48 protein-coding genes, 2 tRNA genes and 1 other RNA gene (2 of these 51 only partly in view) are annotated in these 57671 nt (G+C 61.3%); 20 read left to right on the top strand and 31 right to left on the bottom strand.

Going from position 1 to position 57671, the window contains the following annotated elements; all coding sequences use genetic code 11:
- Positions 1-661: the 3' portion of an imidazolonepropionase gene (gene hutI / locus DW189_RS03175; RefSeq protein WP_117506835.1), read on the top strand. It extends 581 nt beyond the left edge of the window; only the last 661 of its 1242 coding nucleotides appear in the window; its start codon lies off the left edge, out of view; its stop codon occupies positions 659-661.
- A gap of 79 nt (positions 662-740) precedes the next feature.
- A complete protein-coding gene (locus DW189_RS03170) occupies positions 741-1781 on the top strand; it encodes a bifunctional methionine sulfoxide reductase B/A protein (RefSeq protein ID WP_197736381.1) in 1041 nt (346 codons plus the stop codon).
- 336 nt (positions 1782-2117) lie between these two features.
- Here the strand turns inward: DW189_RS03170 and DW189_RS03165 are convergent, their stop codons facing one another.
- The 3 genes from DW189_RS03165 to DW189_RS03155 form a co-directional block, all read right to left on the bottom strand.
- Complete coding sequence (locus DW189_RS03165) at positions 2118-2744, bottom strand: CatB-related O-acetyltransferase (protein ID WP_022333147.1); 627 nt, start codon at positions 2742-2744, stop codon at positions 2118-2120.
- 11 nt (positions 2745-2755) lie between these two features.
- Entirely contained in the window at positions 2756-4018 is a 1263-nt protein-coding gene (locus DW189_RS03160; RefSeq protein WP_117506833.1) for a Y-family DNA polymerase, read from the bottom strand.
- A 105-nt stretch (positions 4019-4123) separates the two neighbouring features.
- Complete coding sequence (locus DW189_RS03155; RefSeq protein ID WP_117506832.1) at positions 4124-4576, bottom strand: LexA family protein; 453 nt, start codon at positions 4574-4576, stop codon at positions 4124-4126.
- A gap of 76 nt (positions 4577-4652) precedes the next feature.
- Between DW189_RS03155 and DW189_RS03150 the strand changes: the two genes are divergently transcribed.
- Both DW189_RS03150 and DW189_RS03140 read left to right on the top strand, forming a co-directional pair.
- The gene (locus tag DW189_RS03150; RefSeq protein ID WP_117506831.1) at positions 4653-5537 is read left to right on the top strand and encodes a DMT family transporter; all 885 of its coding nucleotides are present in this window, start codon (positions 4653-4655) and stop codon (positions 5535-5537) included.
- Positions 5538-5683: 146 nt separating this feature from the next.
- Positions 5684-6619 carry a DUF1848 domain-containing protein gene (locus DW189_RS03140; RefSeq protein WP_117506829.1) on the top strand — a complete coding sequence of 312 codons (936 nt, stop codon included), beginning with the start codon at positions 5684-5686 and terminating at the stop codon, positions 6617-6619.
- Here DW189_RS03140 and DW189_RS03135 read toward each other — a convergent pair.
- The 7 genes from DW189_RS03135 to DW189_RS03105 all read right to left on the bottom strand — a co-directional run bounded on the left by DW189_RS03135 (position 6616) and on the right by DW189_RS03105 (position 10910).
- Complete coding sequence (locus DW189_RS03135) at positions 6616-6930, bottom strand: hypothetical protein (protein WP_032135648.1); 315 nt, start codon at positions 6928-6930, stop codon at positions 6616-6618. The genes DW189_RS03140 and DW189_RS03135 overlap by 4 nt on opposite strands.
- Before the next feature lie 103 nt (positions 6931-7033).
- Positions 7034-8194, bottom strand: coding sequence for a MalY/PatB family protein (locus DW189_RS03130; RefSeq protein ID WP_117506828.1), 1161 nt, complete (start codon positions 8192-8194; stop codon positions 7034-7036).
- Between the two features lie 260 nt (positions 8195-8454).
- Positions 8455-8532 (bottom strand) — tRNA-Asp (locus DW189_RS03125).
- Between the two features lie 494 nt (positions 8533-9026).
- Positions 9027-9103 (bottom strand) — tRNA-Asp (locus tag DW189_RS03120).
- A 55-nt stretch (positions 9104-9158) separates the two neighbouring features.
- Complete coding sequence (locus DW189_RS03115) at positions 9159-9695, bottom strand: RsmD family RNA methyltransferase (RefSeq protein ID WP_018696062.1); 537 nt, start codon at positions 9693-9695, stop codon at positions 9159-9161.
- A complete protein-coding gene (locus tag DW189_RS03110) occupies positions 9686-10252 on the bottom strand; it encodes a hypothetical protein (RefSeq protein WP_232045560.1) in 567 nt (188 codons plus the stop codon). Before DW189_RS03110 ends, DW189_RS03115 begins: the two co-directional genes overlap by 10 nt.
- 22 nt (positions 10253-10274) lie before the next feature.
- On the bottom strand, positions 10275-10910 hold the full coding sequence (locus tag DW189_RS03105; protein ID WP_055210209.1) for a hypothetical protein: 636 nt from the start codon (positions 10908-10910) through the stop codon (positions 10275-10277).
- A gap of 54 nt (positions 10911-10964) precedes the next feature.
- Here DW189_RS03105 and DW189_RS03100 point away from each other — a divergent pair, with 54 nt between their 5' ends.
- From DW189_RS03100 to DW189_RS03085, 4 genes are all read left to right on the top strand, one after another.
- Positions 10965-12380, top strand: coding sequence for an ATP-dependent RecD-like DNA helicase (locus DW189_RS03100; protein ID WP_117506826.1), 1416 nt, complete (start codon positions 10965-10967; stop codon positions 12378-12380).
- Positions 12373-12948, top strand: a complete 576-nt coding sequence (locus DW189_RS03095) for a uracil-DNA glycosylase family protein (protein ID WP_055201817.1) — start codon at positions 12373-12375, stop codon at positions 12946-12948. Before DW189_RS03100 ends, DW189_RS03095 begins: the two co-directional genes overlap by 8 nt.
- Positions 12949-13106: 158 nt before the next feature.
- Complete coding sequence (gene mutS, locus DW189_RS03090) at positions 13107-15737, top strand: DNA mismatch repair protein MutS (RefSeq protein ID WP_174760573.1); 2631 nt, start codon at positions 13107-13109, stop codon at positions 15735-15737.
- The gene (locus DW189_RS03085; protein WP_117506824.1) at positions 15734-16957 is read left to right on the top strand and encodes a WG repeat-containing protein; all 1224 of its coding nucleotides are present in this window, start codon (positions 15734-15736) and stop codon (positions 16955-16957) included. The genes mutS and DW189_RS03085 overlap by 4 nt, the downstream gene beginning before the upstream one ends.
- Positions 16958-17270: 313 nt before the next feature.
- On the opposite strand, the gene udk is transcribed toward DW189_RS03085, so the two are convergent.
- From udk to DW189_RS03070, 3 genes are all read right to left on the bottom strand, one after another.
- Positions 17271-17894, bottom strand: coding sequence for a uridine kinase (gene udk, locus DW189_RS03080; protein ID WP_022333162.1), 624 nt, complete (start codon positions 17892-17894; stop codon positions 17271-17273).
- A 74-nt stretch (positions 17895-17968) separates the two neighbouring features.
- Positions 17969-19927: a DNA topoisomerase (ATP-hydrolyzing) subunit B gene (gene gyrB, locus DW189_RS03075; RefSeq protein ID WP_055201822.1), complete on the bottom strand. Its 1959-nt coding sequence runs from the start codon at positions 19925-19927 to the stop codon at positions 17969-17971.
- Positions 19928-20099: 172 nt separating this feature from the next.
- Positions 20100-20837 carry a cell division ATP-binding protein FtsE gene (locus tag DW189_RS03070; RefSeq protein WP_055201824.1) on the bottom strand — a complete coding sequence of 246 codons (738 nt, stop codon included), beginning with the start codon at positions 20835-20837 and terminating at the stop codon, positions 20100-20102.
- A 250-nt stretch (positions 20838-21087) separates the two neighbouring features.
- On the opposite strand from DW189_RS03070, the gene DW189_RS03065 reads away from it, so the two are divergent.
- On the top strand, positions 21088-24273 hold the full coding sequence (locus DW189_RS03065) for an ATP-binding protein (RefSeq protein WP_117506823.1): 3186 nt from the start codon (positions 21088-21090) through the stop codon (positions 24271-24273).
- A 263-nt stretch (positions 24274-24536) separates the two neighbouring features.
- Positions 24537-24939, top strand: a transfer-messenger RNA (tmRNA) gene (gene ssrA, locus DW189_RS03060).
- A gap of 215 nt (positions 24940-25154) precedes the next feature.
- Here the strand turns inward: ssrA and DW189_RS03055 are convergent.
- Positions 25155-27074, bottom strand: a complete 1920-nt coding sequence (locus DW189_RS03055) for a PQQ-binding-like beta-propeller repeat protein (RefSeq protein WP_117506822.1) — start codon at positions 27072-27074, stop codon at positions 25155-25157.
- An 84-nt stretch (positions 27075-27158) separates the two neighbouring features.
- Between DW189_RS03055 and purT the strand changes: the two genes are divergently transcribed.
- The gene (gene purT / locus DW189_RS03050) at positions 27159-28337 is read left to right on the top strand and encodes a formate-dependent phosphoribosylglycinamide formyltransferase (protein WP_117506821.1); all 1179 of its coding nucleotides are present in this window, start codon (positions 27159-27161) and stop codon (positions 28335-28337) included.
- 14 nt (positions 28338-28351) lie between these two features.
- Positions 28352-28792, top strand: coding sequence for a peptidylprolyl isomerase (locus DW189_RS03045; protein ID WP_022333167.1), 441 nt, complete (start codon positions 28352-28354; stop codon positions 28790-28792).
- Between the two features lie 71 nt (positions 28793-28863).
- On the opposite strand, the gene DW189_RS03040 is transcribed toward DW189_RS03045, so the two are convergent.
- The 9 genes from DW189_RS03040 to DW189_RS03000 all read right to left on the bottom strand — a co-directional run bounded on the left by DW189_RS03040 (position 28864) and on the right by DW189_RS03000 (position 42989).
- On the bottom strand, positions 28864-29715 hold the full coding sequence (locus DW189_RS03040; protein ID WP_117506820.1) for a GNAT family N-acetyltransferase: 852 nt from the start codon (positions 29713-29715) through the stop codon (positions 28864-28866).
- 211 nt (positions 29716-29926) lie between these two features.
- Positions 29927-31114 carry a pyridoxal phosphate-dependent aminotransferase gene (locus DW189_RS03035; RefSeq protein WP_018696047.1) on the bottom strand — a complete coding sequence of 396 codons (1188 nt, stop codon included), beginning with the start codon at positions 31112-31114 and terminating at the stop codon, positions 29927-29929.
- Positions 31115-31298: 184 nt separating this feature from the next.
- Positions 31299-32963, bottom strand: coding sequence for a putative transporter (locus tag DW189_RS03030; protein WP_022333169.1), 1665 nt, complete (start codon positions 32961-32963; stop codon positions 31299-31301).
- A 127-nt stretch (positions 32964-33090) separates the two neighbouring features.
- Positions 33091-33789 (bottom strand): LrgB family protein, encoded by a 699-nt coding sequence (locus tag DW189_RS03025; RefSeq protein ID WP_117506819.1) that lies wholly within the window; start codon positions 33787-33789, stop codon positions 33091-33093.
- Positions 33782-34174 (bottom strand): CidA/LrgA family protein, encoded by a 393-nt coding sequence (locus tag DW189_RS03020; RefSeq protein WP_087403475.1) that lies wholly within the window; start codon positions 34172-34174, stop codon positions 33782-33784. Before DW189_RS03020 ends, DW189_RS03025 begins: the two co-directional genes overlap by 8 nt.
- A gap of 486 nt (positions 34175-34660) precedes the next feature.
- Positions 34661-37294: a ferrous iron transport protein B gene (gene feoB, locus DW189_RS03015; protein WP_117506818.1), complete on the bottom strand. Its 2634-nt coding sequence runs from the start codon at positions 37292-37294 to the stop codon at positions 34661-34663.
- An 82-nt stretch (positions 37295-37376) separates the two neighbouring features.
- Entirely contained in the window at positions 37377-38741 is a 1365-nt protein-coding gene (locus tag DW189_RS03010; protein ID WP_117506817.1) for an efflux transporter outer membrane subunit, read from the bottom strand.
- A complete protein-coding gene (locus DW189_RS03005) occupies positions 38738-41875 on the bottom strand; it encodes an efflux RND transporter permease subunit (protein ID WP_117506816.1) in 3138 nt (1045 codons plus the stop codon). Before DW189_RS03005 ends, DW189_RS03010 begins: the two co-directional genes overlap by 4 nt.
- Positions 41876-41879: 4 nt before the next feature.
- Entirely contained in the window at positions 41880-42989 is a 1110-nt protein-coding gene (locus tag DW189_RS03000) for an efflux RND transporter periplasmic adaptor subunit (protein ID WP_117506815.1), read from the bottom strand.
- Between the two features lie 174 nt (positions 42990-43163).
- On the opposite strand from DW189_RS03000, the gene DW189_RS02995 reads away from it, so the two are divergent.
- On the top strand, positions 43164-43337 hold the full coding sequence (locus DW189_RS02995; RefSeq protein ID WP_018696039.1) for a histone H1-like protein Hc1: 174 nt from the start codon (positions 43164-43166) through the stop codon (positions 43335-43337).
- Between the two features lie 108 nt (positions 43338-43445).
- Here the strand turns inward: DW189_RS02995 and DW189_RS02990 are convergent, their stop codons facing one another.
- The 5 genes from DW189_RS02990 to DW189_RS02970 form a co-directional block, all read right to left on the bottom strand.
- The gene (locus tag DW189_RS02990; protein WP_117506814.1) at positions 43446-45158 is read right to left on the bottom strand and encodes a lipid A phosphoethanolamine transferase; all 1713 of its coding nucleotides are present in this window, start codon (positions 45156-45158) and stop codon (positions 43446-43448) included.
- A gap of 12 nt (positions 45159-45170) precedes the next feature.
- Entirely contained in the window at positions 45171-46388 is a 1218-nt protein-coding gene (locus tag DW189_RS02985) for a BamA/TamA family outer membrane protein (protein WP_018696037.1), read from the bottom strand.
- Positions 46389-46392: 4 nt separating this feature from the next.
- Positions 46393-46911, bottom strand: coding sequence for a hypothetical protein (locus DW189_RS02980; protein ID WP_055201849.1), 519 nt, complete (start codon positions 46909-46911; stop codon positions 46393-46395).
- A 102-nt stretch (positions 46912-47013) separates the two neighbouring features.
- Positions 47014-47427, bottom strand: a complete 414-nt coding sequence (locus DW189_RS02975) for a DoxX family protein (protein WP_032135665.1) — start codon at positions 47425-47427, stop codon at positions 47014-47016.
- 65 nt (positions 47428-47492) lie between these two features.
- Positions 47493-47846 carry a nuclear transport factor 2 family protein gene (locus DW189_RS02970; protein WP_232045561.1) on the bottom strand — a complete coding sequence of 118 codons (354 nt, stop codon included), beginning with the start codon at positions 47844-47846 and terminating at the stop codon, positions 47493-47495.
- Between the two features lie 204 nt (positions 47847-48050).
- Between DW189_RS02970 and DW189_RS02965 the strand changes: the two genes are divergently transcribed.
- Positions 48051-48521 (top strand): low molecular weight protein-tyrosine-phosphatase, encoded by a 471-nt coding sequence (locus tag DW189_RS02965; RefSeq protein WP_055201853.1) that lies wholly within the window; start codon positions 48051-48053, stop codon positions 48519-48521.
- A gap of 128 nt (positions 48522-48649) precedes the next feature.
- Here the strand turns inward: DW189_RS02965 and DW189_RS02960 are convergent, their stop codons facing one another.
- Positions 48650-49528 (bottom strand): PorV/PorQ family protein, encoded by an 879-nt coding sequence (locus DW189_RS02960; RefSeq protein ID WP_022333184.1) that lies wholly within the window; start codon positions 49526-49528, stop codon positions 48650-48652.
- 267 nt (positions 49529-49795) lie between these two features.
- Entirely contained in the window at positions 49796-50542 is a 747-nt protein-coding gene (fabG, locus tag DW189_RS02955) for a 3-oxoacyl-[acyl-carrier-protein] reductase (RefSeq protein WP_018696030.1), read from the bottom strand.
- Positions 50543-50713: 171 nt separating this feature from the next.
- Here fabG and glyA point away from each other — a divergent pair, with 171 nt between their 5' ends.
- From glyA to DW189_RS02925, 6 genes are all read left to right on the top strand, one after another.
- Positions 50714-51994 (top strand): serine hydroxymethyltransferase, encoded by a 1281-nt coding sequence (gene glyA / locus DW189_RS02950; protein WP_117506812.1) that lies wholly within the window; start codon positions 50714-50716, stop codon positions 51992-51994.
- A 12-nt stretch (positions 51995-52006) separates the two neighbouring features.
- Complete coding sequence (locus DW189_RS02945) at positions 52007-52687, top strand: DUF2461 domain-containing protein (protein ID WP_117506811.1); 681 nt, start codon at positions 52007-52009, stop codon at positions 52685-52687.
- A gap of 196 nt (positions 52688-52883) precedes the next feature.
- Complete coding sequence (locus DW189_RS02940) at positions 52884-54776, top strand: PTS mannitol transporter subunit IICBA (RefSeq protein ID WP_117506810.1); 1893 nt, start codon at positions 52884-52886, stop codon at positions 54774-54776.
- A gap of 8 nt (positions 54777-54784) precedes the next feature.
- A complete protein-coding gene (locus DW189_RS02935; protein WP_117506809.1) occupies positions 54785-55048 on the top strand; it encodes an HPr family phosphocarrier protein in 264 nt (87 codons plus the stop codon).
- Positions 55045-56646, top strand: coding sequence for a phosphoenolpyruvate--protein phosphotransferase (gene ptsP / locus DW189_RS02930; protein ID WP_232045564.1), 1602 nt, complete (start codon positions 55045-55047; stop codon positions 56644-56646). Before DW189_RS02935 ends, ptsP begins: the two co-directional genes overlap by 4 nt.
- A gap of 35 nt (positions 56647-56681) precedes the next feature.
- A complete protein-coding gene (locus DW189_RS02925) occupies positions 56682-57530 on the top strand; it encodes an alpha/beta hydrolase (RefSeq protein WP_022333191.1) in 849 nt (282 codons plus the stop codon).
- 134 nt (positions 57531-57664) lie between these two features.
- Here DW189_RS02925 and DW189_RS02920 read toward each other — a convergent pair whose 3' ends face one another.
- On the bottom strand, positions 57665-57671 hold the final stretch of the coding sequence (locus DW189_RS02920) for a FecR family protein (RefSeq protein WP_022333192.1). The gene runs 974 nt beyond the window's last position; 7 of the gene's 981 nt are visible here — the last part of the coding sequence; its start codon lies beyond the right edge, outside the window; its stop codon occupies positions 57665-57667.

Below are 57671 nucleotides of genomic sequence, written 5' to 3'. Positions count from 1 at the left end.
GGAGTATGTCGACCTGGTCTGCAACGAAATGCTGCCTGCGGTGGCGGCCGAAGGACTGGCCGATTTCGTCGACGTGTTCTGCGACGAAGGGTTCTTCACCGTGGAGCAGACGGCACGCATCATGAAGGCCGGGCGCAAGCTGGGCATGCGCGCCAAGATCCACGCCAACGAACTCGCCGTCTCGGGCGGTGTGCAGGTGGGCGTGGAGTACGATGCCCTGTCGGTCGACCACCTCGAACGCATGGGGGCTGCCGAGATCGGAGCCCTGCACGGTACGGTGACCTCGCCGACGATGCTGCCCGGCGCGGCATTCTTCCTCGGGATGAGCTATCCGCCGGCCCGCGAAATGATAAATGCCGGGCTGGGCGTGGCGCTGGCTTCGGACTACAATCCCGGTTCGTCGCCCTCGGGCAACATGCGCATGGTCGTGTCGCTGGCATGCATCCGTATGCGGATGACCCCTGCCGAGGCCATCAATGCCGCGACGCTCAACGGGGCCTACGCCATGGGGCTTAGCCGTGACTACGGCTCCGTCACGGTCGGCAAGGTCGCCAATTTCTTCCTCACGGTGCCGATGCCTTCGGTGGCGTTCATGCCCTATGCCTATACCACGCCGCTCATCAGCCGCATATTCCTGCGCGGCGAGGAGGTCGTGGCGTAATATTTGACGGGAGAGCCGTATGAGATTGTTGGTTCTGATCATTGGCCTGGCGCTTGCCGGGGCCGTAAAAGCACAGGATATGAAGCCGTTGACACCGGAAGAAAGACGTGTGATCGTCGACAAGGGTACCGAAGCGCCTTTTTCGGGCCGTTATTACAAGCATCGCGGAGAGGGGGTTTACCGTTGCCGCCAGTGCGGTGCGCCGCTGTACCGTTCGCAGGACAAGTTCGATGCCGGGTGCGGCTGGCCGAGTTTCGACGACGAAATCCCCGGTGCCGTGAGGCGCACGACGGATGCCGACGGCCGGCGTACCGAAATCACCTGTGCCCGCTGCGGCGGACACCTGGGGCATGTCTTTACGGGCGAAGGCTTTACGCCCAAAAATACGCGCCACTGCGTCAACTCCGTCTCGCTCGTGTTCGAACCCGAAGGGGAAGCTTCCGCCGGAGCCGAAACGGCCGTAAAACCCGCGGCTTCCTCCCCGGAATCCGAAGGCCGGGCTGCCTCGCAGCCCGAAAAGCAGACGCAGCAGCCCGGAACCCAATTCGGGAGTCCCGGCGCTCAGGCGTCCGGGGCTGACTCGACGTCGGCCGCCCGGCCGGGGGACGGGATGCCGCCCGCAGGGCAGGCCGCGGAGCGTGGCGCGACGGCGATCTTTGCCGGAGGTTGTTTCTGGGGCGTGGAATATATGCTTTCGAAAGTGCCCGGAGTCCTGAAGGTCGAGTCGGGTTACATCGGCGGCACGACCGAAAATCCCACCTATGAAGAGGTATGCAGCCACCGTACGGGACATGCCGAAGCCGTACGTGTGGTATTCGATCCTGCAAAGGTGTCCTACGAGACGCTGGCACGCCTGTTCTTCGAAATCCACGACCCGACCCAGGAAAACGGGCAGGGCCCCGACCTCGGCGATCAGTACCGTTCCGAGATATTCTACACCTCGCCCGCCCAGCAGGCGACGGCTGAGAGGCTCATCGCCGAGTTGCGGCGCAAAGGCTACGACGTCGTGACGCAAGTCACCCCTGCGGGCCGTTTCTGGCCCGCCGAGGATTACCACCAGCGATACTACGAGCGCAAGGGTACGCAGCCGTACTGCCACGCCTATACCAAGCGGTTCTGAGTTTGCGCCGGGGTGCCGCCGCCGCATTGTACCCGGCATTTCATGCCCGGACATATTGTTGTGTCGTTTCCGCCTCCGTAAGGGCATTTCCGATTCCGATACGATTGTAAGACACCCCGCCTCACAGCGGGGTGTCGTGCCGTTCGGGCGTAATCCCGGCCAGGGGCGATACGGGGCCTCGGCGCCGAAGGGTTCTGAAAATCCGCTGCGACGAAACGCTCCCGGCCGAGGACAGATTGCCTTTCGGCCGTGGATTGGTTGCCTTCCGTCCGTGGACAGGCTGCCTTCCGGCTGTGGACAGGTCGCTGTGTTTTAGGCCGTTGCCGCGTGCAAAGCCTATTCTTCGGTGAGTTTCCCGATCTCGCCCTGCATGATATGGGGCAGATTTTCGCGGATTTTCCCGATGGGCCAGTCCCACCATCGCAGTTCCTGCAACCTGGCTACGGTGTCCGCGTCGAAACGCCTGCGGATCTCCCTGGCCGGCACGCCGCCGACGATGGTGTAGGGCGGGACATCCCTGGTGACGACCGCCCGCGCCGCGATCACCGCGCCGTCGCCGATCCTCACACCGGCCATGACGACCGCTTCGTACCCGATCCATACGTCGTTCCCGATTACGATGTCGCCTTTGTTGTCCCACGCCGCGGCGACATCCTTCCTGTCCAGCCCCCACTCCTCGAAAAAGAGCGGGAACGTATAGTTGGCCAGCGATCCCAGCGTGTGGTTGGCACTGTTGAACAGGAACTTGGCGCCGCACGCTATCGAACAGAACTTGCCGATCACCAGCCGGTCGCCGTTGACGGGGTAGTGGTACAGGACGTTGTTCTTTTCGAATTGCGTCGGGTCGTTCACGAAATCGTTGTAGATCGTGTAGTCCCCGACCTCGATCATCGGGTTGCCGATGACCGTGTTCAGGTAGACCGTCTGCCGGTCGTTCGTGCGGGGATAGGTCTTGCTATTCATGGTTGGTCGTTTCAGTCTGCTTTTACGGTGATGATCTGTTTCCAGTCGGTCGTATATTCCTGCGAGAGGTGCTGGCGGTTCATCTTCAGCGGAGCGAACCCCTGTGCCGCCACCACGACCCTGTTGCGGCCGTAGGTGCGGTTGGTCGCGTCCATGGCGTCCATCAGCCGGGCGTGCCTGGCACGATCCACGGGGTCGAACAGGTCGGTTTGCAGCCCCGTGCGCGACGAAATGTCCGAAAGCGTAATCCCGGCTTTCTTGTAGCCGTAGCCTTTGCGGAATATGCGTTGCAGGGCCTTTGCCGCCAGCGGCACCAGCTCCAGCGTGTCGTCGGTCGGCACCACGGGGCGCACGGTCTGGCTTTCGAAATACTGGGGCAGCTCCTCGCGGTGGCGGTTGGTGAGGATGTAGACCGTCACCTCGCCGCAGAGGCTTTGCTGGCGGCGCAGTTTCTCGGCGGCCATCGAGGCGAACGCCGCCACCGAGGTGTGTATCTCCTCGTATTGGGTCAGCTCGTGCGCGAAGCTGCGCGAGACGGTGATCTGCTGTTTGGCCGGCGGGGCGCTCTCGAAGTCGATGCACGCCTCGCCCTGAAGCTCTTTCCATGTGCGCAGCCCCGTGACCCCCATGCGGCCGCGTATCCATGCCTCGGGACGCTGCACGAAGTCCCATGCCGTACGTACGTTGGCGGCCTGCAACATGCGCCGGTGCTTGCGCCCGATGCCCCAGACATCCTCTATCGGGAATTTGCGCAGTACCTTTTCGATGTCCTGCGGACGGTACATCAGGCAGGCGCCCTGCAACTTGGGGTACTCCTTGCAGAGTTTCGACGCGATCTTGGCCAGCGTTTTGGTCGGGGCGATGCCGATGCTCACGGGAATGCCCGTATTGCGGCGTACCGTGCGGCTGATGTGCCGTCCCAACTCCTCCAGCCGTCCGGTTTCGATGCCCCGCAAGTCGAGGAACGCCTCGTCGATGGAGTATACCTCGGCGGCGGGAACCATGCGGCGGAGCGTCCAGATCACGCGCCGCGACATGTCGCCGTAGAGGTTGAAATTACTCGAAAAGACGGCGATGCCGTGCCGTTTTTCGAGGTCGCGGATCTGGAAATAGGGGTGTCCCATGCGGATGCCGAGCGCCTTGGCCTCGTTCGAGCGCGCGATCACACAGCCGTCGTTGTTCGACAGCACGACGACGGGCCGCCCCTCCAGTTCGGGGCGGAAGACCCGCTCGCACGAGGCGAAGAAATTATTGCAGTCGCAAAGTCCGTACATCGTTTTTTCGTGTTGCATGTTGTCCGTGCCCCCCCCCTCGGGCGTTGTGGTTCCCTCGCGGGGATATTGCTCGGCGTGAAGTGACTGGGCCTCCCCGCGGCCGCTTCAGACCTTTTTGATGGCGTACGTCACCACGCCCCATACCGTGAAAGCGCTCTCCTGGCCGATCTCGATCGGTTTGTAGCGCTTGTTCGCGGGCACGAGGACGATCTTGCCCTGTCCCATCCGCAGGCGTTTGAGGGTGAATTCCCCGTCGAGGAAACATACGGCGACACAGCCGTCGTAGGCCTCCAGCGACTTGTCCACGACCAGCAGGTCGCCGTCGGCGATGCCGTCGTCCTGCATGCTGTCGCCCGCGACCCGAGCGAAGAATGTCGCACCCGGATTGCGGATCAGCTCCCGATTCAGGTCGAGGGGCGGGTCGAGGTGGTCGTCGGCCGGCGAGGGAAAACCCGCCGAGACGCCGCTTGTCGCCACGGGAAGTTCCGTGTGGGTCGAGGTGTCGGGGCGGACGAGCCGGAGCCGTATTTCTTCCTGGTTGTCCATCTTGTTATCCATAGTCGCTGCAAAATTGCAAAAAATTTCGTGTAAACCGGCAATATTTCCTACATTTGCCTCCTGAAATCCCGGTTTTATGGAACGTGCCAAAGGTATTCTCTACGCGGCCCTGTCGTCGTCGACCTTCGGGCTGGCGCCGCTCTTCACACTGCTGCTGCTCGGCCTGGGCTACTCTTCGTTCGAGGTGCTGTCCTACCGTTGGGGTGTCGCGTCGGTGTTTCTCTGTGCCCTGGCGCTGCTCGCCGGGCGCAGTTTCCGCCTCTCATGGCCGGAATTGCGGACGGTATTCTTCCTGAGCCTTTTCCGCGCCGCCACGTCGCTGAGCCTGGTCATCGCCTACCAGCATATCGCCAGCGGCGTCGCGTCGACCATCCATTTCATGTATCCGCTGGCCGTCGCCCTGGCCATGATGTGCTTTTTCCGCGAGAAAGGCTCCGTATGGGTCTTTGCGGCCATCGGCATGTCCATCGTCGGCGCCGTGCTCCTTTCGCTGGGCAACGTCGATTTCACCCGGGGGAATACCACGCTGGGCATGGTCTCGGCCGCCGTTTCGGTCGTCTCTTACGGCGGTTATATCGTTGGCGTGCGCAAGAGCCGTGCCGTGGGGATCGACTCCACGGTGCTGACCTGTTACGTGATGGGGCTGGGGGCTTTGTATTTCATTGCCGGCGGCCTCGTTACGGGCGGTATCCGCATCGAGACGGACGGCACGGCGTGGCTCTGCATTCTCGGGGTGGCGCTTCCGGCCACGGCCGTGTCGAACATGACGCTGGTGCAGGCCATCAAACGCATCGGGCCGACGCTGACCTCGGTTTTCGGGGCCTTGGAACCGCTTACGGCCGTGGTCATCGGCGTCGCGGTCTTCGGCGAACCCTTTACGACGCAGGGCGCTGCGGGCATTCTGCTGATCGTCGCAGCCGTCACGATCGTCATCCTGCACAGCGGCCGCCGGAAAGCCTGACCAGGCCGCACTGCGGCGTGCTGCTGCCCGGGGAGCGCAGCTTCCGGATAAAGGCGGCGCGCATCCGGCCGCGGGGGACGGCTTCCCGGATATGGATAACGTACTCCCGGACAAAATAGAACCGACGGAAAACCCGTTTTACCGATATGATCATCAGTGCCAGCCGCCGGACGGATATTCCGGCTTTCTATGCGCCGTGGTTTTTCAACCGCCTGCAGGAGGGTTACCTCCTTGTACCCAATCCCTTCGACCCGAGGACGCTCAGCCGCATCAGCCTCGGGCGCGACGTCGTGGACTGCATCGTATTCTGGACGAAGAACCCGGCGCCGATGCTTCCGCGCCTCGGGGAGTTGTCGGGCTACAACTATTATTTCCAGTATACGCTCAATCCCTACGGTGCCGACCTGGAAAAGCACCTGCCGCCGCTCGAAAAGCGGATCGAGACCTTCAAACGCCTCTCGGATAAGGTAGGGCGCGACAGGGTGGTGTGGCGCTATGACCCGATCCTCACCAATGCGGCCTGCGACGTGGATTTCCACTGCGAGGCCTTCGCCCGGATCGCCCATGCCCTGCGGGATCATACGACGACCTGCATGCTGGGCTTCATCGACCATTACCGCCATATCCGCGGCGTCCTCGGGGCGCTCGGCATCGGGCCCTTGCAGCGGGACGAAATCCAGCGGATGGCCGTGTCGTTCCGCCGGACAGTGGCGTCGACGCCTATCGCATTGAAGACCTGCACCGCAAAGGTCGACCTTCGGCACCTGGGCATCCCGGCCGGCATGTGCATCGACCGCGGGCTGGTCGAACGCATTGCGGGCTATCCGATCGCGGCGAAGAAGGATGCGAACCAGCGCCATATCTGCAATTGCGTCGAGAGCATCGACATCGGCACCTATGAAAGCTGTCTGAACGGCTGTGTCTATTGCTATGCCATCCGGGGCAATTACGGTACGGCGGAGTATAACCGCCGCAGGCACGATCCCCGCTCGCCGCTGATGATCGGGCATCTTTGCGACGACGATGTGGTGAAAGAGCGGCCGGTAAAAAGCCTCCGCAGCACGCAGCATACGCTGTTTTAACAGGACGGCGTCTCTTCGGGGGCGTGTTTCTTCGATATTTTCCCGGATAGCTCCCGGTATGTGCAGTTCATTATTTCATAGCGTTTTACTTCATGCGTCCTGCGGTCTTCCTGCACCAGATAGGCGCGTTTTGCCCACGCCTCGATCGTGAAATCGCATGCCGGCCCTTCCAATTTCAGCACGTGCGAGTCCATCAGGTTCCAGAAAATGAAGCGCAGCTTGTTGGCATAGCTTCCGTTTGCAAACGACATTTGTGCGCCTGTTTCGTCCTTAAAATAGACGCTGTTGAAATTTTCTCTTGCCCGTCCCATAGCAGTTGTGTTTAGTCGGTGCAAAGGTCGGAAGGTGTAATGACAAGTTTTGACACCGTTGCGTATTTTTTTGAATGCACGATGCCGGAATGGAGTTCTCAAACTATCGTTTCAGCACCTTTCGCAACCTGTCGAGCCCCTCGGCCAGCAATTTCCGCGGGCAGGCGATGTTCAGGCGGATGAAATCCCGGCCGGCCTCGCCGTATATCGCCCCGGGGTTTATGCGCAGTTTCGCCTCTTCGAGCAGCTTCGTCTCCAGCTCGTCGGACGTAAGTCCCGATGCCCGGCAGCCGACCCACACCAGGTAAGTCCCCTCCAGCGGCAGCACCGGGTACTGCGGCAGGTTGCGGTCGAAATACTCCCGCAGGAAGCGGTAGTTGTCGTGCAGGTATTCGTTGAGCGCATCGAGCCATTCGGCGCCTTCGTCGTAGGCTGCGATCAGCGCTTCGATGGCGAAGGGGCCGATCTCCCCGGTTTCGTTGATCTGGAGCGAGTGCCCGATCCTTGCCCTCAGGGCCGCATCCGCCGCAAAGATGTTGGCGACCTGCAACCCCGCGAGGTTGAATGCCTTGCTCGGCGAGGTGCAGGTCACCGAACGGCGTTCGAACTCCTCGCAGAGCGAGGCGAACGGCGTATAGCGGAATCCCGGCATCACCAGCTCGCAGTGTATCTCGTCGGCTACGACCACGACGTCGTGGCGCAGGCACAGCTCCCCGATGCGGTGCAGCTCCGCGGGCGTCCAGACCCGTCCGGCAGGGTTGTGCGGGTTGCACAGCAGCATCAGCTTCACGGCCGGGTCGGCGGCTTTACGCTCCAGGTCGTCGAAGTCGATCGTGTAGGTGTTGTCGCGGTATACCAGCGGGCTTTCGGCCGCCTGGCATCCGCTGTTGTGGATCGAGGTGAAGAAATGGTTGTAGACCGGCGTCTGGATCAGGACTTTGTCGCCCGGTTGCGTCAGGGCCTTGATGACGGCCGACAGGGCGGGGATGACGCCTGTCGTATGGAGCACCCATTCCGGCCGGATCTGCCAGCCGTGGCGGCGGCGGAACCACCCCGTAATCGCGTCGTAGTAGGCTTTCGGAGCCGTCGCATACCCGAAAATGTCGTGTTGCACCCGCCGCTTCAAGGCGGCTGCGACAGCGGGTGCCGTACGGAAGTCCATGTCGGCCACCCACATGGGCAGCACCTCGGGATCGGTATCCATATCCCATTTGATCGCGTTCGTCCCGCGGCGCGGGACTATTTCATCGAAATCGTATTTCATGCGGAATTGTATTTGCTTGTTTATAAATACGTCGGAGCCTCCCCGAAAGTTTCATTCCAGGTTCCGGTTTTGCACGGCAGGCAGGCTGCCGGCTGACCCTCACGTTCCGGCAGCGTACCCTTATGCTCGCCGATGTACCCTTATCTGCTTCTCCTTTCCCCATCCGTACCGCCATGCGATGCGGGGAAACGAAAAACGAGGCAGTCGTAAACTGCCTCGTTTCCTGTTTTTTATCTCCAAAGATTTCCTCTCCGGTTTGCTGGCTGTGCGTAGGGGTCTCGAACCCCTGACCCCTTGCGTGACAGGCACGTATTCTAACCAGCTGAACTAACGCACCATTTTGGTATTGCGAGTGCAAAGATACTATATTTTCTAAAACCTGCAAATAATTCCGTGATATTTTTTTTGCCGTTTGCCTGCCGTGTCCGGCTGTGCCGCCGCCGGATGCGTGCCTCCCGGCAGGTGTGCTGTTCCCTGCCCCCTCCCGGCCTGTCCGGTGCTTCCCCGCCTCCCGCCGGGGATGTGGATGGATGCTCCGGAGCCGGCGGATGTTTTTCCTTTCCGGGGTCGCCGGGCGGATTCTCCGGAGCATCCTATTGTTTCCCTTTCCCGGAACCGTAGGGTAGGTGTCCTTGGGGACTTTCTTTCCGGCGTGAGCCCTCCCCCTTGTTCCGGCAGGCGTACCCCCTCCCTTATGCTCGTCGACATACCCTTATCTGCCTTGCCTTTCCCCGTCCGCACCGCCATGCGATGCGGGGAAACGAAAAACGAGGCAGTCGTAAACTGCCTCGTTTCCTGTTTTTTATCTCCAGAGATTTCCTCTCCGGTTTGCTGGCGGTGCGTAGGGGACTCGAACCCCTGACCCCGTGCGTGACAGGCACGTATTCTAACCAGCTGAACTAACGCACCGTTTGGTCTATTGCGAGTGCAAAGATAGTGTAATTTTTCAAAACGGCAAGCGCTTTTACGGCTTTTTGAAGAAAGAAAATTGTACGCTTCCGTAACTCCTTAATTGCCAGAACTCCTCGCAGGCCGAGAAATCCATTTTTTTCGAATGTTCGAAGATGAAAATCCCCTCCGGGCGCAGCAGGTTGCCCTCCAGCACCAGTTTCACCACCTGTTCGCTGCCCTCCAGGTCGTAGGGGGCGTCCGAAAAAATCACGTCGAACTGCTTGGTGCAGCTCTTCAGGTAGAGGAACGCATTGGCCTTCACGGGATAGAGGTTGCCGATGCCGAGCTGTGCCGCCGTCTGCCGGATAAAGTTGTAATGCACCGGGTTGATCTCCACCGATGTGACGCTCCGTGCTCCGCGCGAGGCGAACTCGTAGCTTATCGACCCCGTCCCGGCAAAGAGGTCGAGCACGTCGCACTGCTCGAAATCCACCAGGTTGCCCAGTACGTTGAACAGGTTTTCCTTGGCGAAATCGGTCGTCGGGCGTGCCCGCAGGTTGCGCGGCGGGTTGATGGCCCGCCCCTTGTATTTTCCGCTGACTATTCGCATACGATCCGTTTGAAATAACCTTTCAGCAGCTTGCCGCACGCCTTGGCGTCGTCGCCGGAAATCCTGAGTTCGCAGCTTTTGAGCGCGAACTCCTTTTCGAGCCGTTCCGTGAAGTAGCATACGTCCGCCGTGTCCGGTGCGGGGATCACCCCCGCGAAGCGGAGGATGCCGTCGTACACCTTAATATATAGGAGTCCCGCCGTGCGGTATGCCCATACGGTCGGTGTTCCGGCCTGCACCTCCCGGAGCAGCGGGGTGGTGTAGAGGATGCGGTCTCCCAGCTTCTCCTCCGCCTGCCGCAACGCCTCCCGGTGCGCAGCCATTACGGCGACGATTCCCTGCACGGGGAGGCTGCATACGGCGCGCTCTTCCGCGGCGGGAGCCATGCCGTTTGCCGCGAGCAGCGTCCCGGCGTCCCCGGTGCCGAGCACCTCCTCCGGGACGAGCATCGTCCGTGCCGTCAGCAGCTCCGCCACCACGGGTTCCTCCCCCGGAAATTCCCCGTCGAGGCCGTGCGCCGAAAAAGAGTGTCCATCCAACGTAAGCTGAATGGACACCTTATTTGTAGCTTGCGGAGTGTTACTCCCAGTTACCTGCTTCATTGTTACCAGCTTCCATTGAACCGAACTTGACGCCGGGGTAGCGGTTGAAGTTGTTCTCCTCGTCGTCGATCAGGTTGATGATCTCCTGGCGGTAAGCCACCGTGTCGAGGAACATCTTGTAGGGTGCGCGGCACTCCACGATCGGGATCACGACCTTCGACTCGGTGGTGATGATGCCTGCCTCCATGATGTACTGGGCCTTGTCATCGGTGCCGGGGATGTAACGCAGCTGCTCAACGTCCTGTTTCGAAAGGCGCTTGGGCGAGAAGATCGTATCGATCACGGCGATCTTGAACTTCTCGACGTTCTTTTTGCCCATCTTCTTCAGCTGTGCCATGGCTACGGAGTCATCCTCGTCGACGATCTTGCGCTCGAGTTCGAGCGTATCCTGCAGGATGAAATTCGCCAGCGTGTCGAAACTGCCCGTGAAACGCTGGTACTTCGACTTGAATGCGCGCTGTGCCGTACGGATGTCCTTGATGCGGTCGATGACCTGGGCTTTCTTGGCCTTCAACTCGTCATCGAACTTGATCGGGGTCGAGATCTGGTCGTAGATAACGTAGACCAGCGCCACGATAGCTACAGCAAGAATGATTTGAGCGATTTTTTTCATTTTTTAAGCTAATCTAATATTTGTTTGTAATTTTGTACAAAATATAACACACGCATGTTCAGCACACGTATTGCGACCCAAATTTACGCTAAAATTTGTTTTGAAACAACTCTTGGGCAAAAAAAAATCATAGAAAAATTGTCCGAATACCTTGCAGGTGACGATTTTTCGCGGATTTTCGTGCTGAACGGGTATGCCGGCACGGGCAAAACGACGCTGATAGCGGCACTCGTGGGGGCGCTTAAGGATTTGAATATCAAACCCATCCTGCTCGCCCCGACGGGCCGTGCGGCCAAAGTCCTCGCCCAATACGCTCAGGAAAAGGCCTTTACCATCCACAAGCGGATATACCGTCAGCGCACCAATGCCGATTACGAATCGAAATATTCGCTCAACTTCAACGCCGAGAAGGGGGCGGTATTCATCGTCGACGAGGCCTCGATGCTCTCCGACAGCCCGGGCGGCGGGGCGCTTTTCGGCTCCGGGTCGCTGCTCGAAGACCTCGTGCAATACGTCCGCAGCGGCCGTGACTGCCGCCTGGTGCTCGTCGGCGACAGCGCCCAGCTGCCGCCCGTCGGGGCGGATCGCAGCCCGGCGCTCGACGCCGCGTCGCTCGCCCGTTTCGGCGATGTCGAGTACGCCACGATGGATGACGTGGTGCGCCAGGAGGCCGAGTCGGGGATTCTTTTCAATGCCACGCTCGTGCGGTGCATGCTCGAGAACGGCATCCACGAAATCCCGCATTTCGAAATGGGCTTCCCCGACATCGAGGCGGTCGAAGGCGGGGAGTTCCTCGAAAAGCTGCAGGATTGTTACGCCAGGTACGGCCGCGACGAAACCATCGTCATCACCCGTTCGAACAAGCGTGCCAACCGTTACAACGAGGGCATCCGCCGCAACGTGCTCTATGCCGAGGAGGAGATCGAGAGCAACGACATGCTGATGGTCGTGAAGAACAACTATTATTATACCGGGCACACCGAAAACTGCCCGATGCACTTTATCGCCAACGGCGACATCGCGCGGCTCAAACGGCTGCGGCGCTACGAGGATTTCTACGGTTTCCGTTTCGCCGACGTCGTGCTCGAATTCCCCGACTACGAGGATACGGAGATCGAATGCAGGATCCTGCTCGACACGATCGCCTCGGAATCCCCGGCGCTGACCCGCGAGGAGTCCTCGCGCCTTTTCTACGAGGTCGAGAAGGACTACCTCGACGTCAAAAGTAAAATCAAGCGCTTCAAGGAGATCCGCGAGAACCCGCATTTCAACGCGCTCCAGGTGAAATTCTCCTATGCCGTGACGTGCCATAAGGCCCAGGGCGGGCAGTGGAAGGCCGTTTTCGTCGACCGCTGTCTGTTCGGCGACGAGCCCATGACGCGCGACATGCTCCGCTGGCTTTACACGGCGCTGACGCGCGCCACCGATAAACTGTACCTCGTAAATTTCGACAAGAAGTTCTATGAATAGCGAACTGCATCCCCTCGAACCTTTCCTGCCGGCCAACGCCCGGGTGCTGATGCTGGGCAGCTTCCCGCCCAAGCGCATCCGCTGGTCGATGGATTTCTTCTACCCGAACCTGCAAAACGACATGTGGCGGATCGTGGGCTACCTGGCTACGGGCGACAAGTCGCATTTCCTGATGCCCGGCGGCCGGAAATTCGACAAGGAGCGCATCGAGGCCTTCTGCCGCTGCCGCGGGATCGCACTCTACGACACGGCGGTCGAAGTCATCCGGCTGAAAGACAATGCGTCGGATAATTTTCTTCAAGTCGTGCGCGAGGTGGATCTCGCCTCCCTGCTGGCGCGTATCCCGGCCTGCCGCACCCTCGTCACTACCGGCCAGAAAGCCACCGATACGCTGCGTGCGATCACGGGGTGCGACGAACCGGCCGTAGGCCAGAGCATCGGGTTCGAATATGCCGGGCGGAACATGCGGCTGTGGCGTATGCCCTCCTCGTCGCGGGCCTATCCGCGGCCTGTGGAGTGGAAGGCCGAATTTTACCGAAAAGTATTCGAAATGAATGAAATTCTGTAAAATAGAGTATCCTTGCGTAGCAAAAAAAACAAAAATAATTTCCATTCCCGGCTTGGTTTGAGAACCAAATTCTGTTATCTTTGTATGGAAATTACATACAATTTTTTATTGTGAACGCAGAGAAAAAAATAGACAAAAAATATGTCGAGACACCGCTGATGAAGCAATATTATTCGATCAAGGCGGTGCATCCCGATGCCATCCTGCTCTTCCGGGTAGGGGACTTTTACGAGACATTCGGCGAGGACGCGATCAAGGCCAGCGGCATCCTCGGCATTACGCTCACGCGGCGGGCCAACGGATCGGCAACCTACGTCGAACTGGCCGGGTTTCCCTACCATGCCATCGACACCTACCTGCCCAAGCTGGTACGGGCGGGCGAGCGCGTAGCCATTTGCGAACAACTCGAAGACCCGAAGCTCGTCAGGGGGCTGGTCAAGCGCGGCGTGATCGAGCTGGTCACCCCGGGCATCGTGCTGGGTGACAATATCCTGGCCAACAAGGAAAACGCCTTCCTCGCTTCGGTCTACTTCGGCCGGCAGACGACCGGTGTGGCGTTCCTCGACATTTCGACGGGCGAGTTCTACGTGGCCGAAGGCTCCGACAACTACGTCGACAAGCTCATTTCGAACCTCGCACCCAAGGAGATCATCTACCAGCGCGGTTACGAAGACCGCTTCTCTGCCGCTTTCGGGTCGAAACATTACACCTACCGGCTCGACGAATGGGTCTTCTCGGAGGAGGTCAACCGTGGAAAACTCTGCAAGCAGTTCACGACCACGTCGCTCAAGGGCTTCGGCGTCGACCATTTCACCAGCGGCATATCTGCCGCCGGCGCCATCCTCTACTACCTCGAATTCACCGAGCACCGCGACATCGCCCATATCCGTTCGATTTCGCGTATCGACCAGGACGACTACGTGTGGGTCGACAAATTCACGATCCGCAACCTCGAGCTGTTCTCGTCGAACGGGGGGCGCGAGAAGTGCAGCTTCGCCGATGTCATCGACCGCACGCTCACCCCCATGGGCGGCCGCCTGCTCAAACGTTGGATCGCCATGCCCGTCAAGGATACCGTGCAGATCAACGAACGGCTGGACGTAGTCGGACATTTCGTCGAGGATGCCGACCTGGCCGACACCGTGCGCGAGCAGGTGGCGCTGGTGGGCGACATGGAGCGTATCGCGTCGCGTATCGCCGCGGCGCGGGTGACGCCCCGGGAACTGGTGCAGCTCAAGAATTCGCTCTTTGCGGTCGAATTGCTCAAGGCGGCGCTCGAATCCACGGACGACGACCGATTGCATGCGCTGGCGGCGCAGATCGACCTGATGACCGGCGTGCGCGACCGCATCGCGCGGGAGATATACCCCGATCCGCTCAACAACCAGATTCAGAAGGGCGGCGTCATCGCCGACGGCGTGGATCCCGAGCTGGACGACCTGCGCCGCATTGCGCTCCACGGCAAGGATTACCTGGCACGCATCCAGCAGCGCGAGAGCGAGACGACGGGCATCCCGTCGCTCAAGATCAGCTACAACAACGTCTTCGGCTACTATATCGAAGTGCGCAACGCCCATAAGGACAAGGTGCCCCAGAGCTGGATCCGCAAGCAAACCCTTGCCAATGCCGAACGCTACATCACCGAGGAGCTGAAGGAATACGAAGAGAAGATCCTCGGGGCCGAGGAGAAGATGCTGGTGATCGAACAGCGCATCTATGCCGACATCATCGCCCACATAAGCCGTTCGCTCGCCGTGCTGCTGCGCGACGCCGCTGTCGTGGCGCGTGTCGACTGCCTGCAATCCTTCGCCCGCATCGCCTGCGAACGCCGCTATGTCCGTCCCGTGCTCGACGACGGCAAGCGCATCGACATCCGCCAGGGACGCCATCCCGTCATCGAGACGCTTATGCCCGTAGGGGAGGAGTATATTCCCAACGACGTGTTGCTCGACGACAAGGAACAGCAGATCATGATGATCACCGGCCCCAACATGTCGGGTAAGTCGGCCCTGCTGCGGCAGACGGCGCTCATCATCCTGATGGCGCAGATGGGATCCTTCGTCCCCGCCAAATCGGCGCATATCGGTGTGGTGGACAAGATATTCACGCGCGTCGGGGCGTCGGACAACATCTCGCAGGGCGAATCGACCTTCATGGTCGAGATGCTCGAATCGGCCAGCATCCTCAATAACATCTCCGACCGCAGCATCGTCCTGCTGGACGAAATCGGCCGCGGCACGAGCACCTACGACGGTATTTCCATCGCCTGGGCGATGGTCGAGTACCTGCACAACCACCCGACGGCGCACGCCAAAACGCTCTTCGCCACACACTACCACGAGCTGAACGAAATGGAGCAGATGTGCCCCCGCGTGAAAAACTACCACGTGAGCGTCAAGGAGATGGGCAACCAGATCGTCTTCCTGCGCAAGCTCGAACGCGGCGGCACGGAACACTCGTTCGGTATCCACGTGGCGCGCATGGCCGGCATGCCGATGTCGGTGGTGTCGCGTGCCGACGAGATCCTGCGCAACCTCGAATTGGTCTACGGCAACAACGAGATCGTACCGAGCCGCAGCCTCAAAAGCCGCGGCAAGAAACCTTCGCCGTCGGTCAGGGAGGCTGCCGAAGCCGGCGCCCCGCAGAACATGCAACTGTCGATGTTCCAGCTGGACGATCCGGTGCTGGTACAGATCCGCGACCAGATCAAGGGGTTGGACATCGATTCGCTGACACCCATCGAGGCACTCAACAAACTCAACGAAATCAAAAAGATAACAGGCATATGATCAAGCATCGCATCATGTCCGCAGCGACTTTGCTGGGCGGGGTGGTTTTTACCGGGCATGCCGTGGCGCAAAGCCCGGAGGTGGCGCGGCGGCTCGATGCGAAATACGATGTGGTGTGGCCTGCGGCCGACGGACTCATAAGGGTTAATAAGGGCGGGTACCGTATTCCCGATTCGCGTATGAAATCCAACGGAAAATACGGGTATGCCGATACCCTCGGGCAGGTGGTGGTGCCGCCGGCCTACGACGATGCCGCGGATTTCGGCAACGGCCATGCCGTGGTCGGGCGGAAAGCCGGGGATGGCAGGATGCTCTACGGCCTGATTGACCGCTCGGGGCGTGTGGTCGTGCCGCTGGAGTGGGAGCGCTTGGGCGGTGTCCGTAACGGGGTCTGTGTGGCCCGCACCGGCACGGCCGCCGAACGGGAATTCTCGCTCGCCGATACGCTGGGCAATGTCCGCAGCCTCGGTTACGACTATTGCAGCGATTTTTCCAACGGGCTCGCCCGCGTGGGTGTCGGTGCCTATGTCGAGAAGGAAAACGTAGCGGGGATTACGCTCCGGGATGCGTACGAATTCCGCGGGAAGTTCGGGTATATCGCCCCGGATGGCGGAATCGTTATTCCTGTGCAGTTCGACGACGCCCGGGATTTCGCGCAGGACGGGCTGGCCCCGGTCGGCATTCAGGGAAAATACTATGTCAAATGGGGGTTCATCGACAAGTCGGGGCGACAGGTCGTGCCGTGCAACTTTTACAGTGCCGAGGAGTTCCTGGGCGACCGGGCCGTAGTGAGCAAGGTCGTTACGGGCGGGAAATTGGCCTACGGCTATATCGACCGCAGCGGGAAGGAGGTAATCCCCTGTCAGTTCGACATGGCTTCGGGCTTCCGCTTTGCCAACACATGGGTCGGCATGGAGCAGGACGGTGAATATACCTATACGCTGATCGGCCCCAACGGGGAAACCGTGCTGCCGTTCCGTGTGGGCGATTTGCAGGACGGAGGAAAATACGGGCACGCGGCGGCCTCCATCTCCGATGCCGCGGGGCGTAAACGCTTCGGGATCGTCGCCAATAACGGGAAGGTGATCCTGCCGTTCGAGTACGACCATATAGCTATTTTTTCGGAGTGGGATGCGGCGAACAACCGCTGGCAGGAGAGCGCCATGGGAACAAAGGACGGGCAAAATTTCAGCTTCGACATCTCCCGGCGGGGCGAGTAGCCTTTTCCGCCCCGGCGTGTTCCTTCCTTCCTGCATTCGGTTCCGCGGCAGGCGGGTGCTTTCTGTTTTGTTTGGCCCCGGGTACCCATGTGCAGTGACGGTTGGCTGCCGCAGCCGGCAAGTCGCAGCTGATCGTAGCCTTAGGGTGCAAAGCGGCTGCGGCTTGGATTCCGATTCCGAAATAAAACCCCGGCGCAATCTCTTTGCGCCGGGGTTTTCGTTGCAGGATATCCGTAAATTCCTCGGAGTCCCGTCCTGTTATCTCCTTTCCCATAATGCCGTTCTCGGGCCTTTCGGTCACCCGGTTGTCCGGCTACTCGTTACGCGCGATCAGCGAACTGATGTTCTGGATCAGCATCGCCACGGCCACCGAGTTGAAACCGCCCTCGGGGATGATGACATCGGCGTAGCGCTTCGAGGGTTCGACGAACTCGTCGTGCATGGGCTTCACGGTCGAGGTGTATTGCGTGATGACCGACTGCATCGTACGCCCGCGCTCGCAGACGTCACGCAGGATACGGCGCGCCAGGCGTATGTCGGCGTCCGTGTCCACATAGACCTTGATGTCCATCATGTCGCGCAGCTCCTTGTTTTCGAAGATCAGGATGCCGTCGACGATGATTACCTTCGAAGGCTTCACGCACACGGTTTCCGCCGTACGGTCGTGGTCGACGAACGAGTAGACCGGGTGCTCGATGGGGACGTTGTCCTTCAGCGCCTTGATGTGGTCGACCAGCATCTGCGTGTCGAACGCCTGCGGATGGTCGTAATTGAGTTTCGTGCGTTCCTCGTAGGTCAGCTCGGGGTGCGCCTTGTAATAGTAGTCGTGGCAGAGCGTCACGACGTCGTCGCCTACGAAGGCCTCTTGCAGGCGTTTGACGAGCGTGGACTTTCCCGAGCCGGTTCCTCCGGCGACTCCGATTACGGTAACTTTCATAGTGTCAGTCTGTAATATCGGTTATATAAAGAAAAGGATCGCACCTTTCGCAAGGGCAATCCTTTTCCTTTTCATTATGCGTCGATATTTGCGTAATGCGCGTTTTTCTCGATGAATTCGCGTCGGGGCGGCACTTCGTCACCCATCAGCATCGAGAAGATGCGGTCTGCCTCGGCAGCGTTTTCGATGTTCACCTGGCGCAGGATGCGCGTGTCGGGGTTCATCGTCGTTTCCCACAGCTGGTGGGCGTTCATCTCGCCGAGACCTTTGTAACGCTGCACGTGCGCCCCCTTGCCGAATTCGGCGGTGATGGTGTCGCGTTCCTTCTCCGTCCAGCAATAGCGCTCCTGCTTGCCTTTCTTCACGAGGTAGAGGGGCGGGGTGGCGATGTAGACGTGGCCGTTCTCGATCAGCTCCTTCATCTTGCGGAAGAAGAACGTCAGCATCAGCGTCGCGATGTGGCTGCCGTCGACGTCGGCATCGGTCATGATGATGATCTTGTCGTAGCGGAGTTTCTCCAGGTTGAGCGCCTTGCTGTCCTCCTCGGTGCCGATCGTCACACCCAGCGCCGTGAACATGTTCTTGATCTCCTCGTTCTCCCACATGCGGTGCTCCTGCGCCTTTTCGATGTTCAGGATCTTACCGCGCAGCGGCATGATGGCCTGGAAATTACGGTCGCGGCCCGATTTGGCCGTGCCGCCTGCCGAGTCACCCTCGACGAAGAAGATTTCGGCGATCGAACGGTCGCGGCTCGAACAGTCGGCGAGTTTGCCGGGGAGCCCGGCTCCCGAAAGTACGGTCTTGCGCTGCACCATTTCACGGGCGTGGCGTGCCGCGTGGCGCGCCGTCGCAGCCAGGATGACTTTCTGCACGATGGCCTTGGCATCCTTGGGGTTTTCCTCCAGGTAGTGGCCCAGGGCGGCGGACATCGCCTGGTCTACGGCGGCCGAGACCTCGTCGTTGCCCAGTTTGGTCTTGGTCTGGCCTTCGAACTGCGGCTCCTGCACCTTCACCGAAACCACGGCTGTGAGCCCCTCGCGGAAGTCGTCGCCGTTGATGTCGAACTTCAGTTTGGCGAGCATACCCGAATCCTCGGCGTATTTCTTGAGCGTACGGGTCAGCGCGCGGCGGAAGCCCGTCAGGTGCGTACCGCCCTCGATGGTGTTGATGTTATTTACATAGGAGTGCACGTTCTCCGAGAACGAGTCGTTGTACTGCATGGCCACCTCGACCGGGACGCCGTTCTTTTCGGTATCGAGGTAGATGATCTGGTCGATGATCGGCGTGCCGCGCGTGGCGTCGAGGTACTGGACGAACTCCTTGAGGCCCTCTTCCGAATAGAAGTGGTCTTCGCGGGTATTGCCTTCGTCGTCCCTGCGCTTATCGTAGAGGTTCAGGCGGATGCCCTTGTTCAGGAACGCCAGTTCGCGCAGGCGGTTGGCCAGGATGTCGTATTTGTATTCCGTCGTGAGCGTGAAGATGCTCTCGTCGGGTTTGAACGTGATGGTGGTGCCGCGGTCGGAGCATTCGCCGATGACCTCGACCTGCGAGGTGGGAGCGCCCTTGCTGTACGTCTGGCGGTATATTTTCCCGTCGCGGCTGCGGATCTCGGCGATCAGCAGCGTCGAAAGTGCGTTCACGCACGATACGCCCACGCCGTGCAGGCCGCCCGAGACCTTGTAGCTGCCCTTGTCGAACTTACCGCCCGCATGGAGAACCGTAAGCACGACTTCGAGTGCCGATTTACCCTCCTTTTCGTGGTAGTCGGTCGGGATGCCGCGGCCGTTGTCGCGTACGGTGATGGAGTTGTCCTCGTTGATCGTCACGTCGATGTCGGTGCAATAGCCCGCCAGCGCCTCGTCGATCGAGTTGTCGACCACCTCGTAGACCAGATGGTGCAGGCCCTTCTCGCCTATGTCGCCGATATACATGGCGGGGCGCTTGCGCACCGCCTCAAGCCCTTCGAGAACCTGGATATTCGAAGCGGAATATTCTTCTTCTTGCTTTTTTACGTTTTCTAATTCGGTACTCATCTGTCGTCTTTAAAATATCGTACAAATATACGAAATATATCCCGAATAAACAATAGCCGCCTGGCTTCCGCCAGACGATTTTTTGCGGTTGCAGGACGTTTCGGAGGCATCCCCGCAGGGTGTGCCGCAACATACCCCGGGCGGGATGCGGCAGCGTGGGGTTTACGGTCTGTTATCCGAGTTCGGCTTTGAGGTCTACCTCGCGGATTTTACCCTGCGCGAAGAGTATGGCGCGGGCGGGGTAGTTCTCGATCAGTGCGGTGTTGTGCGTGGACATGACCACGGCACAGCCGCGGCCGGCAATCTCCTGGAAGAGCCGCATGATGCCTTCGGCCGTCACGGGGTCGAGGTTGCCGGTGGGCTCGTCGGCCAGCAGCACCTGCGGGTCGTTCAGCAGGGCGCGTGCGATGACCAGCCGCTGCTGCTCGCCCCCCGAGAGTTCGAACGGCATTTTGTAGCTTTTGGCCTCGAGGTCTACGAGCTTGAGCACCTGGTCGATCCGCTCCCGGATCTGGTCTTCGCGCTTCCATCCCGTGGCTTTCATTACGTAATAGAGGTTCATGAAGACGTTGCGGTCGGTCAGCAGCTGGTAGTCCTGGAATACGATGCCGATCCGGCGGCGGAGGTAGGGGATGTCGCGGCGCCTGAGTCTGCGCAGGTCGTAGCCTGCCACGCGTCCTTCGCCGGAGAGCAGCTGCACCTCGGCGTAGAGGGTTTTGAGCAGGGTGCTCTTGCCGCTGCCGACGCGTCCGATCAGGTAAACGAATTCGCCCGGAGCCACACACAGGTTCACATCCGACAGCACCATCTCTCCCCGGCGCATCAGCTTCTCGGCCGAGGTGCTGCCGAACGGGTTGTCCGCATGGTAGATGGCTGCGTTTTTCAGCCTTACGACATATTTTTCGCTCATAGGTTCTGGTCGCTGGAATTATTTTCCAAAGATAGTCAAAATATCCGTACGGGGATGTCGGCACGGCGAAAAAAACCGCCAAAACTGCTTCTGAAGGGATATTTTGATCCTTCTCGACCGGAAATATATAACAAAAAAGCCCTTTGGGTTGCGCAAAAACAACCGTATAATTTGCATTTCCGCCCGAGGGTGCTTAAATTTGCACGATAGGCCGTGACGCCTCGGCCTGACAGTAAGCAAAAATCTTTGAATGAAAGAAAACGAGATCCTGCGGGAGATTATGCGGGATGCCAAAATAGGTTGGTGGCAAGCCGACCGTAACCGCCGCGTGTTCCATATTTCGGAAGGGCTCCGCGACCTGCTGGGGGTCGCTTCGTGCGATGTGACTTACGAAGAGTTCGGGAAGATGATAACTCCGGCCTACCGGGAATATGCCCTCGCCTCGATCGGGGTGCGGGGCGGCGCCGAACGCCTCTACCCGCTGCAAGGCCCCGAGGGGGAGATATGGTGCTATTGGAAACTGTTGCGCGAAGAGGTTGCCGAAGACGGGGGGATGTTGCTGACGGGTTATTTCCGGGTGGTCGACCCGCCGTCCGAAGTGGTCAGGTCGGAGGAAAAACAACGGATCAACGACCTGCTGTTCCGTCTTAACAGCATTTCGCAAACGCTGCTTTCGCTGCTGAAAGTCGATGACCTGGATGCCGTCGTCGACGAAATCCTGGCCGACGTGCTGACCATGTTCGATGGCGGAAGGGCCTATATCATCGAATCCGACCCCGAACACCGTTTATATAATTGCACCTACGAAGTCACGGCCGAGAATGTCGCCGGGGAACAGGAGCTGGTAAGCGGTATTTCGATGGACGAGGTGCCCTGGTGGACGCAGCGCATCGCCAACGGCCAGCCCGTAATCATCTCTTCGCTCGACGAATTGCCCGACGAGGCTTTCCGCGAGCGCGAGGTGCTGGCCATGCAGGACATCAAGTCGCTGATCGCCGTGCCGCTCCTCTCGCGCGACAAGGTGTGGGGATATGCCGGCATCGACATCGTGAACCGGCCCCGGAGATGGACGGGCGAGGATTTCCAGTGGTTTTCGTCGCTGATCAATATCATCAGCCTCTGTATCGAATTGCAGCGCTCCGAGCGCGAGGCGCAGTCCGAACGTAAGTACCTCCAGAGCCTCTACCACCACATGCCCCTGGGGTATGCCCAGCTGCGGGTCATCCGTGACGAGCAGGGGAAACCCGTCGACCTGCTGGTGCTGGATGCCAACTACACCGCCGACAAGATCATGGGGACTGCGCGCGAAACCTATATCGGCAGGCGTATCTCCGAACTGGGACTGGATATGGAGCAATATCTGAAAACTTTTACGGAGGTGCTCCGCAGCGACGGATTTATCGAGCGCGACTCCTTTTACGAGATCTCGAAACGCTGGATACATTCCATCCTCTATACGACCCGGTCGGACGAGGTCATCAGCCTCTTTTCCGACACTACGGAAATGCGCAATGCCCACGAGGCGTTGTTCAACAGCGAAAAAATGCTGCGCAATATTTTCGACAACGTCCAGGTCGGGGTGGAGCTTTATGACAAAGAGGGCTGCCTGGTCGACATCAACACCAAAAACCTCGACATCTTCGGCATCGCGGCGAAGGAGGATGTGCTGGGGATCAATTTTTTCGAGAACCCGATCGTGCCCGAGGAGATCCGCCGCAACGTGCGCAACGGGCAGGAGCAGTCCTTCAGGCTTGATTATCCTTTCGACCGGCTGGGCGGCTACTATCCCTCCCGCAAGAAAGGCAGCGTGCAGATATATACCAAGGTGACCATGCTGTACGACATGTACGGCGAACTGGTCAACTTCCTGGTGCTGAATATCGACAACACCGAGATCAACGAAGCCCACCACAGACTGGAGGAGTTCGAAAGTTCGTTCTCGCTGGTGAGCCGCTTCGGCAAGGTGGGGTACGCCCGCTTCGACCTGGTGACCCGCGACGGGTATGCCGTGCCGCAATGGTACCGCAACCTGGGCGAGGAGAGCGACACCCCCATGACGCAGGTGATCGGCGTCTACAACCATGTCAACCCCGAAGACCGCGAGGCTGTATTCCGGGAGATCGGGCGCGTCAAGGCCAACGAGTCGAACGGCTTCACGCTCGACCTGCGGGTCGGGCTCCGCGACGGCAAGAACGGGTGGACGCGCGTCAACGTGGTGCGCAACCCGCTGAATACCGACCCCTCGAAGATCGAGATGGTATGCGTCAATTTCGATGTCACGGAACTCAAGCAGACGGAGAAAAGCCTGATCGAAGCCAAGAACAAGGCCGAGGTCAGCGACCGCCTGAAATCGGCCTTCCTGGCCAATATGAGCCACGAGATACGTACGCCGCTCAATGCCATCGTGGGGTTCTCGAACCTGCTGGCCGAAACCGACGATATCGCGGAGCGCCGCGAGTACATGCAGGTTGTCGAGGAGAATAACGACCTGTTGCTCAAATTGATATCCGATATCCTCGACCTTTCGAAGATCGAGGCCGGAACGTTCGAGTTCAATTACGGCATGCTCGACGTCAACCGCATGTGCGAGGAGGCGGTGCGTTCGCTGCGCCTCAAGGTGCAGGACAAGCCCGTCGAATTGCTTTTCGGCGATCATGAGGCGCAATGCCGCATCGTCGGGGACAAGAACCGGCTGTTGCAGGTCATCACCAATTTTATCAACAATGCGGTGAAATTCACCGAGCAAGGCTCCATCACGCTGGGCTACCGCAGGGAGGCCGGGGACTTGCTGTTCTATGTCGAGGATACGGGGAAGGGTATCTCCGAAGAGCATCTGCGCACTGTTTTCGACCGCTTCGTCAAGCTCAACAGCTTTGCGCAGGGCACCGGGCTGGGGCTTTCGATCTCGAAGAGCATCGTCGAGCAGATGGGTGGGCATATCGGCGTCGAGTCGGAGGAAGGCCGGGGCTCCCGTTTCTGGTTCACCATACCTGCCGTGGCATGCAATGCCGGGCCGGACGACGAACCGTCCGTTGTGGCTGAGGCTCCGCATCCCGTTTCCCGTCAGGACGGGAAACTCCCGTTGCTGCTCGTGGCCGAGGATACCGACAGCAATTTCCTGTTGGTGTCGCTGATGTTCCGCAAGGAGTTCGACATCGTACGGGCCGTCAATGGCGAGGAGGCGGTGCGGATATGCCGGGAAATGAAACCTGCGGCCATCCTGATGGACATCAAGATGCCCGTGATGGACGGGCTCGAGGCTACGCGGCGGATCCGCGCGTTCGATCCCGTCGTGCCGATCGTCGCGGTCACGGCATTCGCCTACGACCGTGACCGGCAGAAAGCCCTCGCTGCCGGAGCCAACGAATATGTCGCCAAGCCGCTGAGCGGGGAGCATATCCGCCGCGTATTGGGGACTTTGCTGGCGGGGGGATAACCGCGCCGCGCGTTACGGGCTTCGCCGATAGGAACGTGTCCGCCGTTTTCCGGGGGATCGCCCGCCGCGAAACAACGGCGGCGCTGTGGCAGCCCGGCAGGGAAACCTGTGCCGGGCAGGGTTACCGCGGTGGCCGCGTCCGTTCCTGCCCTGTTTCCGGAAAATCTGCCAATCCCCGATGTATTTCCTGCCCGAGGAGCGGTATTTGGAAAAAAAGTATTATTTTTGCACTGTTTTCATGAGGCTTTGTCCCGCGAAATTCTGGGGGTGCCCGGTTTTGACAGCAGGCAGAGTTTGATTGTAAGCACGCCGAGCGCTGTGTGGCGGCTCGTAAATCCCGACGCTCAAGATTCAAATGGCAATAACAGCTATGCACTCGCTGCATAATTTTCAAGGAAAATTAGCTTAATCGCCGGGCCCAAGGCGGCTTGGCGACGAGTATCCCGGGGAGTGGTTCCGCCCTTTAACCGCTTTCCATATGGGGTATCATCAATTCAGGGATAGTGCACCGGAGCGTCCCGGCCGGTGTGCGAAATTCAGGGACTGGGACTCGGGTTCGGTTGCCGCCTGCCAGGCCCGGGTAGAAGGATCAAACGGCGGCTAAGCGTGTAGAAAGCTTTCGGGTTCCCTGTTTGGACGCGGGTTCGACTCCCGCCACCTCCACGAATGTAAAACGCATCTGGTTTATTATTAACCAGATGCGTTTTCTTGTTGTATTATATCCTTTATTGCTTGCAGAACGGATGTCGGCGCAGCGGCCCTTCGCAATTCGTGGCGGACACTTTTATGCGACTCAAAACGTGGTTTCGGTCGTATGCCCTGCGGCCTGGTGGTGGCGATGGCCGGAATCCGGTCTGGCAGGCGTTCGTCGCCAAGAGCCGTCAGGGAATCCGGAAGAGCTTGCCTTCGGCGAAGGTAACCCACAGCGACCCGTCGGGTGCCTGCCGGAAATCGTTTCCTGCCGAATTGCAGCATTTCACACTCCACAGCAGCGTGCCGTCTTCGCGCACGGCAGCAACCTGCCCGAGCCTCCCGGCGACATAGACCACACCGTCGCGCACGCAGGCCGGGCAGGAGTTGTATTCGTATCCCCATCCCAGATCGGTGCACCATGTTTCGCGGTAGGCGTCCGCCGAGGTGTCCACGGCCGCCAGCTCGCCGTCCATCGTCTTATAATAGAATTGCCGTCCGTCGTCGCCGAGGCCCGTCGTTTCGCGTGCTTTACGGCTGTTGTCGCGCCATAGCTGCCGTCCGGTAGCCAGGTCGAGGCAGGTCACGGCCCGGTCGGGCGCCACGATGAAGACCTTGCCACCGGCGATGCGGGGCACGACATGCCCCGGGGAGAGGAACACGCCGGGGCGGCCGTTGTTCCATTTCCAGAGGCATCTGCCCGTCGCGGCGTCGAGGCAATAAAGGTGCCTGTCCCACGCCCCGAATACCAGTTTCCCGTCCGCGAGCGTCGGGCGCCCCTGCGCCTGTCCCTGTCCGTAGTCGTAACGCCAGAGCAGTTTGCCGCTGCGCAGGTCTATGCGGCCGACGGAGCCGACGCCCAGCCCGATGTAGAGCGAGCTGCGGTCGACGAGCCCGTCGCCGACGACGGCCGTGGCGGTCGGCAGATGCCACCTTCGGCGGTTTGTCCGGGCGTCGAAGGCCCATATCCCGCCCGAGGCGGCGCCGACAATCACCAGCCCGTCCGTGCAGAGCGGGGTGGTGTAGAGCGCGTCGGGAAACCTGTGCCGCCACACTTCGCGCCCCCGGCGTGTGTCGTACGCCCGCAACACGCCCTGTGAATTGCCGTAGTAAACCATGTCGCCGCAGCATCCCGCGCCCGTCAGTACCATGGCGCTGTCCTGCAGGACGTATTCCATGCGACCTTCGTAGTCGGGTGCGGCGGGCGACGGGTCGCAGGGCAGGGCGAGTATTTGCGGATCCCCTTCCAGGCATACCGTATGGCGGGTGCGTGCGGTGTGTCCGAGCGGCTTTTCGCGGATGCGCACCGAGTCGGCGAAGAAATCGAGCAGGGTATATCCCGGCGCCTCTCCCGGCCTGCCGGCCAGTGCCCGGCCGGGTATGCCCGCGATGCCGTCGAAATTGCGCAGGTCGAGCCGGTGGTAGTGCCCGTAGAGCGAGGCGGTGATGCCCAGCCGTTTGAGCGTTGCGACCACCTCCTGCCTGTTGGTGAGGTCTTTGTTGAGCGGGTAGTGGCAGAGGCTTACGATCCGTTCGCCGGGGCGGGCCCCGGCGGCCTGCGCTCCGAGCCATGCGAGGTCTTCGGTGCGCACGACGCCGTCGGCCATTTTCATGTAGGGCCCGCAGTTGTAGCCCAGGAAAAGGTAGCCTCCCGCACGGTACGCGACGCGCCCGTCATGGCCGAATATGCAGCGGAACGTCGTGCATCCGCTCTCCGACCAGGTCGTTTCATGGTTGCCCATGACGGTGAACCACGGTTTTTCGAGCTGTGACATCAGCCCGTACACGTGCTCCAGTTCCTCGTCGCTGCCCGTGTTGGTGAGATCCCCGCCGAAGATGACCAGTTCGGCATCCGACGCGTTGGCTTCGGCGACGGCCACGCGGAAGAGCGAGTCCTGTGCATTGCCCGGCGTGACATGTATGTCGGTGAAAAAGACGACGTGCAGCGTATCGGCCGGGGAGGGGCGTGTTTGCGCCGCGGCGGTTCGGGTGTCCCGCCGCGCTGCGTGATCCGCCGTCGCGGAGGCTCCTGCCGCAGGCGCATGCACGGGAACGAGTGCCGACAGGCACCACGCCATGCCGAAGCACAGCCGGAGGATTTGATTTTTCATGGCCGTCGAGGTAAGTTTTAATGCGGTAAGGTACGAAATTCAGGGCAAAAAACATATCTTTGTGCCACTGAAAAATACAGACATATGGCTAAAAAGATCATGCTGCTCGGTTCGGGCGAACTGGGCAAGGAGTTCGTAATCGCGGCGCAGCGGCTGGGACAGACCGTCGTGGCGTGCGATTCCTATGCGGGCGCCCCTGCCATGCAGGTGGCCGACGCCTGCGAGGTGTTTTCGATGCTCGACGGCGATGCGCTCGCCGCCGCCGTGGCCCGGCACCGCCCCGACGTGATCGTCCCCGAAATCGAGGCGATCCGCACCGAACGCCTCTACGACTTCGAACGCGAGGGCATCCAGGTCGTGCCGAGCGCTCGCGCCGTCAATTTCACGATGAACCGCAAGGCCATCCGCGACCTTGCCGCCCGGGAGCTGGGGCTAAAGACCGCCCATTATTTCTACGCCACGTCGCTCGCCGAACTGGAGGAGGCTGCCGCCCGGATCGGGTTCCCGTGCGTGGTCAAGCCGCTGATGTCCTCCTCGGGCAAGGGGCAGTCGCTCGTCAGGAATGCCGGCGAACTGGAGAGAGCCTGGCACTACGGCTGCGAAGGGTCGCGCGGCGATATCCGCGAGCTGATCATCGAGGAATTCATCCGCTTCGACAGCGAAATCACGCTGCTGACCGTCACGCAGAAGGACGGCCCGACGCTCTTTTGCCCGCCGATCGGCCATGTGCAGAAGGGCGGCGACTACCGCGAGAGTTTCCAGTCGCCCTACGTGGCACCGGAACACCTCGCTGAGGCGCAGCGCATGGCGGCCGCCGTCACCGAAGCCCTGACCGGTGCCGGGCTGTGGGGCGTGGAATTCTTCCTGAGCCACGAAAACGGGGTTTATTTCTCCGAACTTTCGCCGCGCCCGCACGACACGGGCATGGTGACGCTGGCCGGGACGCAGAATCTCAATGAGTTCGAACTGCACCTGCGCGCCGTGCTGGGGCTGCCGATCCCCGCGGTGACTTTCGAACGCCTGGGCGCCACGGCCGTGGTGCTCTCGCCCCTGGCAAGCCCTGTGGCTCCGCGCTACGAGGGGATCGACCGGGCGCTGGCCTCCGATCCCCGTACCGACGTGCGGATCTTCGGCAAACCTTCGGCGCGCGTCAACCGCCGTATGGGCATCGTCGTGGGCTATGCACCGCTGGGCGACGACCTCGATGCCCTGCGCGGCCGGGTGAAGGCCGCGGCCGCCGAAATCAAAGTCCTCGAACCTTAAAAACCATTTTCGATATGGCACAATACGCACTTATTTCGACCGAGAAAGGCGACATGAAGGCCGAGCTCTATACGGAGGAGACCCCCGGTACGGTGGCGAACTTCGTCGAGCTGGCCAACCATAATTTCTACGACGGGCTGACCTTCCACCGGGTGATCCCGGGCTTCGTCATCCAGGGCGGCTGCCCGCGGGGCGACGGCACGGGCGGCCCCGGGTACAAGATCAAATGCGAGACCTCGGCGCCGCGCCAGTACCACGACCGGGGCGTGCTCTCGATGGCCCATGCCGGAAAGGACACGGGCGGCTCGCAATTTTTTATCTGCTGCGCCCGCGAGTCGACGCAGCATCTCGACGGCCGCCACACCTGCTTCGGCCGGGTGGTCGAGGGGCTGGACGTCATCGACGACATCCGTCCCGGCGACCTGATCCTCTCGATCCGCATCGTGGAGGAGTAGGCATACCGCCCGCGTGTACATGAACAAAGCCCTCCCTGTGCGGAGGGCTTTGTCCTTGCCGGCGGCACACCTTATATTTTTTTCACCATTTCGAACTGCCGCCCCGTCACGGCGATGTTCGCCGCCTCCAGGAACGCCGTTACCGATTCGCAGCCGGCCTCGGTGTTTATGGCCTTGACCGAATCCGCCTTGTTGAGCCGGAGCGCTTCCCGCAGCAGCGAGGTGGCGATCCCCCGCCGCCTGTACCGCTTGTCGACAGCGATCAGGGTAATGTCGCCCGAGGCGGGTTCGAAGATGCAGTATCCCACCTGTGTCCCCTCTGCGCGGGCGCTCAGCCCGGCGAAGTCCCCCGCAGCCCGCCTTATGGCCTCGGGACTGTTCTGCCAGGAGGGCATGAAATCCCAGAACTGCGGGTCGGGGGCGAACCGCCCTACATCGACGGGCGTTACCGTACAGGCAGTGTCCGGGATTTTCGCGCCGAGGTGCACGTGCGCGCCGTGTTGTATGGAATAATTGAATTCACGCGCCGTTTCGAACCCGAGCTTCCGGTAGACCGATACCGCCTTTGTGTTGTGTTGCAGGACTTCCAGCAGGTATTGCCGGATTCCGGCCTCCCGCAAGTAGGGGATGGAGTGTTCGAAGACCTTTGCGGCGAGCCCCTGCCCGCGATAGGCTTCGAGGGTTCCCGTGCCGGTGTCGTAGGCTGTCGGCAGGCCGTTGAAATTCCCTGTCCCGTTCAGGGTGAACGCGGCGATCCGCTCCCCGTCGAACGCGGCGAACGACAGGCGGGGATCGAAACCGCGCCTGCGCAGCATGCGCCGGAGCTGTGTTTTGTCCAGTTGGACTTCGTAATCGGCGAATGCCTGGCCGAATGCCTCGGACAGCGTGCCAAAGCTCGTTTTTTCCAGTGATTTTATCTCCATATGCGTTTGCTGTGGTTTTCGGCGGGTCTGGCTCCGGACGCGGCTGCGTCCTCCTCTTCCAAAGGTAGCTATTTTCAGGTTCTTCCTGCCGTGGGATTGCGCTTTTTTTTACGGCGGCTCCGATTGCCACCGCCCGGCATCGGACAGAAAAAAACTCCCCTCGGGAACCGATGTCCGCGAGGGGAGTGCCTTATTCCGTATCGCCCGGGAGTTATTTCCCGAACTTGGCGATGATGTTATCCGTAGCTTTTTTCAGCAATTCCTCGGGGCAGCAGAGGGTGATGCGGATGTAACGGTTGCCCTCCGAGCCGAAGATGCCGCCCGGGGTCAGGAACACGTCGCATTTGTCCATCACCTCGTCCGAGAACGCAAAGCTGTCGCCCTCATACGACTCGGGCAGCTCGGCCCATACGAACAGGCCGGCCTGGTGCTCGCGGTATTTGCATCCCAGCGCGTCGAGCAGCGCATAGGCCTGCTTCTCGCGGCCGTAATAGATGTCGTTCAGCTCCTTGAACCACTCTTCGCCCAAAGCCAGCGCCGTGTCGGCCGCCGCCTGGATCGGGTAGAACATGCCCGAGTCCATGTTCGACTTGAACGTCAGGATCGAGTCGATCCACTCCTTCTTGCCCACGACGACGCCCACGCGCCAGCCGGCCATCGAGTGGCCTTTCGACAGCGAGTTCATCTCCAGTGCGACGTCGCGTGCGCCCTCGGCCTCCATGATCGAGATCGGGGCGGCGGCATTGCGGATGAAACTGTACGGGTTGTCGTGCACGATCAGGATGTTGTGCCGGGCGCCGAAATCCACGATTTTCTGGAACAGCTCCATCGTCGGGGTCTGGCCCGTCGGCATGTTGGGGTAGTTGACCAGCATCATCTTCACGCCGTCCAACCCGGCCTTCTCGATCGCCTCGAAGTCGGGGTAGAAGCCGGTCTGCTTGTTCAGCGCATAGGGAACCATCTCGCCGCCCGAGAGGCGCACGGCAGCCGAGTAGGTGGGGTAGCCGGGATTGGGCACGAGCACCTTGTCGCCCTTATTGAGGAACGTCATGCATATGTGCATGATGCCCTCCTTCGAGCCGATCAGGGGCAGTACTTCGTTGTTGTAGTCCAGTTCCGTGCGGTACCATTTCTTATACCAGTCCGCAAAAGCCTTGCGCAGGATGGGTTCTCCCTTGTAAGACATGTATTTGTGTACGTCGGGGCGCTGTGCCTCCTTTGCAAGGCGGTCGATGACCGACTGGTGCGGGGGCAGGTCGGGGCTGCCCATAGCGAGTTTCACGATCTGACGGCCCGTTGCCGCTTCGATTTCGGCGATCTCGCGCAGACGGCGCGAAAAATAGTACTCTCCGATGCCGTCCAACCGATGGGAACGGGCGATGTTGACTGCTTTTGCCATAGTATAAGGGTGTTTGGATTTTTGCCAGCAGCAAAGATAGGTATTCCGATTAAAATTTAAAAGCCATCGTTGAATTTTATCTGCCATCCGACTCTCTCCGCCGCTTCATTTCTCGCCCCAAACTGTTTTTGAGCGACATGCGGGACGGGTAACAGTTCGTAACATTTTTTACGAACCGTCCCGCTTACAGCGAGAAGAGGATGAATATCTGCGCCGTCAGCACGCGCAGGAACATCACTACGGGATAGACCGTCGAATACCCCACGGCCGGCATGTCGTTGCCTGCCGTCGCATTGGCGTAGGCCAGCGCCGGGGGATCGGTCGTCGATCCGGCGATAAGTCCCATCAGCGTGTAGTAGTTCATCTTGAGCCATAGCCGCGCTACCAGCGCGACGATTATCAGCGGCAGGACGGTGATGGCGACGCCGTATCCGATCCAGCGGTAACCGCCGTCGACGATGGCGTCGATGAATCCGTCGCCCGCGCCGATGCCCACCGCCGCGAGGAACAGCGCGATGCCGATTTCGCGCAGCATCAGGTTGGCGCTCATCGTAGTGTAGGTGACCAGGTGGAAATGCGTGCCGAAGCGTCCGATCAGGATGGCCACGATCAGCGGGCCTCCTGCCAGTCCGAGCTTCACGGGCTGGGGTACGTTGAGCAGCGGAATCGACCCCAGCAGCACACCTAAAGCGATACCTACGAAGATCGTCACCAAATTAGGCTGGTTCAGCTTCTTGAGCGAGTTGCCCAATACGTCGGCCACCTGCGCCACGGCTTTCGCGGGCCCTACGACCATCACGCGGTCGCCGACCTGCAGTTCCAAGCCCTGATAGGGGATCAGATCGACGCCCGCGCGGTTTACGCGCGTGATGGTGATGCCGTATTTCGTGCGCAGGCGCAGGTCGGAGAATTTCTTGCCGTTGAGCGACGATTTCGTAATCAGGATGCGGCGCGACACCAGCTCGGCATTGGGCGTATTGTTGCCCCACTGCTCGTCGGTCATCTCCACGCGGCGGCCGAAGAAGGCCACGATCGCCTCGATGTCCTCGGCCTGCGAGATCAGCCACAGCCGGTCGCCGATATGTATCACGCTCTCCGCATCGGCCATCGAGATCGTTCCGTCGGGACGCAGGATGCGCGATATGACGAACTGACGGTTGATCAGGTCGCGGACATAGGCCACCGTGCGGCCGTCGAGCGTCTTGTTGGTGAATTCGACCGAAACCTTGTCGGCGAGCTTGTGTTCACGGCTCAGCGCCGCCAGCCCCTCGTCCTCCTTTTCGAACTTCACGCGCAGGGCGTAGCGGATGAAGATCATCGTGAATATGATGCCCACGACGCCGAGCGGATAAGCCACGGCGTAACCCAGCGCGATCGTGGGGTCTTCGATTCCCAACGCATCGGTGTAAGCCTGCTGCGCGGCACCCAGTCCGGGGGTGTTGGTCACTGCGCCCGAAAGGATGCCGACCATCGTCGGAATCGGCGTGCCCGTCGCCAGATGAACTACATAGGCCGTCGCCACGCCCAGCAGTACGATCGCTACGGCACACATGACCAGCGTCATGCCGCCGTGTTTGAACGATGCGAAAAATCCCGGTCCGACTTGCAGACCGATCGAGAAGACGAACAGAATCAGCCCGAATTCCTGCACGAAGTGCCTGACCTCGCCGTCCACCGTCATTCCGAAATGACTCAGGACGATACCTACGAACAGAATCCATGTGATTCCGAGCGAGATGCCGCCGATTTTGACTTTTCCGAGCAAAATGCCGATGGTGATGACCAATGCGAAGGTCAGCACGGCATGGGCGATGCCGCTGCCGAAGAACAAGGTGTGTAACCACTCCATATTAACCTACTTTTGTGCGAATTGCCAGCAATTGTGCAAAAGTAGTATTTATTATAGAATTTAAAAAACTTTGATGCGACTTTTATGAGCCCGATATATGCCCGTCCGCCTGCCGCAGGGCTTACTGCTAATACAGATACCGCTCCATCAGCGGCATCAGCAGCGCCGTAGCCAATCCCATCAGGGCCATTGCCAGTCCGCTCAGGGCTCCTTCGACGGCTCCCATCTCGATGGCGCGCGCCGTACCGATGCCGTGCGCCGCGGCTCCCAGCGCAAACCCCCTTGCTTCGGCATCCCGCACGCCGCTGCGGCGCAGGATCCACTCGCCGAAGATGCTGCCGAAGATCCCCACGCAGAACACCACGACCGACGTGACGGGGACGATGCCGCCCAGCGGCCCCGAGACCGACACGGCGATGGGCACGGTGACCGACTTGGGGGCTATCGAGTTGAGTATCTCGCGTCCGGCGCCGAACGCCATGGCGATATATACGACGCTCAGCACGCCCGCCACGCAACCCGCAAGGGTGGCGATGCCGACCGGGAGCAGGCTTCCGCGCAGTTGTTCGACCTGTTCGTAGAGCAGGTAGCCGAGTGCGACCACCGACATGCCCAGGGCAAAGTCGAGGATGCCCGTGGCTTCCTGGTAGCGGGCATAGCCGATGTCCGCCGCACGGAGGAATACGATGACGGCGACGAACGTGAGCAGTACGGGATGCAGCAGCGGCATCCGGATGCGGCGGTAGACCGCCGTCCCGAGGCAGTAAAGCCCCACGGTGAGCGTCAGCAGGAAGAGGTCGGTGGAGAGGAACGCCTTGTCAATCATTGTCCGGGGTGTTTACGACGGTTTCACGAAGGTGCCGGATGCGGCGCAGGCGCGAGCGGCGGTTCAGGCTCTGGAACGTCTGCCCCGTCACCAGCAGGACGATGATCGTCGAGGCGATGCCCGAGATTACGATCGCCCACAGGTTGTCGAGGATCACGCGGTAGGAGTCCATCAGCCCTACGCCGTAGGGGACGAAGAAGAGTGCCATGGCCCCCAGCAGGAACCGGGCTGCGGGACGTACCGTTTCGGCTTTGACCCAATGCAGGCACAAGGCTGCGAAGAGCAGGATCATGCCGATGATGTTACCTGAAACATAACCTCCGGTAAGGATGCTCAATGCATTGCCGATCAGCCAGAAAAGAAGGATGTAAAAAAGTCCGGACATTGCGTGTGCGCTTGATTCCGGGGCAAAGATAATGTTTCCCGGCGGAAATTGTTCCTCCCGCCTGCGATTTTATGCGCGGCGTGCCGCCTCCGGCTTCGGAGGCGCATTCCGGATCGGGCTTGCGGGAGATGCCGGCCTTGCCGTTGTCCGTGGACGGGCGCCATCCTGCGGGGTGTGGCCGCCGGAAACCTCTTTTTTTTGGGGAGGGAACCCGGCATGCCGGTGGAAAAATGGCGGAAAGGGAGGATCGTCCGATCCGCACCCCTTTCCGGCGAGCGGGCCTTTTCAGCCCGGTATTTTTCGGGCTATGGTCTGCCGTTGCCGCCGCGGCCCCTGCGGCGTGCCGTCTTCAGCGCGCAATGCGTACTGGCGCACGACGCGCATCCGCCGCGCCCCCTGCCCCTGAAGAAGCACCACATCCGCCGTAGTACGACGGCTGCGACCACGATGCCGATACCCCAGACCGCAAAGTCCTGCCACCCCATGTCAGAGCCACATGAAAAGGCGGTAGACCGCCCATGCTACGACCCACGCCAGCACCGTGTTGTAGGCCACGGCAGCCGTGGCCCATTTCCACCCGGCCTCGGCGCCGATGGCGGCGATGGTCGCAATGCAGGGGAAGTAGAGGAGGATGAATACCAGAAAAGCCAGTGCCGATGCCTGCGTGAAGTCGCCGCTTGCCAGCAGCTTGCGGGAGAGGTTCACGGTTTCCTCGTCTTCGCCGGCCAGCTCTGCGACCTTACCCGCCTGCGTGCCCGTGCTGACCTGTGCGTCAGTGTTTTCCGCAATGCGGATCGCCGTCTGTCCGTCCGCCCCGCCGATAATGGCGATGCTGCCTTCCGGCAGGTTCCCGATCTCGATCTTTTCGCCCGATCCTGTGACGATCTCCGTCGTGCCGGCGCCGGGGGCGCTTGCCGCCTCCCCGCCGTCGGGATAGAGCACGCCGAGCGTGCTGACGACGATCTCCTTGGCCGGGACACCCGACAGCAGTGCCACGCCCGCCTTCCAGTTCAGTCCCAGCGGACTGAATATCGGCGCACAGCTTTGCCCCAGACGCCCGAGGTAGGAGTTCTCGTAGTGGGCCGTCGTGCCGCCCTCTTCGCTGCGGGGGTAATAGCTCAGGAACCATACGACCATCGAAGCGATCAGGATCATGCCTCCCATCTTGCGCAGGTATTGCGCGCATTTGTCCCACATGTGGGTGAGCGTCGTCTTCCATGTCGGCAGGCGGTAGGGCGGCAGTTCCATGACGAAGGGCGTTTCGTCCACCGGGAACATGAAGCGCCGCATCAGGCGTGCCGTGACGACGGCCAGCACGACTCCCAGCACATAGAGCCCGATCATCACCAGACTGGCGTCGGCGGCGAAGAACGTCCCGGCGAGCAGGAGGTAGATCGGTATTCGGGCACTGCATGACATGAAGGGGGTTATGAGTATGGTTATCAGCCTGCTGCTTCGGCTCTCGATCGTCCTGCAGGCCATGATGGCCGGGACGTTGCAGCCGAAGCCCATGATCAGCGGGATGAACGATTTGCCGTGCAGGCCGATGCGGTGCATCACGCGATCCATGATGAACGCGGCGCGCGCCAGATAGCCCGAATCCTCCATGAACGAGATGAACAGGTAGAGGATCATGATGTTGGGCAGGAAGACGATGACCGCCCCCACGCCGCCGATGATGCCGTCGACCAGCAGGTCGCGCAGCGGCCCCGCAGGAAGGAGCGCGTCCACGCCGCTGCCGATCCATCCCACGAGCGTGTCGATCCACTCCTGCGGATAGGCGCCGAGGCTGAACGTGCACCAGAACATCAGCCACATCAGGAAAAAGAAGATCGGGAAGCCCCACAGCTTGTGCGTCACGAAGGTGTCGATGAGCTTCGTGGCCGAGGCCTCTTCGCGTTTCCCCGGGGTGTAGGTCTCCTTGAGCGCCCCCTGAATGAACCCGTATTTCTGGTTGGCGAAAGCCGTCTCGACATCCTCGCCCAGGGCTTCGGCGATGCGTTTCGCCTCGCGGTCGCGGATCTCCACCCACTCGGGATAGCGGCTGCTGCCGCGCAGTTGTTCCTCGACCTGCCTGTCGCCTTCGAGCATCTTCATGGCATAGTAGCGTGGCGGGAAGGCCTTGGGCAGTTCGCCGCGGTAGTCGCTCATGTCGTCCTTGAGCCGCCGGAGCCCCTCCTCGATGACGGGGCCCATGTTTATATGGATGTGGCGTACGCGCTCGTCCTGATTTTCGTACACGGCGATCACGGTGTCCAACAGCGCCTCGATGCCTTTGCCGTTGCGTGCCTCGACGGGTACCATCGGTACGCCGAGCATCCGTCCCAGGTTGTCGTAATCGAGCTCCGAACCGCGTGAATTGAGCTCGTCATACATATTGAGAGCCACCACCATGCGCGGGTTTATGTCGATCAGCTCGGTCGTCAGGTAAAGGTTGCGTTCGAGATTCGACGCCACGACCGAGTTGATGATGACGTCGGGCGTCTTTTCGGCGATATGGCTGCGGACGTAACGCTCCTCGGGGGTATAGGCCGAAAGGGCATAGGTGCCCGGCAGGTCGGTCACCTCGAAGCGGTAGCCGCGGTAGTAGCGGTGGCCGCTCTTGGCGCCGACGGTCACGCCGCCGTAGTTGCCCACGTGTTCATGGCCGCCCGATATAGCGTTGAAAAGCGAGGTCTTGCCGCTGTTGGGGTTGCCCACGAGCGCCACGCTGATCGTGCGGCTGTGGCGCGAGATGACCTCGTCGGCCGTGGCGCAGTCGTCGTCCGCGCCCGGTGTCCCTGCGGCAGGGCATTCGGGGATTTGTTCCGGCATTCCGCAGCCGCAATGCCCGTGGTGGTGCCCGTGATGAGGGCGGTGGTGGTGATGTCCTCCGGCAAGGTATTCGTTCACTTCGCTGTCGGAGAGTACGACGACCATGTCGGCCTCGGTACGGCGCAGCGAGATGTCGTAGCCCATGATTTTATATTCGATCGGGTCTTTCAGGGGTGCGTTGAGCAGTACTTCGACCCGCTGCCCGCGGACGAATCCCATCTCCATGATACGCCGGCGGAAGCCTCCGTGCCCCGTTACCTTGAGGATCGTGGCCGACTCGCCGGTCTTAAGTTCGGATAAACGCATTGTCGCTCTTTAGTTTTGGCGCCAAAGATACGACTTTGCGGCCGGATATGCAATCCCCATTTGTGGGTATATTCGGGCGGCCTTACCACCCGCCGCCCAGTGCCTTGCAGAGGTTCACGTAGTTGATGTACTGCTGTGCCACGATGTTCACCAGCTCCATCTGCGACTGGTAGAGGCTCCGCTCGGCGTCGATCACGTCGAGGTAGTCCGACAGCCCGCTGCGGTAGAGCGCCTGCGTCATGGTGGCGATGCGGTCGTTCGAGACGACCAGTTCGCAGGAACGCTCTGTCTGGGTGCGGTAGGTGGCGATGGCGACCAGCGCCTTCTCGACATCTGCGAATGCCGTCAGCACGGTTTGCTCGTAAGTCTTTGCCGCTTGCGTATAACGCTCCATGGCCGCCAGCTCCGAGCGGCGCAGCTTGCCGAAGGCGAACAGGGGTTGCGTGAGCGAGCCCAGCGCATCCCACGCCCAAGGGTTTGCCGAAGTTAAACCTTTGATCGAGTTGGAGGCTATTCCTCCTTTGGCTGTCAGTGCGATGGACGGGAATCTTGCCCCGCGTGCGACCCCGGCATTCGCGGCCGCCTGGAGCATATTGTAACGCGCCTCCATGATGTCCGGGCGCCGCTTGAGCAGTTCCGACGGAAGCCCTACGGGGATGTCGGCGGGATGGCGGTCTGCAAGCAGGCGCAGCCCCGAGCCCGTGCTGTCCGCCGCCTGCGGCGTTTCGCCCAGCAGGATGTCGAGCGACAGCCGCGTCTGCTTCACGGCGCGCTCGTATTGCGGGATGTCCGCCTCGGCCGTATAGACCAGGCTGCGTGCCTGCTCCAGCGCCACGCCGTCCGACATGCCGTAGCGGAACATCGAGTCGATCAGTGCGGCCGATTCGCGCCGCAGGGTGCAGCTGCGCCGGGCGATCGCCAGGTCGCGTTCGTATTCGAGCAGCGTGAAGTAGGTCGTGGCGACCTCCGCGGCCAGCGACAGCCGCACGCCCCGCAGCGCCCATTCCGAGGAGGCGATCTGCGCCCTGGCCGCCCGTTTGGCGTTGCGCAGCTGCCCGAACAGGGCGATTTCCCACGAGAGCGACGGTTCGACGGCGTAGGTCTGTACGATCTTGGTCTGCGGCGTGTATTCCCCCTCGGCCGTGACGCCTATGCCCACCTGGGGCAGGAACTGCGCCCGCACGACGCCGAGGTTCTGCCGCGCCTCTTCCACGCGCGAAGCCGCTACGGCCACGTCGCGGTTGTTCTCCAGCGCCCGCTGCACGAGGTTGTCGAGCACCGTGTCCCCGAACAGCCGCCACCAGTCGGAGGCGAGCGCCGCGGTGTCCCGCGGGAAGCCTTCGCCGTAGAGGTAGCCGTCGGGCACGTCGACCTTGGGCGGGTAGAAACGGGGTGTGCAGGCCGCGCAGGCGAGCGCGAAGATTAGGGTAAGGTATCCGGTTTTCATAGTTTTTCCTCCTGTTTTTTGCGTTCACGGCGGCGTTCGAAATTCCCGATGCGCCCCACGAAATAGTAGAGTGCCGGGTAGACGAAGATGCCCAGCAGCGTGGCGAACAGCATACCGCCCACCAGTGCCACGCCCATGATGTTGCGTGCCGTGGCGTAGACCCCGCTGGCGAATACCAGCGGCATGACGCCGAGGATGAACGCGAAGGCGGTCATGATGATCGGCCGCACGCGCAGTTTGGCGGCGCCGATCGCGGCGTCCATCAGCGAGAGGCCTTTTTCGTTGAACAGCCGGTCGGCATATTCCACAACCAGGATGGCATTCTTGGCCGCCAGGCCGATGAGCATGACCAGCGAAATCTGCATGTAGACGTCGTTGACGAAGAAGGCGTCCAGCAGGTGCGATCCCCCGATGAAGAGCACGGCGCCCAGCACCGCGACGGGGACGCTCATCAGGATCGCCAGCGGCAGTCCCCACGACTCGTAGAGCGCCGCGAGGGCCAGGAAGACGAACACCAGCGCCAGCAGGTAGACCAGCCCGCCCGTCTTCGAGGCATTGGCTTCCTGATAGGAGGTGCCGCTCCACGCCGTGCCGATGTCGTCGGGCAGCACCTCGCCGGCCGTACGGGTGATCTCCTGCATGACGGTCGTGGTCGAGGCGCGCGCCGCGGGCGTCACCGTGAGGGAGATCGAGCGGTAGAGGTTGAACTGCGAGACGTATTCCACGCCCACCGTGTCGACCACCTCCACGAACGACGATACGGGCACGCTCTCGCCCGAGGACGAAGCGACGTAGTAGTTGTCGAGCGAGCGTTTGTCGAGGCGGTATTCGGGCGCCGCCTGGATATAGGTCTGGTAGAGCTTGCCGAAGCGCGAGAAGTTGTTGATGTAGGCGCCGCCCAGCAGGGTCGTCAGTTCGCCGTACAATACGCCCAGGTCGACGCCTGCGGCCAGCGCCTGCTCCTTGTCGATGCGCAGGCGGCGCTGGGGCACCCCGGCGTTGAACTGCGTGGTCACCGAGGCGATCGAAGGCTGTTTGCGCAACGAGTCCATCAGCCGCCCGGCCTGGGCGAGCAGGTAGGCCGTGCCGCGCCCTTCGAGATCCTGCACCTCGACCGATACGCCCGAGGTGATGCCCAGCCCGGGGATCGAGGGCGGGATGAAGGCATAGCACTCGGCGCCCGGCACGGCGACGTACAGCTCGTCGGTGAGTTTCTGTGCGATTTCCATGGCCGAGAGTTTGCGGTCGGCGAAGTCGACCAGCGAGACGAAGATGATGCCGCTGTCGGTCGAGGCGATGCCCGCCATCATGTTGAAACCTGCGGCGAACGAGGTCGAAGCCACTTCGGGCAGGGTGCGGATCACGGCGTCGGCCTCCTCCATGGCGGCCTGCGTGACGGGCAGCGCCGAGGCTTCGGGCGTGGAGACCATCACCATGACGTAGCCCTGGTCTTCCTCGGGGAGGAACCCGGCGGGCAGCTTGCGCCATACGACGAAGATGACCGCGAGTACCACGGCGATGAATACGCCCGTGCGCGTCACGTGGCGGATAAGCGTCGGCGTAAAGGCCGTATAGCGATCCATGTTGCGGGAGAACCAGCGATTGAAAGCGGCGAAAAAGCCTTTCTGCGGCGGTTCGCGGCGGCGCAGCAGCAGGGCGCACAGCGCCGGGGAGAGCGTCAGGGCGTTGAATGCCGAGATCACCACCGAGACGGCGATCGTGATGGAGAACTGCTGGAACAACCGGCCTGTGATGCCGCCCGTGAACGACACGGGGACGAATACGGCCAGCAGCACGACCGTCGTGGCGACGATGGGCGAGGCGACGTTCTTCATGGCTTCGAGCGCCGCGGCGCGGGGCCGCATGCCGGCGGCGATGTTGACCTGCGCGGCCTCGACGACCACGATGGCGTCGTCGACCACCAGGCCGATGGCCAGCACCAGCCCCAGCAGCGAGATGATGTTGACCGAGAACCCCAGCAGCGGGAAGAGCGCGAAGGCGCCGATGAGCGAGACGGGGATCGCCACGAGCGGGATGACGGTCGCCCGCCAGTCCTGGATGAAGAGGTAGATGATGAAGATCACCAGCAGGAGGGCGATCACCAGCGTGTGGAATATGTCCCGGATACCGGCGTCGATGCTGGTCGTGGTGTCGACGATCGTGGTGGCCGCAATGCCGTCGGGCATGCGTTTTTCGAGCCGTGCCATCGCCGCCCTGACCTTCTTGCCCACCTCCACGGCGTTGCTGCCGGGCTGCTGGTAGACGACGATCATGGCCGTGGGCTTGCCCTCGAAGAGCGAGCTCACGCCGTAGCTCTGGCTGCCGAGCGAAACCTCGGCCACATCGCACAGCCGGATCTGCTGGCCTTCCGAAGTCGTGACGACCACGATGTCGCCGAACTGCGCGGGGGTGGTGATCTGCGGCGGCATGGTCACCGTATAAGTATAGGTGGTGCCGTCGGGCGCGGGTTCGGCCCCGAACTGCCCGGCGGGGTAGATGCCTCCCTGGTTCTCGATGGCCGCGGTGACGGCCGAGACCGGGATGCCGTAGTATTTCAGCACGTCGGGCTTGAGCCATATGCGCATGGCGTACTCGCCGGCGCCCATGATCGACACCTTGCCCACGCCGTTGATCTTGAGCAGCTCGTTCTGGAGGTTGATGTAGGCGTAGTTGGAGAGGAACTCGGCGTCGTAGCGTCCGTCGCTGTGCAGCGAGAAGACCAGCAGGAAGCCGGTCATGGTCTTGCGCGTGGTGACGCCCTGCTTGGTGACCGTCAGCGGGAGCTGTGCGGTGGCCGACGAGACGTTGTTCTGGGTGAAGATGGCGTCCAGGTCGGGGTCGGAGCCTATGTCGAAGGTCACCTGCATGACCATCGAACCGTCGTTGGCGCTGGTGGTTTGCAGGTAGAGCATGTCGCTTACGCCCATGACGCTCTGCGCCACGGGTGTCGCCACGGCGTTGTTGACCGTCTCGGCATCGGCGCCGTCGTACGTGGCCGAGACCTCGACCACGGGCGGCGTGATGTCGGGGTACTGTTCGATCGGCAGGTTCAGGATCGAAATCAGCCCCACGAGCACGATGACGATGGCCAGCGACAGGGCGAAGATCGGGCGCGAAACGAAAAATTTCTCCATGGCGTCACTTTTTTTCGGGGATGACCTTCATACCGTCGTGCAGTTTCTGCTGTCCGGCCGTTACCACCAGTTCCCCGTCGATGAGCCCTTCGTCGATGCACCACATCGACCCGTACGTGTCACCCGGGATCACCCGGCGGTACATGGCCGTGCTGTCGGTGCGCACCACCCAGACCGAGTTGACGCCCTGCGCCTGGCTCACGCACGCCTGCGGAACGACCACGCGCGGCCGTACGGGGCCTACGCTGGCCTCCACACGGGCGAACTGCCCGGGTTTGAGCGAACGGTCGGGGTTGGGGAACATCACCACCAGCACGAGCGTCCCGGTCGTGCTCGACACGTCCTTGCGCGTGTAGTCGTAAAGCCCCTCGTAGGGGTATACCGTGCCGTCGGCCAGCATCAGGCGGATGTCGGTAAGCAGCCCCGCGTTGTCGAAGATCGAGGTGCGCGGCCCCGCCGCGCGCAGGTATTGCGCCATAGGGATCGCCACGTCGACGGTCAGCGTATCGATGTTCGAAATGGTCGTCAGCACGCCGAATTGCGTGCCCGGCCCCACGTAGTCGCCCACGTGTGCCGAGGTGTTGGAGATGATGCCGTCGATGGGCGAGCGAAGCTCCGTGTAGCCGACGTTCATGCGGGCGCTGCTGAGGGTTTGCTCGGCCGAGCGGACGGTGGCTTCGGCGGCTTTGTACTGGGCCGTATACTGGTCTAACTGCGACTGGCTGATGGCGTTGATCCTGGCCAGCGGCACGGCGCGGTCGTAGTTGTTGCGGGCTTCGACGGCCTGTGCCCGGGCCGATTGCAGGGCGGCCTCGGCTGCGAGCATCGAGGTCGAGAGCTGGTCGGGGTCGATCGTGAACAGCAGTTGCCCGCGCTTCACGGGCATGCCGTTGGCGAACTGCTTCGTAAGCAGGTAGCCGTTCACGCGCGGCTGGATCACCGCGTCGAAATTGCTCGCCAGGTAACCGATGAACTCCATGCGGTTGGGGACGCTGTCCGTGACGGCTTCGGCCACGCCGACCCTGAGCGGGGGCATGGCGGTTTGGGGCTTGTGCCTGCGGCACCCCGCAAGGAGTACGGCGAGCAGCCCCGTGATAAGGAAAAGTCTGTTCATACCGGGATGTTTTACGCCCTTGCAGGGACAAAAAACGTACCGTGAACAGGGTGAGAGTTAGTTAAAAAGGGGGTTTTATGCTAAAAAAAGCTGATTTTTTTGGCTGCAAATGATGATGTTTAGATAATTTTTATATCTTTGCGTTGATAACAAACCCAAATTAATATAAAAGTTATGAAAGAATTAGTAGCAAAGATCAATGCCGAATACGAAGTATTCGCAGCAAATGCAGCAGCACAGGTAGAGAAAGGCAACAAGGCCGCCGGTACGCGTGCCCGCAAATCAGCACTGGAGATTTCGAAGCTGATGAAGGAATTCCGCAAGGTTTCCGTAGAGGCTGCGAAATAATCGCCGACTACAAAGACGCAACAAAGGCTGTCCTTGCGGGCAGCCTTTGTTGTTTTCGTGCCGCATGCGGAGTGCTCCCGCGGCAAGCCGGGCGGGCACGGGTGCAGGTCAGGGCTCGATGCCGAATTTGCGGAATACCTCCATGTCCTCCCCGGCGAGGCCCGTCTTGCGGAAGGGTACGGCCTCGTTGTGGTCGTTCAGATAACGGCGCGGCCGGGTGCGGTCGTAGCCCGCGTTGACCAGCGACACGCCCGTGTCGATGTAATTCCCCCGGATCGAAGCCATGTCGGCCATGGTGTGGAACAGCGCGTGGGTCGTGGCGGGTACCGTGGCGTTTGCCTCGGCGGCAGCGGCCTTGTCGGGGAAATTCTGCCGGTAAGCGTCGGAGAACCACGCCAGCGAAGCGACGTAGAGCTGGTAGGCCGTCGTCGTGGGCGAAGCGTGCAGGAAGCGTTCGCGCCTGTCGTCGAGGATGTCCTCGCCGTGGTCGGCGCAGTAGAGCAGCGCCGACGAAGTCCCGCGCAGTCCGCGCAGGTACTGGATCGTTTCCGAGAGGAAGAAATCCGTGTAGAGGATCGAATTGTCGTAGGCGTTGCGGAGCGTCTGCACGTGTTCCCGCGAGATCGCCACGTCGTCGTCGGGGCGGAAATGCGCGAACTCGCGCGGGTAACGCTGGTGGTAGCTGAAGTGCGAGCCGTAGCAGTGGAGTATGAAGAGCATCTTCTGCGCCTTGTTGCTTTCCACGGCGCGGCGCACCTCGTCCAGCAGCTGCATGTCGTGGCGCGGCGAGCGGATATAGATCAGGTGGTCGGCGTCGCGGGCGAGTTTGTCGATCATGGCGCCCTGCGGCGACTGATTGGAGATGAACCAGGTCTCGAAACCGGCTTCGTTGAACAGCACCGGGAGCCCCTTGCGGCGGTAGAGTTCGGGGTGCTCGTCGGTCGCAACGGACGAGAGGATCAGCGGCACGCTCTTGTGCGTGGTGTTGCTCTGCGTGAGCATGTCGCGGAAAACGATCAGGTCATCGACCTGCGAAAGGCGGGGATTCGTCTCGCGGTCGTAACCGTACAACTGCCAGTTCATCGCACGCGAGGCTTCGCCGATGACGTAGACGTATATCTCGCGCCCCGGCGCCTGGGCCGTGCGCGACGCACCGTAGGTGAAATCCTCCGAGGTCTCCTCGAAATTGTAGGCCTTGCAGAATTCCGTGGCGCTCAGGTGTACGTTGTAGAGCACGTTGAGCGGAAAGATCTCGTCCCGCAGCACGTGCCGGTCTTCGCTCACGCGGTAGGCCGGCCACAGCGCCAGCATGCCCAGCGCCATGAGCACCGCCCCGGTCAGCCCGACGTTCATGCGCGTGGTGCGCGATATCTGCCGTTTGTGCCCGATTTCGCGCGCGGCGAACCACAGCAGCGGCAGGTACATCACGCAGACCAGGATCACGGAGGGGTAGATGTTGCTCAGCAGCTCGCCCGCCTCGCCCGGGTTGGTCGTCACCAGGTTGGTGAACATGTCCGTGGCGATGATCGAGTTGCCGAAAAGGTACAGCAGCACGATCTGGAACGCGCACAGGAAAATGAACGGGAACGCCAGCCAGATCATTATGCCCGAACGGCGCAGTGCCACGCTCCACATCATATAAAATCCCAACGGCATCAGTATCAGCGCCTCGACCGTCCATACGGAGTAGGGTTCGGTGTTGGCCAGCACGCAGTTGGGGATAATCAGCGCGACAAAGAAATAGACGGTCAGCAGCGTGGTGAAACGGCTGCGGGTTTTGACCGTCCGTCGCCTGTTATTTTTATTCGGATCAGCATTCATATCTTTACTAACCTAAAAAGCTTCGTTCAGGCTCAGCAGGAACCCGCTGGTTTTCTTGCCGAAGCCGTAATCGAGCCGCACATTGACCCGTTTTTTCAGCTCCCACCTCAGGCCGACGCCATAGTTGGGAAGCGTTTCCGACCAGTCGAACCGGTCGAGGCTCTCGAATACGTTGCCGGCACCGCCCCATACCGTGCAGCCGATACGCCGCCAGATGCGCTGGCGCAACTCTACCTGGAAGGTAATCATGTCGTTGTCCGTATAGCGCCCCTGGTAGTAGCCGCGCATGCGCTGCGAACCGCCCATGCGGGCCAGCATCGGCCACGGGGTGCCTTCGGAGTTGAACTCCGCGTAGAGGTCGGTGGCGATCAGTCCCCCTTTCCATACCTGACGGTACCAGTCGGCCGTGAAGGTCGTGCGCCACAGCGACTTGCCGCAGTTGCCCAGCCCCTTGGCGAAGAAGGTCTCCTCCAGGCTGACATAGATGCCCCGGTACGGGTTGGGGATGAAGTCGCGCGAGTCGTACTCGAGGATGGCCCCGATGCCGGTGGCCGTGTAGTGCGTCTTCTGTCCGTACTGCGACAGGTAACGCTCGCTGCGGGCGTCGAATTTCTTGCCCTGCGTGTGCTCGAAGCTCAGGATGCCGCCCACATAGGTGTTGGGCAGCACGCGGTGCAGGTAGCGCCCCTTCACGAGGTAGCGTTTTTCGTTGTACGACCCCTCTTCGTTATACCGCCCGTCGTGGTAGCCGATGCCCCACATGTCGCGGGGCGCCGAGGCGAACATTACCGTGTAGTCGATGCGTTTGCTGTTGCGGGCGAAGATGTTGTTGCCCGTGACCCCCAGAGCATAGAACCCCGAGATCGAGACATTGGCGAAGATCGAGATGTCCGAGGGCGCCGTCACCGAGTCCGTACGGTCGATGCGGTAGAGGCCCGCGGCCAGCAGCCCGATGCCGAGGCTCGTATTCTTCGAGTAGCTCGGGCCCCCCGCGAAGGTGAAGTCGATCTTCTTTTCGAACGTGCGGTCGGTGGTCGAACCTTCGAAATATTTTACGACGCGGCGCAGGAACGGCGGGCGTTTTTCGGCCTGCGGTTCCTCTTCCTCCGGAAGCGGGGTGTATGTATAGTGCAGCGTATCGCTGCCGTTGATGTATACCTCCTGCTCCTGTGCCCGTCCGTGCAGGGCGCAGCCCAGGGTGAAGCATACAACGGCTATCCTGCGCAGCATCCGGCTATTTGTACTTCTCGATTGTTTCGTAGAAATCGGCCTTGTCCTGCTCCGAGAGCACGCCCTTGCGCAGGAATACCAGCTCGCCTTCCTTCGATACGATCATCAGCACGAACTGGTTGTTGCAGTCGCCCAGCTCCCATGCCGTGCTCAGGATACGATCCTGGTCGGCCAGCACCAGCGCGCCGTTCTTGGCCGTGCGCTTCTTGGCCATGTTGCGGGCCATGCCGTTGGGAACCATCGGTGCATCCTTGAGGTTCATCACCCCGAAGCCGTAGATGTTGTCCCCCTGTGCGCGGTGGTTCTCCTCCAGCTCGACCGTGAAGTCGTTGTTCTGCTTGTGGCGGTCGGGGTCTACATAGAATATCATCAGGTTCTTCTCGCCCCAGTACGGCAACTTGGCCGGTTTGCCGTCGAGGTCGAGCACTTCGACATTGTTCACTTTGCGCGGCAGTTCCTGTGCTGCGGCTGCGGATGCCGTGAGCGAGAGGGCCGCCAGCATCGCGATTACTTTCATCTTCATTATATTCTGTTTTTTGGTTTTAAATGAAAACAAATCGGGACAAAGTTACAATATTTCCGCCAACATACCGACCGGCAGGCGATCTAATATTGTTCTCTTCGTTCAATTTTTTCGTTTCGCAGGGAAAAGGGCCGTGTCGAACGCATAGAGCCCCCCGCCGGACATGGCCAGGAACACATAGACCCCCAGCCAGGTGAATGCCAGCGTCCCGAAACCCGGGGCGCCCCAGAGCAGCACCCCGAGGATTCCCGCCGCCATGACGATGGCCGATGCCCGTACCCACAGACCCATGATTATCAGGGTGGCGAGCACCACTTCGACCAGCGAAACGATGACGAATACGGCCGGGCTGCCGGCGAATGCGAAAGAGGGATACGAGTTGACGATCTCGTTGTAATCCTGTATTTTGCCTATGTTGTGGAAGAACATCATGCCTCCCGCGAACAGGCGCATGTACAATACGGCCCAATCCATGTGCCTGCATTGTGCGATCCGTTCACCGATTCTTTTTTCCATGCCCCGTGCCGTGCAATTTGCATTCCAAACCCCCGCACGGCGAATATCCGGCACGCCGCACCGCCTCAATCGTCCTGCCGGGCGAAAGACCAGTGCGTATGTACGATCTCCCAACCGCCGGACGTTGCGGCCGTGTAAACTTCCGTGCAGTGCATCCTGAACACCTGCCCGTCCCTGAGGGCCTCGTAATCGTATGCCAGGACGGCAGCGCCCGGCGACAACCGCACGACGGGGTCGATCATCCGGTACGTGTCGATCCTGACTTTGCCCCTGACCGTGCCGTAGTACTCTCCGAGGGCTTTTTTGCCGATGATTTTGCGTCCGAGAGCCGGGTCGAAATAGACTACGTCGCCGGACGTGAGTTCCAGGAACCCGTCGGGGTCGCCCTGGTTCCACCGCTCCAGTGCCCGCCGTTCCAATGCGATGATTGCGGCTTCGGGATCCCCGCCGCAGGGGGTGTGGTTCGTGTGTCGGTTCTAAAATTAAATAAATTTAGGATGTATGCCGTGTCGGACTTGTTATACCGCGGGTTGCCGGCACAGGCTCCGCCTTTTGGACGGGCAGCGGCACGGCACGACCCGATAAATTTGGCACTCCTCGCGTCTTGTACTATCTTTGCAGCCATGGAAACAAAGATACTTTTCGTTTGTTTGGGGAATATTTGCCGCTCTCCGGCTGCCGACGGAATCATGCGGCACATCGTCCGCGAACGCGGGCTCGGGGCGGAGGTTGCGGTCGACTCGGCCGGGACATATGCCGGGCACACGGGCGAACTGCCCGATGCCCGCATGCGGCGGGCTGCGTCGCGCCGCGGTTACGAACTGACGCACCGTGCCCGGCAGATCCGCGAGGAGGACTTCGGGAAATTCGACATGATCGTGGTGATGGACGACCGCAACTACGAGCACGTACACCGGCTGGCGCCGTCGCGTGCGGATGCCGCCAGGATCTTCCGTATGCGGGAGTTTTTCAGCCGCCATCCCGGCTGGGATCATGTTCCCGATCCCTATTACGAAGGGGCCGAGGGCTTCGAGCTGGTGCTCGACATGCTGGAAGACGGCTGTGAGGGAATCCTCGCACACCTCGGGAAATAGGCTGCCGGAATACCGGGCGGACGGGTGCAGGTGTCATTTGTCGGAAAACCCTGCCGGCACCGCGGCTCGGAATGCGAAACACCGGCCCGGAAGTACCCGGGCCGGTGTTTTCATGTTCCGGAAATCCCTTAGAAATCGAGACCGAAGCTGATGCTGTACGTGTTGTGCAGCAGTGTCTCCTTGCGTGCGATCAGGTAGGCGAAATCGAGGCGCAGGTGCAGGAACCGCACGCCGGCGCCGACCGACCCGTAGGTGGGGTAGTAATTCCGCCGTTCGCCGTAGTGGTAGCCTGCCCGCAGCTGGATGAGCTGCATGAGGTTGTATTCGGCGCCTACGGACATCTGGAACCCGCGCACCCGTGCCGGGGAGAAATAGTAGCCCCAGTCCGCCCCGACGGTTATTTCGTGGGCATCGGAGAGGAACGTATCCAGCGCCACGCCTGCCGTGAGATCCATCGGCAGCGTATAGTCCGTTTTCCCGAGGTATCCGCCCAGGTTGCCCAGCTTTCCGCCGACGCGCAGCGTGGAGTAGCTGCCGACGTTCTCCAGCGGCATCGACCATGCCGCGCTCAGGTCGACGGCCAGTGCGTCGGCCGTGTCGTCGGGGCGTTTGAGGTGCATGTAGCGCCCCACGATGCCGACGGCCCACCTGTCGCCCAGGCGGCGCGAATAGCCCAGGTCGACGGCCATGTCGTTGTTGCCCCGTTCGCGCAGGTATTGCCGCCAGCCGATCTGTGCCAGGTTGACGTTGTCGAACCGGCAGAACCCGGTCACGGCATAATAATCGAATTCGCCCTGCCCGTAGTAGGACGAGGAGACCTGCGAGGGCATCTGCGAAAAGATGGCCGTCGCCGAGTTATTATAGATGGCGTGCGAACCCGACAGGGTCGTCATGGCTACGCCGCCCATGCCGAGCGCCTTGGCGTCGGGTGTCGGGAGCGTAGCCTCCTGCGCCGTCGCATACAGCGCGGCGGCGAGGAGTGCCAGGGTGGTTGTCAGACGTTTCATACGGCAAATATAGCAAAAAAGATGCAACTTGTATTCCGGGGCGCCGGCTGCGCCCGTTCCGCGGGCACGAGATCCGCTTCAGGAGCGCTGCGACGGGCTCGAAGAGGTGCGAAAAGGCTTCTGCCGACGGAGCGTAAGCGTGCGGAACTCCCGGTAGGATGCGAATATAAGAAAAGTGCCCGCCGGATTTGTCCGGACGGGCACTTTTCCTTTTCGGCCGGTGTCTCGCGGCGCGGTTTTCCGTATTTCTATGGCCTGTACCGCCTTTTAGCAGTTCATCGCGCCGCAGCAGTGGATCACCTGCCCGCTGACATACGACGAGAGATCCGATGCGAGGAACAGCGCGACCTTGGCCACATCCTCGGGCGTGCCGCCGCGGCGGAGCGGGATCTGCTTGTACCAGCCTTCCTTCACCTCGTCGGGCAGCTTGTCGGTCATCTCGGTCATGATGAAGCCCGGGGCGATGGCGTTGGCGCGGATGCCGCGCGGGCCCATCTCCTTGGCGATCGACTTGGCCAGGCCGATCATGCCGGCCTTCGAGGCCGAATAGTTGCACTGGCCCGCGTTGCCGCTGACGCCCACCACCGACGACATGTTGATGATCGAACCGCTCTTCTGGCGGGCCATAATGGGCGTCACGGCATGGATGAAATTGAACGCCGACTTGAGGTTTACGGTCAGCACGGCGTCCCACTGCGCCTCGGACATGCGCATCATCAGGCCGTCCTTGGTGATGCCGGCGTTGTTCACCAGGATGTCTATGCGACCGAAGTCCTTCACGATCCGGTCGATGACCTCATGCGTCTCTTCGAAATTCGCCGCATTCGAGGCATAGCCTTTGGCCTTGACGCCCAGCGCCGCGATCTCGGCCTCGGTGGCCTTGCCGTTCTCGTCGATCGCCAGGTCGGTGAACGCCACGTCGGCGCCTTCCTTGGCGAATTCAAGTGCGATGGCTTTGCCGATGCCCCGGGCAGCACCCGTTACGACAGCCACTTTTCCTTCGAGTAATTTCATAACTTTCAACGTATTAAGAGTTTCGGTAAAATATTCTGTTTTTCCTTTTTTCGTCCAAAAGACGAACAAAGTTAAGAAAAATATTTTGAAACGTCCCGCCGCCGCCGGATTTTCGCCAAATATTACTAACTTTACCCTCCGTAAACGGAATTTCGTAAAACCCTTAACGATATGAAAAGAGACACCCAGATTTTCGATCTGATCGCCGCCGAGCGCAGCCGTCAGATGCATGGCATCGAATTGATCGCCTCGGAGAATTTCGTCAGCGACCAGGTCATGGAAGCCATGGGCTCCGTGCTGACCAACAAATATGCCGAGGGCTATCCCGGGGCACGCTATTACGGCGGCTGCGAGGTCGTGGACAAGGTCGAGACACTCGCCATCGAACGCATCTGCCGCCTCTACGGCGCCGAATACGCCAACGTGCAGCCCCACTCGGGCGCACAGGCCAACATGGCGGTATTCTTCGCCTGCATGCAGCCGGGCGATACCTTCATGGGGCTCGACCTGGCGCACGGAGGCCACCTTTCGCACGGTTCGCCGGTCAACATGTCGGGTAAGTATTTCAACGCCGTGGGCTACCAGCTCGACGAGGCCACGGGTGTCATCGACTACGACGCCATGGAGCGCAAGGCGCTGGAGTGCAAGCCCAAGGTGATCGTCGGAGGCGCCTCGGCCTATTCGCGCGAATGGGATTACAAACGTATGCGCGCCATCGCCGACAAGGTGGGGGCGTTGCTGCTCGTGGACATAGCGCACACGGCCGGCCTGATCGCCGCCGGGCTGCTGGACAACCCCGTGAAATACGCGCATATCGTCACCTCGACGACGCACAAGACCCTGCGCGGCCCGCGCGGCGGTATTATCCTGATGGGCAAGGATTTCGAGAACCCCTGGGGGCTCACCACGCCCAAGGGTGCCGTGAAGATGATGTCGCAAATCCTCAATTCGGCCGTATTCCCCGGCATCCAGGGCGGCCCGCTGGAACACGTCATCGCCGCCAAGGCCGTGGCGTTCGGCGAGGCGCTCGAGCCCTCGTACAAGGAGTATCAGGCGCAGGTGCAGAAGAACGCCCGGGCGATGGCCGAAGCGTTCGTTAAACGCGGTTACAAGATCGTTTCGGGCGGCACGGACAACCACCTGATGCTGGTCGACCTGCGCACGAAGTTCCCCGAACTGACGGGCAAGCTGGCCGAGAAGTGCCTCGTGGCGGCCGACATCACCACCAACAAGAACATGGTGCCGTTCGACAGCCGCTCGCCGTTCCAGACCTCGGGGCTGCGCTTCGGGACGCCGGCCATCACCACCCGCGGCCTGAAGGAGGACAGGATGGACTACATCGTCGGCCTGATCGACCGGGTGCTGCACGACCCCGAGAACGAAGCCAATATCGCCGCCGTACGCAAGGACGTGAACGCCCTGATGGCCGGCTATCCGCTTTTCGCGTGGTAAAATTCCGGTAGGATGAAAGAGGTCATCGACTTTTTCCGCCGCCTGCACGACAACAACGACCGTGCATGGTTCGACGCCCACCGCGCCGAATGGGCGCACGTGAAGGGACGCTTCGCGGCTTTCACGGAGCAACTCATCGCCGGGATCGCCGAGTTCGACCCTACGGTGCGCGGCCTCAGGGTGCAGGACTGCACCTACCGCATCGCCCGCGACACGCGGTTCAGTCCCGACAAGTCGCCCTATAAAACATATATAGGTGCGTATATCGCGCCCAAGGGCAAGAAGTCGGGGTTTGCAGGCTACTATTTCCACATCGAACCCTGCTGCGACAGCCTGGTGTGGAGCAACCTGCTTTCGGCGGGGCTCTACTGCCCCGAGCCGGTCGTGCTGCGCAGCGTGCGCGAGGAGATCCTCGACAACGGTGCGCAAATCGCGGCGGCCATCCGCAAGGCCAAGGGATTCGGCATCGTCGAAGAGAACAAGCTCAAACGGGTGCCTACGGGATTCCCTGCCGACAGTGAGTACGCCGAGATGCTGAAGCTCAAGGATTTCTATATTGCCAAGAAGATCACCGAGGAGTTCCTGCTCTCGGACGACCTGCTGGAGCGAACCCTCGCGGAGTTCCGCCGCACGCAGCCGTTCATCGCGATCCTGAACCGTGCCGTGCAGTTCGCCTACGAAGAGATGATGTAACCTGCCCGTGCAATAATGCAACCGCCTTCCCTGACCGGGGAGGCGGTTTTTTGTTGGCGGGAGCCTCCGGCGCGGCACCGTACGGGGGCAATAAAAGGCAAAATCCGCCGCCGCCCGAAAAAAAACAGGGCGATTCTTTGCCTGCGGAATAGGTGATTCGCGCGCTTTCCTTGTATTATATACAAGAAAGAAAGCTATGCGACAACAAATACAGAAATTCGGCAGGGCCCTGAGCGGCATGGTCATGCCCAATATCGGCGCGTTCATCGCGTGGGGATTCGTCACGGCGCTCTTCATCCCCTCGGGATGGTGGCCCAACGCTCAGATGGCACGCCTGGTCGACCCGATGCTGACCTACCTGCTGCCGTTGCTGATCGCCTATACGGCCGGGCGCAACGTCGCCGGCGAACGGGGCGGCGTAATCGGGGCCATCGCCGCCATGGGCGTCATCGTCGGCAGCGACATCCCGATGTTCATCGGAGCCATGGTCATGGGCCCGCTGGGCGGGTATACGATCCGGTGGTTCGACAAACTTACGCAGGGACGCATAAAGGCGGGCTTCGAGATGCTCGTGAGCAATTTCTCGATAGGCATCCTCGGTATGCTGCTGGCCATACTGGGCTATTGGGTCATCGGCGGTGCGGTGACGGGGCTGACGCTGCTGGTCAGCAACGGCGTGGAGGTCGTGATCCGCCACGGACTGCTGCCGCTCGTGTCGCTTCTGGTCGAGCCGTCCAAGGTGCTGTTCCTCAATAATGCCCTGAACCACGGCATCTTCTCGCCGATCGGCATCGAGCAGGCCCGCGAAACCGGGCAGTCGATCATGTTCCTGCTGGAAACGAATCCCGGGCCCGGGCTGGGCGTACTGCTGGCCTGCTGGTTTTTCGGCCGCGGCAATATGCGCCAGTCGGCACCCGGCGCCGTAATCATCCAGTTCTTCGGCGGTATCCACGAAATCTATTTTCCCTATATCCTGGCGCGCCCGGCGCTGATCCTCGCCCCTGTTGCGGGCAGTGCCGCCGGGCTGCTGTTCTTTTCGCTTGCCGGGGCCGGACTGGTGGCGCCGGCTTCGCCCGGCAGCATCATTTCGGTGCTGGCCATGGCTCCCAAAGGCCAGACCCTCGTCGTGCTGGCCGGGGTGCTGATCTCCACGGCGGTGTCGCTGCTCATGGCGGCGCCCTTCGTCCGGCGTGCCGCCGCTGCGGAGGATATGCCGACAGGCGCAATCCCCGCCGCGCAGAGCGGGGCGCCCGCCGTAAAGGCCGCGCTGCACTTCCCGGCACATATCCGCAAGGTGGTTTTCGCCTGCGATGCGGGCATGGGGTCGAGTGCGCTGGGTGCCACGCGGTTTCGAAAAAGGCTCTCCGATGCGGGCATCGGCACGGCGGTCGGCAACTGTGCCGCGGACGGCATTCCCGCCGATGCCGACGTCGTTGTCTGCCAGTCCGTGCTGGCCGGGCGGATCGCCGGATCGGCACAAGGAGCCGCGCTGGTCGTGATCGACAATTTCCTGGCCGACCCGGCCCTCGACGCCCTGTTCGCCCGGGTGGCGCAGCAGGACGGTGCGGACACCCTTCCCCGAGCCGGCGGTCTGCCTGCCGGGACGGCGGACGCACAGCCCTCCGACGCCGGCCTGCGAAGGGCGGACGATGCCGCGGGGCGGTCTCCCGGCGAGGTCTTGCGCCCCGGGAATATCCGAACGGGACTTTCCTCCGAACCCAAGGAAGCCGCGATCCGGCGGGCCGGGGAACTGCTCGCAGCGGGCGGATATGTCGAACCCGGATATGCGGATGCCATGCTGCGCCGCGAGGAGTCGGCAACGACCTATATGGGCATGGGCATCGCCATTCCGCACGGCACGTCCGACGCCAAGAAGTGCGTCCTGCACTCGGGCATCGTGGTGCTGCAATACCCCGGCGGGGTTGCGTTCGGCGACGAAAAGGCATACCTCGTAGTGGGCATTGCCGGCGTGGGGGACGCCCATCTGGATATCCTGGCCCGGCTGGGCGAGGTATTCGGGGACGAAGAACTGTTGCGGAGGCTGACGACCGAAGACGATCCGCAGGCGATATACGAAGCACTGAAATAACTACCTATATGACAACCGGAAAAGTAACGATTACCGCCCCGAACGGCATGCATGCGCGGCCTGCGGGCGAACTTGTAAAGTTAATCAGGGGGCTTGCGCCCGCCAGGATCACCCTGCGCACCGCAGCCCGGGAGGCCAGTGCCGTGAGCATTCTTTCGCTCCTGGCATTGGGGCTCAAACACGGCACCGAAGTGGAAGTCTGCGCCAAGGGCGGCGACGAAGCTGCAGCCGTGCGGGCCGTAACGGAGTTCATCGCCGGCATCCGCGAATGATGTTCACGATCCGAGGAATCCCGACGGCGGGGATCGCCGTCGGGACGGCGTTCGTGCTGCAACGCCGCGCATCCGCCGCTGCTACGGCCGCGGCAGGCGACCCCGTGGCCGAGGCCGGGCGGTTCCATGCGGCGCTGGAGCGTGCGAAGGCGGAGCTGTCCGCACTGGCAGAAGGGGAGGCTGTTTTCGCCGCCCATCTGGAGATGGCCGGCGACCCGATGCTCGCCGGGCTGGTCGAGGGAAGGATTGCGGAAAAGCACCTGTCCGCCGAGCAGGCGCTCGGTGAAGCCTGCGAAGAGGTGTGCGGCATGTTCGCGGCGCTCGACGACGACTACCTGCGCGGACGTACCGACGATGTGCGGGACGTATGCGCGCGTATCGGCCGCATCCTGTCGGGCGAAACCGCTCACGACCCCTTTGCCGGGCTGGCTCCGGGGACGATCGTGGTGGCCGACGAACTGGCGCCTTCGGATACGGCACAGATGGATTTCGGCAGGGTCGCCGGGCTGGTGACGGCACACGGAAGCGTGACGAGCCATGTCGCGATCATCGCCCGGAACAAGGGCATCGCGGCGCTGGTCGGCGTTGCCGGGTGCATGCGGCAGGTCAGAACCGGCGACCGGCTGATAATCGACGGGGAGCGGGGCGAACTGATCGTCGACCCCGATCCGGCTACCGGACGCAAATACGCCGCGCGGCTCGAATCGCTGCGCCAGGATGCGTTCCGCTGCGCGGCGGATGCACAGGCGCCCGCCGTCACGCCCGCCGGGCGGCGGATCACGGTGCTGGGCAATGCCGCGAACGTCGACGAAGTGCGACGCGCGCTCGATGCAGGCGCCGAGGGCATCGGACTTTTCCGGAGCGAGTTCCTCTACATGCAGGGCCCGGCGCTCCCCGACGAAGAGACGCAGTTTGCGGCATACCGTGCCGCGGCGGAGCTTTGCGGGGCACGTCCGCTGACTGTACGGACACTTGATATAGGCGGGGATAAAGCATTGCCCTACATGCACTTCGAGCCGGAGGAAAACCCGTTTCTGGGATGGCGTGCGATCCGGGTTTCGCTGGCCATGCCGGAGCTGTTCCGCACCCAGCTGCGGGCATTGCTGCGCGCGAGCGCATTCGGCAACGTGCGGGTGATGTTCCCGATGATAGCTTCGGTCGGGGAGTTCCGCGCCGCCCAAGCGGTTGTCGAGACCTGCATGGCGGAACTCGACGCAGAAGGGGTTGCCTACGACCGCGACATAGCGCTGGGGGTGATGATCGAGACCCCGGCCGCCGTATTCATCGCCGACGAACTGGCTGCCCGGGCGCGGTTTTTCAGCATCGGCACCAACGACCTGACGCAGTACGTGATGGCTGCCGACCGCGGAAATCCCCGCGTAGCCTACCTTTGCGACGCATTCGACCCGGCCGTGCAACGCAGCATCGGCATGGTACTCGACGCCGCGCACCGGGCGGGTATCGAAGCCGGGATGTGCGGCGAACTGGCCGCCGACCCGCGCGCCACGCAGCGCCTCGTGGCGCTCGGTCTCGGGGAATTCAGCGTCGGCCCCCCGGCCATCGCCCCGTTGAAACACCGTATACGGACTGACAAATAATTTTTATCTTTATCCCAACGTCTAAAACTCGAATTATGAAGAAAACAATGCTCCTGCTCTTCGCCCTCATGCTGTCGTCGGCGATTTGTGCGCAGGATTACCACGTTGTCCTGTGGGACAACACGACGGCACCCACCTCGAACGGGCTTTCGGGCGACGAGGTCGAATCCAAGCCCGGACAGTGGAAAAACACGCAGACGGCCGAAATGTGGATTTACAAGGCCGGGGACAATGCCACGGGACAGGCGCTCGTGTTTTTCCCCGGGGGCGGCTATTCGTCGCTCTCGGTCGGCAACGGACATAAGGAGGCCCAGTGGTTCGCCCGGAACGGCATCACGGCCGCGGTGGTGAAATACCGCCTGCCCAACGGCCACAGCGAGGTTCCGCGCAACGATGCCGACGAGGCGCTGCGCGTGATGCGTTCGATGGCTGCGGAGCTGAACATCGACCCCGCGAAAGTGGGGGTGTCGGGGACTTCGGCCGGGGGTTACCTCGCCGGGAGCGTCGGGACGCTTTCGGACGTGAAGCCGGGCTTCATGATCCTCTTCTACCCGGTGATCTCGGCCGACCCGGACAAACGTCACAAGGGGACTTTCGTACAGCTGCTCGGCGCCGAAGATGCCGACAAACCCCTTGCACAGGAGTTCTCGCTCGAGAAGAAGGTCGATGCCGCCACGCCGCCGACGCTGTTGTTCCATTGCGACGACGACAAGGTGGTACCGGCCGTGAACAGCGCGCTGTTCTACCAGAAGCTCAAGGAACACGGCATCAAGGCCACGCTGCACATCTATCCGTCGGGCGGCCACGGCTGGGGCATGAACTCCCGCTTCCGCTATTACGACGACTGGCAGAAAGCCACGCTCGACTGGCTTTCGACGCTCTGATCCCGCGGCGCCTGCGGCCCGTGAAACGACAAAAGAGGCTCCTTGGGAGCCTCTTTTTGTTGTGCGGTTCTGCCGGCACCGGTGCCGCGTGCGTCCGATCCCGGGAATCCGGCGGCCGGTATTCCCCGCTGCGCTTATTTC

It is taken from the genome of Alistipes sp. AM16-43 (assembly GCF_003435745.1).
Taxonomy (GTDB): Bacteria; Bacteroidota; Bacteroidia; order Bacteroidales; family Rikenellaceae; genus Alistipes; species Alistipes onderdonkii.
This window is presented reverse-complemented; position numbering and strand designations above follow the sequence as displayed.

Excerpts from the sequence above, each read along its gene's own strand:
- DW189_RS03170 (WP_197736381.1), top strand. The coding sequence starts at position 741 with ATGAAGCCGTTGACACCGGAAGAAAGACGTGTGATCGTCGACAAGGGT.
- DW189_RS03165 (WP_022333147.1), bottom strand. The coding sequence starts at position 2,744 with ATGAATAGCAAGACCTATCCCCGCACGAACGACCGGCAGACGGTCTAC.
- DW189_RS03160 (WP_117506833.1), bottom strand. The coding sequence starts at position 4,018 with ATGTACGGACTTTGCGACTGCAATAATTTCTTCGCCTCGTGCGAGCGG.
- DW189_RS03155 (WP_117506832.1), bottom strand. The coding sequence starts at position 4,576 with ATGGATAACAAGATGGACAACCAGGAAGAAATACGGCTCCGGCTCGTC.
- DW189_RS03150 (WP_117506831.1), top strand. The coding sequence starts at position 4,653 with ATGGAACGTGCCAAAGGTATTCTCTACGCGGCCCTGTCGTCGTCGACC.
- DW189_RS03140 (WP_117506829.1), top strand. The coding sequence starts at position 5,684 with ATGATCATCAGTGCCAGCCGCCGGACGGATATTCCGGCTTTCTATGCG.
- DW189_RS03135 (WP_032135648.1), bottom strand. The coding sequence starts at position 6,930 with ATGGGACGGGCAAGAGAAAATTTCAACAGCGTCTATTTTAAGGACGAA.
- DW189_RS03130 (WP_117506828.1), bottom strand. The coding sequence starts at position 8,194 with ATGAAATACGATTTCGATGAAATAGTCCCGCGCCGCGGGACGAACGCG.
- DW189_RS03115 (WP_018696062.1), bottom strand. The coding sequence starts at position 9,695 with ATGCGAATAGTCAGCGGAAAATACAAGGGGCGGGCCATCAACCCGCCG.
- DW189_RS03105 (WP_055210209.1), bottom strand. The coding sequence starts at position 10,910 with ATGAAAAAAATCGCTCAAATCATTCTTGCTGTAGCTATCGTGGCGCTG.
- DW189_RS03100 (WP_117506826.1), top strand. The coding sequence starts at position 10,965 with ATGTTCAGCACACGTATTGCGACCCAAATTTACGCTAAAATTTGTTTT.
- DW189_RS03095 (WP_055201817.1), top strand. The coding sequence starts at position 12,373 with ATGAATAGCGAACTGCATCCCCTCGAACCTTTCCTGCCGGCCAACGCC.
- mutS (WP_174760573.1), top strand. The coding sequence starts at position 13,107 with ATGAAGCAATATTATTCGATCAAGGCGGTGCATCCCGATGCCATCCTG.
- DW189_RS03085 (WP_117506824.1), top strand. The coding sequence starts at position 15,734 with ATGATCAAGCATCGCATCATGTCCGCAGCGACTTTGCTGGGCGGGGTG.
- udk (WP_022333162.1), bottom strand. The coding sequence starts at position 17,894 with ATGAAAGTTACCGTAATCGGAGTCGCCGGAGGAACCGGCTCGGGAAAG.
- gyrB (WP_055201822.1), bottom strand. The coding sequence starts at position 19,927 with ATGAGTACCGAATTAGAAAACGTAAAAAAGCAAGAAGAAGAATATTCC.
- DW189_RS03070 (WP_055201824.1), bottom strand. The coding sequence starts at position 20,837 with ATGAGCGAAAAATATGTCGTAAGGCTGAAAAACGCAGCCATCTACCAT.
- DW189_RS03065 (WP_117506823.1), top strand. The coding sequence starts at position 21,088 with ATGAAAGAAAACGAGATCCTGCGGGAGATTATGCGGGATGCCAAAATA.
- DW189_RS03055 (WP_117506822.1), bottom strand. The coding sequence starts at position 27,074 with ATGAAAAATCAAATCCTCCGGCTGTGCTTCGGCATGGCGTGGTGCCTG.
- purT (WP_117506821.1), top strand. The coding sequence starts at position 27,159 with ATGGCTAAAAAGATCATGCTGCTCGGTTCGGGCGAACTGGGCAAGGAG.
- DW189_RS03045 (WP_022333167.1), top strand. The coding sequence starts at position 28,352 with ATGGCACAATACGCACTTATTTCGACCGAGAAAGGCGACATGAAGGCC.
- DW189_RS03040 (WP_117506820.1), bottom strand. The coding sequence starts at position 29,715 with ATGGAGATAAAATCACTGGAAAAAACGAGCTTTGGCACGCTGTCCGAG.
- DW189_RS03035 (WP_018696047.1), bottom strand. The coding sequence starts at position 31,114 with ATGGCAAAAGCAGTCAACATCGCCCGTTCCCATCGGTTGGACGGCATC.
- DW189_RS03030 (WP_022333169.1), bottom strand. The coding sequence starts at position 32,963 with ATGGAGTGGTTACACACCTTGTTCTTCGGCAGCGGCATCGCCCATGCC.
- DW189_RS03025 (WP_117506819.1), bottom strand. The coding sequence starts at position 33,789 with ATGATTGACAAGGCGTTCCTCTCCACCGACCTCTTCCTGCTGACGCTC.
- DW189_RS03020 (WP_087403475.1), bottom strand. The coding sequence starts at position 34,174 with ATGTCCGGACTTTTTTACATCCTTCTTTTCTGGCTGATCGGCAATGCA.
- feoB (WP_117506818.1), bottom strand. The coding sequence starts at position 37,294 with ATGCGTTTATCCGAACTTAAGACCGGCGAGTCGGCCACGATCCTCAAG.
- DW189_RS03010 (WP_117506817.1), bottom strand. The coding sequence starts at position 38,741 with ATGAAAACCGGATACCTTACCCTAATCTTCGCGCTCGCCTGCGCGGCC.
- DW189_RS03005 (WP_117506816.1), bottom strand. The coding sequence starts at position 41,875 with ATGGAGAAATTTTTCGTTTCGCGCCCGATCTTCGCCCTGTCGCTGGCC.
- DW189_RS03000 (WP_117506815.1), bottom strand. The coding sequence starts at position 42,989 with ATGAACAGACTTTTCCTTATCACGGGGCTGCTCGCCGTACTCCTTGCG.
- DW189_RS02995 (WP_018696039.1), top strand. The coding sequence starts at position 43,164 with ATGAAAGAATTAGTAGCAAAGATCAATGCCGAATACGAAGTATTCGCA.
- DW189_RS02990 (WP_117506814.1), bottom strand. The coding sequence starts at position 45,158 with ATGAATGCTGATCCGAATAAAAATAACAGGCGACGGACGGTCAAAACC.
- DW189_RS02985 (WP_018696037.1), bottom strand. The coding sequence starts at position 46,388 with ATGCTGCGCAGGATAGCCGTTGTATGCTTCACCCTGGGCTGCGCCCTG.
- DW189_RS02980 (WP_055201849.1), bottom strand. The coding sequence starts at position 46,911 with ATGAAGATGAAAGTAATCGCGATGCTGGCGGCCCTCTCGCTCACGGCA.
- DW189_RS02975 (WP_032135665.1), bottom strand. The coding sequence starts at position 47,427 with ATGGAAAAAAGAATCGGTGAACGGATCGCACAATGCAGGCACATGGAT.
- DW189_RS02965 (WP_055201853.1), top strand. The coding sequence starts at position 48,051 with ATGGAAACAAAGATACTTTTCGTTTGTTTGGGGAATATTTGCCGCTCT.
- DW189_RS02960 (WP_022333184.1), bottom strand. The coding sequence starts at position 49,528 with ATGAAACGTCTGACAACCACCCTGGCACTCCTCGCCGCCGCGCTGTAT.
- fabG (WP_018696030.1), bottom strand. The coding sequence starts at position 50,542 with ATGAAATTACTCGAAGGAAAAGTGGCTGTCGTAACGGGTGCTGCCCGG.
- glyA (WP_117506812.1), top strand. The coding sequence starts at position 50,714 with ATGAAAAGAGACACCCAGATTTTCGATCTGATCGCCGCCGAGCGCAGC.
- DW189_RS02945 (WP_117506811.1), top strand. The coding sequence starts at position 52,007 with ATGAAAGAGGTCATCGACTTTTTCCGCCGCCTGCACGACAACAACGAC.
- DW189_RS02940 (WP_117506810.1), top strand. The coding sequence starts at position 52,884 with ATGCGACAACAAATACAGAAATTCGGCAGGGCCCTGAGCGGCATGGTC.
- DW189_RS02935 (WP_117506809.1), top strand. The coding sequence starts at position 54,785 with ATGACAACCGGAAAAGTAACGATTACCGCCCCGAACGGCATGCATGCG.
- ptsP (WP_232045564.1), top strand. The coding sequence starts at position 55,045 with ATGATGTTCACGATCCGAGGAATCCCGACGGCGGGGATCGCCGTCGGG.
- DW189_RS02925 (WP_022333191.1), top strand. The coding sequence starts at position 56,682 with ATGAAGAAAACAATGCTCCTGCTCTTCGCCCTCATGCTGTCGTCGGCG.